Source organism: Micromonospora tarensis, assembly GCF_016803395.1.
Lineage (GTDB): Bacteria > Actinomycetota > Actinomycetes > Mycobacteriales > Micromonosporaceae > Micromonospora > Micromonospora tarensis.
The window spans coordinates 1-48,235 of sequence record NZ_JAEVHL010000023.1 but is presented as its reverse complement, the minus strand read 5'-3'; the positions used below and the strand labels follow the sequence as shown (position 1 = coordinate 48,235).

Annotated in this window: 39 protein-coding genes and 3 pseudogenes; 16 read left to right on the top strand and 26 right to left on the bottom strand. The window is 71.0% G+C overall.

The genetic code is table 11. The annotated features are described in order from the left end of the window. The 4 genes from JM949_RS08225 to JM949_RS08210 form a co-directional block, all read left to right on the top strand. Nucleotides 1–1,321 (top strand): IucA/IucC family siderophore biosynthesis protein (locus JM949_RS08225; RefSeq protein WP_203147838.1); only part of this gene is annotated, 1,321 nt, incomplete at its 5' end. Next, complete coding sequence (locus JM949_RS08220) at nt 1,318–2,910, top strand: IucA/IucC family protein (protein ID WP_203147837.1); 1,593 nt, start codon at nt 1,318–1,320, stop codon at nt 2,908–2,910. The genes JM949_RS08225 and JM949_RS08220, both read left to right, overlap by 4 nt. Further along, the gene (locus tag JM949_RS08215) at nt 2,907–4,052 is read left to right on the top strand and encodes an alanine racemase (RefSeq protein ID WP_203147836.1); all 1,146 of its coding nucleotides are present in this window, start codon (nt 2,907–2,909) and stop codon (nt 4,050–4,052) included. Before JM949_RS08220 ends, JM949_RS08215 begins: the two co-directional genes overlap by 4 nt. A gap of 222 nt (nt 4,053–4,274) precedes the next feature. Further along, on the top strand, nt 4,275–5,507 hold the full coding sequence (locus tag JM949_RS08210) for a cellulose binding domain-containing protein (protein WP_203147835.1): 1,233 nt from the start codon (nt 4,275–4,277) through the stop codon (nt 5,505–5,507). A gap of 153 nt (nt 5,508–5,660) precedes the next feature. On the opposite strand, the gene JM949_RS08205 is transcribed toward JM949_RS08210, so the two are convergent. Then, complete coding sequence (locus JM949_RS08205; protein ID WP_203147834.1) at nt 5,661–6,395, bottom strand: GAF and ANTAR domain-containing protein; 735 nt, start codon at nt 6,393–6,395, stop codon at nt 5,661–5,663. Between the two features lie 315 nt (nt 6,396–6,710). On the opposite strand from JM949_RS08205, the gene JM949_RS08200 reads away from it, so the two are divergent. Beyond that, nucleotides 6,711–7,586 (top strand): endonuclease/exonuclease/phosphatase family protein, encoded by an 876-nt coding sequence (locus tag JM949_RS08200; RefSeq protein WP_203147833.1) that lies wholly within the window; start codon nt 6,711–6,713, stop codon nt 7,584–7,586. Between the two features lie 93 nt (nt 7,587–7,679). On the opposite strand, the gene JM949_RS08195 is transcribed toward JM949_RS08200, so the two are convergent. Further along, nucleotides 7,680–8,972, bottom strand: coding sequence for a PP2C family protein-serine/threonine phosphatase (locus JM949_RS08195; RefSeq protein WP_203147832.1), 1,293 nt, complete (start codon nt 8,970–8,972; stop codon nt 7,680–7,682). A gap of 196 nt (nt 8,973–9,168) precedes the next feature. Between JM949_RS08195 and JM949_RS39615 the strand changes: the two are divergent. The 5 genes and pseudogenes from JM949_RS39615 to JM949_RS08175 all read left to right on the top strand — a co-directional run. Beyond that, nucleotides 9,169–9,456 (top strand): annotated as a pseudogene (locus JM949_RS39615) (ATP-binding protein); the annotation flags it as partial. Between the two features lie 258 nt (nt 9,457–9,714). Further along, on the top strand, nt 9,715–10,248 hold the full coding sequence (locus tag JM949_RS08185) for a SigE family RNA polymerase sigma factor (protein ID WP_203147830.1): 534 nt from the start codon (nt 9,715–9,717) through the stop codon (nt 10,246–10,248). Then, nucleotides 10,235–10,417, top strand: a complete 183-nt coding sequence (locus JM949_RS36665; protein ID WP_238432780.1) for a hypothetical protein — start codon at nt 10,235–10,237, stop codon at nt 10,415–10,417. Before JM949_RS08185 ends, JM949_RS36665 begins: the two co-directional genes overlap by 14 nt. A 129-nt stretch (nt 10,418–10,546) precedes the next feature. Then, the gene (locus JM949_RS08180; RefSeq protein ID WP_238432779.1) at nt 10,547–11,473 is read left to right on the top strand and encodes a hypothetical protein; all 927 of its coding nucleotides are present in this window, start codon (nt 10,547–10,549) and stop codon (nt 11,471–11,473) included. 349 nt (nt 11,474–11,822) lie between these two features. Further along, nucleotides 11,823–13,166, top strand: coding sequence for a glycoside hydrolase family 6 protein (locus JM949_RS08175; RefSeq protein ID WP_203147839.1), 1,344 nt, complete (start codon nt 11,823–11,825; stop codon nt 13,164–13,166). Between the two features lie 188 nt (nt 13,167–13,354). Here the strand turns inward: JM949_RS08175 and JM949_RS08170 are convergent, their stop codons facing one another. From JM949_RS08170 to JM949_RS08155, 4 genes are all read right to left on the bottom strand, one after another. After that, nucleotides 13,355–13,600: a hypothetical protein gene (locus tag JM949_RS08170; RefSeq protein ID WP_203147829.1), complete on the bottom strand. Its 246-nt coding sequence runs from the start codon at nt 13,598–13,600 to the stop codon at nt 13,355–13,357. Between the two features lie 165 nt (nt 13,601–13,765). Further along, nucleotides 13,766–14,251 carry an SRPBCC family protein gene (locus JM949_RS08165; RefSeq protein WP_203147828.1) on the bottom strand — a complete coding sequence of 162 codons (486 nt, stop codon included), beginning with the start codon at nt 14,249–14,251 and terminating at the stop codon, nt 13,766–13,768. A gap of 59 nt (nt 14,252–14,310) precedes the next feature. After that, nucleotides 14,311–17,046: a helix-turn-helix transcriptional regulator gene (locus JM949_RS08160; RefSeq protein WP_203147827.1), complete on the bottom strand. Its 2,736-nt coding sequence runs from the start codon at nt 17,044–17,046 to the stop codon at nt 14,311–14,313. A 162-nt stretch (nt 17,047–17,208) separates the two neighbouring features. Next, entirely contained in the window at nt 17,209–17,442 is a 234-nt protein-coding gene (locus tag JM949_RS08155; RefSeq protein ID WP_407664714.1) for an alpha/beta fold hydrolase, read from the bottom strand. A gap of 553 nt (nt 17,443–17,995) precedes the next feature. Here JM949_RS08155 and JM949_RS08150 point away from each other — a divergent pair. Next, nucleotides 17,996–18,706: an alpha/beta fold hydrolase gene (locus JM949_RS08150; protein WP_203147825.1), complete on the top strand. Its 711-nt coding sequence runs from the start codon at nt 17,996–17,998 to the stop codon at nt 18,704–18,706. Between the two features lie 479 nt (nt 18,707–19,185). On the opposite strand, the gene JM949_RS08145 is transcribed toward JM949_RS08150, so the two are convergent. Both JM949_RS08145 and JM949_RS08140 read right to left on the bottom strand, forming a co-directional pair. After that, on the bottom strand, nt 19,186–19,638 hold the full coding sequence (locus JM949_RS08145; protein WP_203147824.1) for a MerR family transcriptional regulator: 453 nt from the start codon (nt 19,636–19,638) through the stop codon (nt 19,186–19,188). Then, a pseudogene (locus JM949_RS08140) lies at nt 19,638–21,136 on the bottom strand (SulP family inorganic anion transporter). Before JM949_RS08140 ends, JM949_RS08145 begins: the two are co-directional and overlap by 1 nt. A gap of 929 nt (nt 21,137–22,065) precedes the next feature. On the opposite strand from JM949_RS08140, the gene JM949_RS08135 reads away from it, so the two are divergent. Then, nucleotides 22,066–22,383: a helix-turn-helix domain-containing protein gene (locus JM949_RS08135; protein WP_203147823.1), complete on the top strand. Its 318-nt coding sequence runs from the start codon at nt 22,066–22,068 to the stop codon at nt 22,381–22,383. A 147-nt stretch (nt 22,384–22,530) separates the two neighbouring features. Here JM949_RS08135 and JM949_RS08130 read toward each other — a convergent pair whose 3' ends face one another. Beyond that, a complete protein-coding gene (locus tag JM949_RS08130) occupies nt 22,531–22,953 on the bottom strand; it encodes an ATP-binding protein (protein ID WP_203147822.1) in 423 nt (140 codons plus the stop codon). A gap of 202 nt (nt 22,954–23,155) precedes the next feature. Here JM949_RS08130 and JM949_RS08125 point away from each other — a divergent pair, with 202 nt between their 5' ends. Then, nucleotides 23,156–23,521, top strand: a complete 366-nt coding sequence (locus JM949_RS08125; RefSeq protein WP_203147821.1) for an STAS domain-containing protein — start codon at nt 23,156–23,158, stop codon at nt 23,519–23,521. Here JM949_RS08125 and JM949_RS08120 read toward each other — a convergent pair whose 3' ends face one another. Further along, the gene (locus tag JM949_RS08120; RefSeq protein WP_203147820.1) at nt 23,522–24,754 is read right to left on the bottom strand and encodes a PP2C family protein-serine/threonine phosphatase; all 1,233 of its coding nucleotides are present in this window, start codon (nt 24,752–24,754) and stop codon (nt 23,522–23,524) included. Between the two features lie 314 nt (nt 24,755–25,068). Here JM949_RS08120 and JM949_RS08115 point away from each other — a divergent pair, with 314 nt between their 5' ends. The 3 genes from JM949_RS08115 to JM949_RS08105 all read left to right on the top strand — a co-directional run bounded on the left by JM949_RS08115 (nt 25,069) and on the right by JM949_RS08105 (nt 29,436). Further along, nucleotides 25,069–26,268 (top strand): low temperature requirement protein A, encoded by a 1,200-nt coding sequence (locus JM949_RS08115; RefSeq protein ID WP_203147819.1) that lies wholly within the window; start codon nt 25,069–25,071, stop codon nt 26,266–26,268. Between the two features lie 267 nt (nt 26,269–26,535). Then, a complete protein-coding gene (locus JM949_RS08110; RefSeq protein WP_203147818.1) occupies nt 26,536–28,518 on the top strand; it encodes an elongation factor G in 1,983 nt (660 codons plus the stop codon). 90 nt (nt 28,519–28,608) lie between these two features. Beyond that, entirely contained in the window at nt 28,609–29,436 is an 828-nt protein-coding gene (locus tag JM949_RS08105; protein ID WP_203147817.1) for a JmjC domain-containing protein, read from the top strand. Between the two features lie 242 nt (nt 29,437–29,678). Here the strand turns inward: JM949_RS08105 and JM949_RS08100 are convergent, their stop codons facing one another. From JM949_RS08100 to JM949_RS08030, 16 genes and pseudogenes are all read right to left on the bottom strand, one after another. Continuing rightward, a complete protein-coding gene (locus tag JM949_RS08100; protein ID WP_203147816.1) occupies nt 29,679–30,938 on the bottom strand; it encodes an ATP-grasp domain-containing protein in 1,260 nt (419 codons plus the stop codon). A gap of 18 nt (nt 30,939–30,956) precedes the next feature. After that, the gene (locus tag JM949_RS08095) at nt 30,957–32,261 is read right to left on the bottom strand and encodes an MFS transporter (RefSeq protein WP_203147815.1); all 1,305 of its coding nucleotides are present in this window, start codon (nt 32,259–32,261) and stop codon (nt 30,957–30,959) included. An 81-nt stretch (nt 32,262–32,342) separates the two neighbouring features. Continuing rightward, nucleotides 32,343–33,278, bottom strand: coding sequence for an aspartyl/asparaginyl beta-hydroxylase domain-containing protein (locus JM949_RS08090; protein WP_203147814.1), 936 nt, complete (start codon nt 33,276–33,278; stop codon nt 32,343–32,345). 12 nt (nt 33,279–33,290) lie between these two features. Then, a complete protein-coding gene (locus JM949_RS08085; RefSeq protein WP_203147813.1) occupies nt 33,291–34,349 on the bottom strand; it encodes an aldo/keto reductase in 1,059 nt (352 codons plus the stop codon). A gap of 2 nt (nt 34,350–34,351) precedes the next feature. Then, the gene (locus tag JM949_RS08080) at nt 34,352–35,107 is read right to left on the bottom strand and encodes an SDR family NAD(P)-dependent oxidoreductase (RefSeq protein WP_203147812.1); all 756 of its coding nucleotides are present in this window, start codon (nt 35,105–35,107) and stop codon (nt 34,352–34,354) included. After that, nucleotides 35,108–35,755 carry an O-methyltransferase gene (locus JM949_RS08075; protein WP_203147811.1) on the bottom strand — a complete coding sequence of 216 codons (648 nt, stop codon included), beginning with the start codon at nt 35,753–35,755 and terminating at the stop codon, nt 35,108–35,110. It lies immediately after the preceding gene. Continuing rightward, a complete protein-coding gene (locus tag JM949_RS08070) occupies nt 35,752–37,572 on the bottom strand; it encodes a M3 family metallopeptidase (protein ID WP_203147810.1) in 1,821 nt (606 codons plus the stop codon). The genes JM949_RS08075 and JM949_RS08070 overlap by 4 nt, the downstream gene beginning before the upstream one ends. Further along, nucleotides 37,563–38,777 (bottom strand): outer membrane protein assembly factor BamB family protein, encoded by a 1,215-nt coding sequence (locus tag JM949_RS08065; protein WP_203147809.1) that lies wholly within the window; start codon nt 38,775–38,777, stop codon nt 37,563–37,565. Before JM949_RS08065 ends, JM949_RS08070 begins: the two co-directional genes overlap by 10 nt. A 57-nt stretch (nt 38,778–38,834) precedes the next feature. After that, on the bottom strand, nt 38,835–39,587 hold the full coding sequence (locus JM949_RS08060; protein ID WP_203147808.1) for a tetratricopeptide repeat protein: 753 nt from the start codon (nt 39,585–39,587) through the stop codon (nt 38,835–38,837). Beyond that, nucleotides 39,542–40,081: a hypothetical protein gene (locus JM949_RS08055; RefSeq protein WP_203147807.1), complete on the bottom strand. Its 540-nt coding sequence runs from the start codon at nt 40,079–40,081 to the stop codon at nt 39,542–39,544. Before JM949_RS08055 ends, JM949_RS08060 begins: the two co-directional genes overlap by 46 nt. 2 nt (nt 40,082–40,083) lie before the next feature. Further along, nucleotides 40,084–41,115: an arginase family protein gene (locus JM949_RS08050; RefSeq protein ID WP_203147806.1), complete on the bottom strand. Its 1,032-nt coding sequence runs from the start codon at nt 41,113–41,115 to the stop codon at nt 40,084–40,086. An 88-nt stretch (nt 41,116–41,203) separates the two neighbouring features. Then, complete coding sequence (locus JM949_RS36660; RefSeq protein ID WP_309232059.1) at nt 41,204–42,469, bottom strand: condensation domain-containing protein; 1,266 nt, start codon at nt 42,467–42,469, stop codon at nt 41,204–41,206. A gap of 131 nt (nt 42,470–42,600) precedes the next feature. Further along, a pseudogene (locus tag JM949_RS36655) lies at nt 42,601–44,265 on the bottom strand (non-ribosomal peptide synthetase); the annotation flags it as partial. Between the two features lie 100 nt (nt 44,266–44,365). After that, nucleotides 44,366–45,583 carry a cytochrome P450 gene (locus JM949_RS08040; RefSeq protein ID WP_203147804.1) on the bottom strand — a complete coding sequence of 406 codons (1,218 nt, stop codon included), beginning with the start codon at nt 45,581–45,583 and terminating at the stop codon, nt 44,366–44,368. Beyond that, the gene (locus JM949_RS08035) at nt 45,580–47,364 is read right to left on the bottom strand and encodes a non-ribosomal peptide synthetase (protein WP_203147803.1); all 1,785 of its coding nucleotides are present in this window, start codon (nt 47,362–47,364) and stop codon (nt 45,580–45,582) included. The genes JM949_RS08040 and JM949_RS08035 overlap by 4 nt, the downstream gene beginning before the upstream one ends. A gap of 57 nt (nt 47,365–47,421) precedes the next feature. Continuing rightward, a partial coding sequence (locus JM949_RS08030; RefSeq protein ID WP_203147802.1) for a hypothetical protein occupies nt 47,422–48,235 on the bottom strand: 814 nt, incomplete at its 5' end.

Genomic DNA, 48,235 nt, shown 5'->3' with positions numbered 1-48,235 from the left:
CGGCGTCGAGTGCCGCGCCGACCTCCGGGCCCGGCGGCTCGCGGCCCGGCAGCGACCGCTGGCGTTCGCCGAGGTGGCAGCCGGCCGGGCGAGTACGCCGACGGGTCTGCCGGCGGCCGTCCTGGACGACGTGCTCGCCGCCCACCACGGCCACCCGGTCTACCCGACCGACCGGTGCCGGCACGGTCTCAGCGACGACGAACTGCTCCGGTACGCCCCGGAGCACGCGCCCCGCTTCGCGCTGCGGTGGTATGTCACGCCCACCCGGGACGTCCGGCGCGCGGGTGAACTCCCGCCGTGGTGGCCGCCCGCACCCCGCCCCGACCAACTGCTGCTGCCGGCGCATCCGATCACCGCGGCCCGCCACGCGCTGCCGGTCACGGACCTGCCAGCGATCACCGTCCGGCCCACTCTCTCCATGCGGACGGTGGCGCTCGACGACGACCCGTACCTGCATCTGAAGCTGCCACTGCCCACCGCGAGCCTCGGCGCGCGCAACCGGCGCACGCTGCGGCCGGGTTCGATCGCCGACGGCGCGGCCGTCGCCGGGTTGCTCGACCGGATCGCCGACACGGAACCCGCCTTCGCCGGTCGGGTCCGGCACGTCGACGAGAGCACCTGGGCGCACGTCGACGGCGACGAGCGGCGCAGCGTCCTGCTCCGGCGATACCCGGCCGACCTGGCCGGGATCCACGTGGTGCCGGTCGCCGCCCTCGCCGCGGCCGACCCGGCGGCGCGCACGGTTCTCGAACGGGTCAGCCCGCACCGGCCGGTGGCGCTGCTCGGGTCCTATCTGGATCTGCTGCTCGACTGGCACGTCTTCCTCTGGCTGCGCCACGGGATAGCCCTGGAGGCGCACCCACAGAACATCCACCTGCTGGCGCACCCGGACGGCGCGGTCGGCCTGCTCTACAAGGACAACGACGGCGCCCGTCTCGACGCGCGGCACGGTGGCCCGGACGGGCTCGTCCTGGACGACGACCGGATGTGGGCGCGCGATCCGCAGGAGCTGGCCGACGTGTTCGTCACCATCACCCTGCACCTGGCCGCCGCCGCCCCCCTGCTCGCGCTGGCCGCCCGAGGGCTGGACGTGCCGTCCCCGGCCGAGGCGCTCACCCCTCGGCTCGCCGCCGCCCGGGACAGGTGGGGCGACGGACCGGTGGCGCGGCTGTTCACCGAGCGGGTGCTGGCGGCCACCCGGCTGCCCGTCAAGGCGATGGTCACCGCCGGCACCCTGCTGCCCAAACAGCGGCTGGGCTGCACCGACATCAACAAGTACTACCTGCGTACCGGCCCGAACTACCTGCGGGAGACACGATGACGAGCGTGCGGTCGCGTGCCCGGCCGGCCACCGACCAGCTCGCCGACCTGGCCGCCGCGCACGCCGTCTTCGGTTGCCTGCTGCGCGAGCTGGCCGCACCGGAGGAGACCCCGACGGTCGTCGACGGTGCGGTGCGTCTCCTGCTCCGGCACCTCGACACCACAGTGCGCTGCCGCGTCACCCGAGCCTCGCCGCTCGGCGCGCACCGCTACACCGGCCCGGTGCAGCGGCTGACCGGCGGCGGGCGGTGGGCGGACCTGGACGCGGACGCGCTGGCCGGGTTGGTCGCGGCGGAGCTCGCCGCCGGCACCGGGCTGGCGAACGACGAGTTCGTCAATCAGGTCACTGCCAGTCGGGACACCGTGGCCCGGTTGCTGGCCGACCGGCCGGCGGCGGATCCCACCCCCACCGGCGAACCCGCCATCGACGCGTACGTCGACTCCGAGCAGTCACTGGTCCTCGGCCACCCGCACCACCCCACCCCGAAGTGGCGCAGCGGTGACCCGGCCAGCTGGCGGGCGTACGCGCCGGAGCTGCGCACGTCGTTCCGGTTGCGCTGGCTCGCCGTACCGGACGACCTGGTCGCTGACGCCGGGCCGTTCGATCCGCTGGCGGCCGCCCTCGACCCGCCACGCCCGCCGCCCGGGCACCGCGTGCTGCCCGTGCATCCCTGGCAGCTGTCGCTGCTCCCGCCGTCCCACCCCCGGCTGCGCGACCTGGGGGAGGCCGGTGTGCCGGTGCGACCGACGGCGAGCGTCCGCACCCTGTACGCCCCCGCGGCCGACCTGTTCGTCAAGACCAGCCTGCACGTGCGGATCACCAACTGCCTGCGCAAGAACGCCCGCTACGAACTCACCGGCGCGGTGGCCCTGACCGACCTGCTGGCCCGGGTGCCGATGCCGGACGGGGTGGGGCTGCTCGCCGAGCCCGCCTACCGCACCGTGGACGTCCCCGGCCCGGACGAGGCGTACGGGACGATCCTGCGCACCGGCCTGCGCCCACACCTGCGTCCCGGCGACACCCCGCTGCTGGCGGCGGCGCTGGCCGCCGCGCCGCTGGTCACCCCGGACCCGGTGGCCTGGTGGCGGGCGTACGTCGGGCTGCTGGTGCCGGCGGTGCTGCGCTGCTGGCTGAGTCACGGCGTCGTGCACGAGGCGCACCTGCAGAACGTGGTGGTGGTGCTCGACCGCGACCGCCGCCCGGTGCGCATGCTGCTGCGCGACCTGGAGGGGGTGAAGCTGGCCGCCGACCGGTGGGTCAGCTGGCCGGACGGGGTTCCGGTGCAGGTCCGCTACGGTCCCCGGGCCGCCCGCCAGCGGGTCGTCTACTGTCTCTTCGTCAATCACCTGGCCGGCATCAGCGGCGCCCTCGCCGACGCGCGCCCGGGGATCGAACGACGGCTGTGGCGGGAGGTGCGAGCCGTCGTCGAGGGGTTGGCCGCCGACCTCGACGACCCGCCGGAGCTACGCGCGCTGGTGCGCGGAGAGCCGTTCGAGGCCAAGGCGAACCTGCTGGTCCGGTGGCGGCGCGACGCGGACCGGGCGGCACCCTTCGTACCGGTTCCCAACCCGATGGGCGGTCCACGGTGACCCGACCGGTCTACGTCCACGACCTCGACGCGCTGGCCGCGCACACCCGAGCCATCCGGGCGGCGCTGCCCCCGCCGGTCGAGCTGCTGTACGCGGTCAAGGCCAACCCGGATCCCGGCGTGCTGCGGACCCTCGCCCCGATCGTCGACGGGTTCGAGGCCGCGAGCCGGGGCGAGCTGCGCAGGCTGGCCGAGGTACTGCCAGCACGGGAGCCGGCCGCGTACGCCGGGCCGGGCAAGACCGACGCCGATCTCGCCGCCGCCCTCGCCGCCGGGGTGCGCCGCATCCACGTCGAGTCGCCCGCCGAGCTGGCCCGACTCGGCGCGCTGGCGACCGCCGCCGGCCGGTCGGCCCAGGTGTTGCTGCGGGTGAACCTGCCTGTCGACGCGCCGGGCGCGAGCCTGGTCATGGGGGGCGGACCCAGCCCGTTCGGGATGGACGCGGCCGACGCGATCGCCGCCGCCCGCCGTCCGCCGGCCGGCATCGACGTACGCGGAATCCACGCCCACCTGGCCAGCGGGCTGGACGCACCGCTCGCCGCCACGGTCGCCGCCGCCGTGGTCCGCTGGGCGGTGGCCGAGTTCGGTGCCGACGAGGTCGACGTCGGCGGCGGCATGGCCGTCGACTACACCGACCCGGCGGCCCGATTCGACTGGGTGGGCTACGGCCGGGCGCTGGCGGACGTCCTCGACACGTACCCGGGGGTTCGGCTGCGCGTCGAGCCGGGCCGGTCGGTCACCGTCTACTGCGGGGCCTACCTCACCGAGGTCGTGGACGTGAAGCGCTCCTACGGCGAGTGGTTCGCGGTGGTGGCCGGCGGCACCCACCACCTGCGGACCCCGGTGGCGAAGGGGCACCAGCAGCCGTTCACCGTGCACCGGCGGCGCGGCGCCCACGGTCCCCGCACCGACGGCGGGCCGGTCACCGTGGTCGGGCAACTCTGCACCCCGAAGGACGTGCTGTCCCGCTCGGCCACCGCCGGGCCGATCGGCGTGGGTGATGTGCTGGCCTTCGACATGGCCGGCGCGTACGCCTGGAACATCAGCCACCGCGATTTCCTGCTGCACGAACCGCCGATCTTCCGGACCGGTGACCCGCGGCAGGTGGCCGCCGAGTGGGCCGCCAGACCGCTTGGGCGGTGACGTCCAGCGGCCGGAACGACTCGGCTTGTTATCGATAACATGCTATCTTTCGACCGGGAGTGCAGGGCACACTCCCGGTCACCTCAGCAGGTCGGCGAAGACGTGCCGCCGCACGCCCCCTTCCGCCGATCCCCAGGTCGTGACCCGTCCGGGCACCCCGTCGATGCCGGCGACCACAGTCGGTCGCCGGCCGGCACAGCCCTACGGCAAGGAGCCCACCCAATGCTGAAACGCAGCTATCTCCTCCCATCCATCGCGGCCGCGGCGCTCATCCTCGCGGCCACCACCGGCGGCGCGCTGAGCGGCGGCTTCGGCGCCCCGGCGGCGGCCGCGACCAACGGCACCCTCGCGGCGACCGCCGGCTGTGGCAAGGCCCCCACGCTGACCAGCGGGACGCGCACGATCCAGAGCAGCGGGCAGAGCCGTACCTACAACCTCCGGATTCCGGACGGGTACGACCGCAACCGCCCGTACCGACTGATCTTCGGCTTCCACTGGTTGAACGGCTCGGCCAACAACGTCACCTCGGCCGGTTACTACGGGCTGCAACCGCTGTCGAACAACAGCACCATCTTCGTCGCGCCACAGGGCCTCAACGCCGGCTGGGCCAACACCAACGGCCGGGACCTGACCCTCTTCGACGACATCCGCCAGCAGGTCGAGAACGACCTCTGCGTGGACACCACCCAGCGCTTCGCCCTGGGCTGGAGCTACGGCGGCGCGATGAGCTACGCGGTGGCCTGCGCCCGGCCCACCATCATCCGCGCGGTCACCGTGCTCTCCGGCGCCAACCTCAGCGGATGCAACGGCGGCACCCAGCCCGTCGCCTACTTCGGCATTCACGGCATCTACGACAGCGTGCTGAACATCTCCCAGGGTCGGCAACTGCGCGACACGTTCGTCCGGAACAACGGTTGCACCGCGCAGAGCCCGCGCGAACCGAGCCGGGGCAGTCTCACCCACATCACCACCGCCTACTCGGGTTGCCGAGCCGGTTACCCGGTCCAGTGGGCGGCGTTCGACGGTGACCACACCCCCAGCCCGGTCGACGGGTCCGGCAGCCCCAACGACTCCCGGACCTGGACCTCGGGTGAGATCTGGCGGTTCTTCAGCCAGTTCGAGTCGACGACGCCCCCGACCACCGGCGAACCGGGCACCTGCGTCGCCACCTACCGGACGCTCAACACCTGGCCCGGCGGCTACCAGGCCGAGGTGACAGTGGCCAACAACACCACCTCGGCACTCAACGGCTGGACCGTGGGCCTGACCCTGGCCAGTGGTCAGGCCATCAGCAGCCTCTGGAGCGGCACCAACACGGGCACGACCGGCAGCGTCACCGTCCGGAACGCCGCCTACAACGGCGCGATCGGCCCGAACGCGTCGGCCACCTTCGGGTTCACCGCCACCGGCAACGGCGCGACCGCACCCAGCAACGTCACCTGCACCAGTCCTTAGCCGGACGAGACGGGGTCCGGAGCCGGTCGCTCCGGGCCCCAGGTGACGGGTGGGCCGGCCAGCTGACCGCCGACCCGACCCGCCCGGTTCGGGGCGAGCAGCGAGCAGACCACCGTCACCACACCCGCCCGGTGCGGGAGCGATGGTGTCCCGTCAGGCTCTGGGCGTCCTAACGGCCTGGTCGACGAGGGCCTGGGCCACGTCGCGGACCTTGCGGTTGGAGTCCTGGGACACCTTCGCGAGGATGCTGAAGGCTTCGTTGGGGCTGCACCGACGCTGCGCCATGATCATGCCCTTGGCCTGCTCGATGACCGCGCGGGTGGCCATCGCGTCCTGCATCTGCCGGGCGAGGGTGGCGGTGCTGTCGTAAAGGTGGGCGTTGGCCAGGGCCACGGCGGCGTACGCGGCGAAGGTCCGCAGCACGGTGATCGTGCCGTCGTCGAAGGCGTGCGGGCCGCGGGCGTAGACGTTCAGCGCACCGACGACCGCGTCCTGGATCGGCAGGCCGATCGACACCGAGCTGCCCAGCCCGGCCTTCACCCCGCCCTCGGCCCAGTCCGGCCACCGCTCCTCGGCGGCGAGGTCGGGCACGGACATCACGTCGCCGCTGTTCGAGGCGTCCAGGCAGGGCCCGCGCCCCTGGGCGTACTGGCGCTCGTCCATGTCGCGGGCCAGGTCCCCGTCGGTGGACGCAGTGGTGTGCCCGGCGCCGCCGCGCACCAGCGTGACGGACACCTCCACGTCGATGGGCAGCACCCGCTTGGTCAGTTCGGCCACCCGCCGGAGCACGTCGTCGAGATCGGCGTCGCCGAGCTTGATGCGGGCGAGTTCGGCGAGCGCGGCTGTGGCGTCCGTCGGAAGAGCGGGGTTTGTCGACGGCTGGGTCATCGCGCCAGGTCCTCCGTGACCGGCGCACCCGCCGCAGCAGTCGATTCCGAGGGTGGGTGCGCGGATGGCGGCCCGCGCGTCGCGGACCGTTGTACGGACCTGCCGGGACCCACGCCAGTCGCTCGACGCCGGTCCGCCACGCTCGGCAGGACGGGTGGGTTACAGGCCCTCACGCTACTCGGTCGCGTTGACCCACGCCTCGGCTGCTGGTCCGCTTCGTACCTGGTTGTTCCCCGGTCGTTCGGTGTCGCGTCGATTCGGATCGATAGGGTGCGGTGGCCGCCACCGAGGGCGGCTTCGTGCGAAGGGGAGTCGATGCGCAGGACAACGCTCTGGTCGGCCCGGGCTCTGGGCGCTCTCGCGGGTGCCGTCGCGCTGGTGGCGGCCCTGCTGCCGGGCACGCCGGCGGTCGCGGCGACGGTGGCCTTCAAGGCGGCGACCTTGAACATCTACAACGGGCTGAGCCAGGCGGACTTCGTCCACGACCTGGACCTGATCGCTTCCCGGGCGGACCTCGTCGGCCTCAACGAGGTCGGCAACCGCAAGGCTTTCCTGGAGGATTGGGCCGCCGACAACGGCTGGTGGTTGTACGCGCCGGGCGGCACCAACCAGGCCGGCGAGGCGCTGATCGCCAAGAAGAACATGTTCGACGTCCTCGACAGGGGTTCGGTCTTCGTCTGTGACACCAACGGTCCGGGCGAGGTGCCACCCGCGCGCTACAACAACTGGGTCAAGTACCGGCACAAGCCCAGTGGTCGCAACGTGACCCACATCAACGCCCACGCGGTGGCCGGCATCGAATCCGCCGGCCGGCCCGAGGACCTGCCGCGCACCAGGTGCGCCGAGGCGCAGTTCCAGGGCCTCAAGGACCTGGCGGTCGCCAAGCAGAGCGAGGGCCAGGTCATCGTCAGCGGTGACCTGAACGTCGACTTCAGCGCCGACCGCGGCTACGGGTACGCGAATTTCCCGTGGCAGGTCTTCGAGGCCAACGAGCTGCCGAATCTGCGCTCCAACTACAACCTCTACGGCGAGCAGGGCACCGGAACGCACGGCAACCGGCACATCGACTACGTCTACTTCTGGAAGCGACTTCCGGAGTACCAGCTCATCTGGATGACCGGTTACGACATCGTCGGCGGCACCAGGTCCGACCACAACGGTGTCGTCGCCACGTTCTCCATCCAGAGCTGACGACGTCGACACCGGTGACCCTCGGGCGCCGCCCTCCGATCCGGTCTGGCCGTCTCCGGCAGCCGGCCGCCGGGCGGCCAGCTGGTCAGCCAATCAGCCGGTCAGCTTCGCCGGGGGAGCGGCATCCGTGCTTCGCGCGGACGCCGCATCAGCTGCCGGAGTGGCGTCATCGGTTGCTGGTTGGCGGCGGATGACCAGCAGAGCGATGTCGTCGCTGGGGTGCTCCTCCGCGGTGGAGGCCATGATGCGGTCACACAACGCCTCGGCCGGCTCGGACCGCACGGCGTCGGCGAGGCGCTCGATGCCCGTGTCGATCAGTTCGCTGCGGCGTTCGATCAGTCCGTCGGTGTAGAAGACGAGCGCCGCGCCCGGCGGCAGGTCGAGCACGGTGGTGCGGCGGGTGGCCACTGGTCGGCCCACCCCGAGTGGCCGGTCCACCTTCAGGTTGACGAGCCGGGTGGGTTGGCCGGGGACGGCCAGCAGCGGTGGCAGGTGACCCGCGGAGCTGACGTGGACCGTCTTGCGGTCGGGTGCGATGAGGGCGTAGACGGCGGTGGTCAGGGTGCCGGCTTCGAAGTGGTGGATCTTGCGGTCGAGGGAGGCCAGCGCCTCGGCGGGGTCGTCGGCATCGAGCGCGTAGGCGCGTAGCGCGCTGCGGATGCGTCCCATCACGACGGCGGATGGCAGCCCGTGGCCGGAGACGTCGCCGATGACGGCGCCGAGCCACCCCGAGGGCAACACGAACACGTCGTACCAGTCGCCGCCGATGCCCAGGTCGTGGCCGGGCACGTAGCGGGCGGCCAGGTCCAGGCCGGAGATGTCGGGTAGCCGGCCGGGCAGCAGGCTGCGTTGCAGGGCGAGCGCTGCCTGCCGGTCGAGGACCTGCGCTCGGGCCTGACCCGCGGAGCTGGCCCGATCGGCGACGAGTTGCAACAGCTGCACATCATCGGGACCGAACCGCCGCAGGACCAGCGAGCCGACGTGCAGCACACCGACGAGGTTGCCGTTGGAGAGCATCGGCACGCCGAGCAGAGCACGTACGCCGGTGGTGATCAGGACGGGATTGACCACGTCGTTCGCCGTGACGTCATAGATCGTGACCGGCGCACGGGTCGCCGCCACCCGGCCGGCGAAGCCGCGGCCGACCCGGACGCGGAAGCCGCGGCGCACCTCCTCCTCCAGGCCCTTGGCCGCCGTCGCGACCAGCTCGCCGGTGTGGCTGTCCAGCAGCAGGATGGTGGCGGTATCGACCTTGAGCAGGTCCCGGACCCGTTCGAGGAGTTCGTCGAGCAACTCGGCCATGTCCAACGCCGACAGGGCGGCGTCGGTGATCGCCTCGATACGACGCAGCCGCTCCTCATTTGTCACTAGCTCGGCATCGGCCACCTAGGCAGCCTAGACGCCGGGACGCCATCGACGGCATGCGAGGAGCGAGATCGACAGTGTCACGCCTTCGAGGTGGGGTATCTTCCCATGTCACATTGCTGTCTTTATCGTCCGGTGAACCCGTTTCGAAGGTCATCCTCGTCGCACCAGCGGGAGGTCACCGGACTCCACGTCTGACAGGGAGGGGAGGGAAGCAGTGGCGAACCCACCGCGCGACCAGCATGTCCCCACCGCCGGGAAGCCCCTGTTCTCGACGTCGTTCACCCTCGCCGACCTCGCCCGCATTCGTGACGAGGTGGCGGCCGTCAGTCGTCGGTGCGGCCTCGGGCACGACGAGATCGAGGACTGGGTGACGGCGGTCAACGAATTGTTGATCAACGTGATTCGGCACGGGGGTGGCAAGGGCGCGGTACGTCTGCTTCTGAACGGTCAGCTCACCTGTGAGGTGACGACCAGGGGCGGGGCTTCAACACCGCGCACTACGTTCCCCGCGTCGAGCGACCGCCGCTGTCCGACAGCGGAGGGATGGGGCTGTGGGTGGTCGGGCAGATGGCCGACTACCTGCTCGTCGACAGCGGACCCGCGGGTACCACCATCCGCATCGCGGCACGCACCCGCGACGTTGTCGGCTAGCCGCGCCCTGTTGCGTCGCTGAGGGTGATCAGGCAACTACCTGTCCGGGCGGTGCAACTTTTCGGGCCGGCGGCTCCGTTCTACCTCCGTCACAAGGGAGGCAGGCGACTTGAAAGCCGAAGATGAGCAGGCGTTCCGCGAGTTCGTGACGTCGGAGATGGCGTCGCTGCGCAAGTTGGCGTACGTGACCTGCGGCAACTGGCACACGGCGGAGGACGCCGTGGCCAACGCGCTGATCAAGCTCTACCCCCGCTGGCGGAAGGTGGACCGGCCGGATCTCTACGTGAAGACCATGGTCTACCGGGCCGCGATCGACGAGACCCGTCGGCCCTGGCGGCGCGAACGGTCAGCCGGCGACGCCATGCCGGACGTCGTGGTGCGGGACCCGGCCGGGTCGACCGACGAGCGGATGCGCCTGCGAGCCGCGCTCGACGCCGTGCCGGCCCGGCAGCGGGCCGCAGTCGTACTCCGGCACTACCTGGGTCTGAGCCTGGAGGACACCGCCGGCGTCCTCGACTGCACGGTGGGCACGGCCAAGAGTCAGGTTTCCCGTGGCCTGGCGAAGCTGCGGGAGTCGCTCGCTGGCGAACGTATCGACCTCACCGGGAAGCAGATGGAGGAGTGGACCAGTGCAGTTGCATGATCTGGTGGACGCCGTGACGGGCGAAGAGCCGCCGATGGCCCGCACCGCCGACGACATCATCGCGTCGGGGCGGCGGGCCGAGCGGCGTCGCCGGGCCGGGTTCGCGTCGGCCGGTGCGGCCGGCCTCGTCCTGGTCGCGGTCGCCGGTGCGTTCGCGCTGCCGACCTGATCGCCGAGGCCGGACACCGCGGGCACGAGGGCGCCGGTCGGCGCGGCGGCCACGCCCGCCCCGGCCCTGTGGCCCGCCGCCACGCCGTTCACCTTCACCTTCCAGGGGTACGACGCCGGCACGCTGCACGTGCAGGACCCGATCGTCGCGTCCACCGGCTACCAGATCGCCTCCGTCTACTCCGACCGGCACAGCTCGAACGACAGGCCCGTCACCGAGCAGGAGGCCGAGGCGCAGGGTGGCGGCACCGAGTTGGAGAAGAAGAAGGCCGCCGGGGGGAAGCCGAACCTGTGGGCCTATCTGACCGTCTACCGACCGGGTGTCTTCGATCCCGCCGGCATCAAGGACGGCACTGACGTCACAGTGGCCGGGCACCGGGCCGTGCGGGCGACGCTGCCGGTCGGCCTCGACCCGTTGAAGCCGACAGAGGTTGGCAACAAGCTGTTCGCCTGGGAGTACGCCGACAACGCCTGGGCGGCGGTCACCTCGGTCTCCAGTGACGAAGCCACGCCGAGCTTCGAGGACCTGGGCGGTCTGGTCGAGGGCCTGAAGCCCAGCAAGCCGACGCCGGCCCTGGTGCCGTTCACGGTGGGCTACCTGCCCGGCGGCTACCTGCCGCTGCAGATCGGCACGCACGCCCTACCCGGCCTCAGCGGCATCGCCACGGCCCGCGCCGGTGACTTCGGTGGCGCGACGTACACCAGGCCGGCCGCGCCCACCTCGGGCCTGACCGCGCCGTACGACGCGGCCGAGGGTGCCATCAGGGACGGGTTCCACATCTTCGTCACGCCGAGCACCAGCGCGAACCAGGCACCGGAACCCGGCGTCACGAAGTGCTACAGCGGGTCTGACCGGCGCGACCGGAAGGGCCCCGCCGGCGGCGGCTTCTGCAACATCTGGAGCGCCGACGGCACGGTCGTTCTGCAGGTCAGCGCCGTGGGCCTCGGCAACCAACTGCCGCGGGCCGAGCTGGAGAAGATCGCCAAGGGAATCAGGGTCGCCGACGTCAGGGACGAGTCGACCTGGACCCCTGCCGCGGACGCCCTCCAGCCGTAGCTCTCGGCACCGGCAAACACGACGGCGCCGCTCGGCAGGGTCGGTCGGACACGCGACTCCTGCCGCCAGCGCAACCGGCGGTGATCGCACGCGTAGGTGCGATCACCGCGTCGTGCTGCCCGTGGTCGTCGGCGATTGCGGGTCGCCTGGCGCGGGCCCAGGGACCCGCTGCCCCCTGGCATTCCGGGCGCCGTCACTCATCGACAAGTCTTCATGTCTTGGCAGCGACGCGCGCCTCCGCTACCGTCCATGGGAACGCTCCCATGAACTTGGCAACATCTATGTGGTCAGGAGGCAACACGTCGTGGCTACCTTCTCCTCGCTCCGTCGTAGATCGGCGGCCATCAGCATGGCGGCCGTCGCGGGCGCAGCCGCCGTCGGCGTCTGCCTCACCGTCGGCAGCGCCTCCGCCGGTACGGTGTCCGGATCGCTCTACCGCGACCCGAGTTCCGCCGTCGTCCGCTGGGTCGCCGCCAACCCCGGCGACTCGCGTGCCGCTGTCATTCGCGACAAGATCGCGAGTCAGCCGCAGGCCCGTTGGTTCGCCAACTTCAACCCGTCGACAGTGCAGTCCGAGGTGTCCGGGTTCATCGGCGCCGCCAACGCGGCGCAGCAGATCCCGGTGCTGGCGGTGTACGAGATCACCAACCGGGACTGTGGCGGGGCCAGCGCCGGTGGGGCGCCGGACCTCAACCAGTACCAGACCTGGGTGTCCAACTTCGCCAGCGGGCTCGGCAACCAGACCGTCCTGATCATCCTGGAGACCGACTCGCTCGCCCTGCAGACCTGCCTGAGCAGCGGTGAGATCAACGCGCGCAACCAGGCGCTCACCACGGCCACCCGGACCATCAAGTCGGCCAACCCCAACGCCAAGGTGTACCTCGACGCCGGCCACTCCACCTGGAACAGCGCGGGCGAGACGGCCAACCGCCTCCGGGCGGCCGGCGTGCAGTACGCCGACGGCTTCTTCTCCAACGTGTCGAACTACAACTCCACCTCGAACGAGGCGAACTTCGGCCGGGCGGTCATCTCCGCCCTCAACGGCATGGGCATCTCGGGCAAGCGCCAGGTCATCGACACCAGCCGCAACGGCGGTGCCAGCGGGGACTGGTGCGGCGACGACAACACCGACCGGCGGATCGGGATGTACCCGACGACCAACACCGGCGACGCCAACATCGACGCGTACCTCTGGGTGAAGCCGCCGGGGGAGGCGGACGGCTGCCGCTACACCGCCGGTTCGTTCCAGCCCGACCTGGCCTACAGCCTGGCCAACGGCGCGCCGAACCCGCCGACCACCGCGCCTCCGACCACGACCCCGCCGACCACCACGCCCCCGACCACGACCCCGCCGACGACCACCCCGCCGGTCACCCCGCCGAACACCTCGCCACCGGCCGGTGACGGCTGCTACGCGGAGGTGGCGGTCAACCGGTGGGCCGAGGGCTTCACCGCGAACGTGACGGTCACCGCCGGAAAGTCCGATATCAACGGCTGGACCGTGACCATCGCGCTGCCCAACGGCACCGCGATCACCGGCACCTGGAACGCCCAGGCCAGCGGCAACAGCGGGACCGTCCAGTTCACCAACGTGGGCTACAACGGGCGAATCCTCGGCCGGCAGTCGACCACCTTCGGCTTCCAGGGCACCGGCACCGGCCCGGGCGTGACGGCCACCTGCGTGACCGGCTGACCGGTTCGCCGCCGCAGGCCCGGTGCCAGCCGGCGAGCTTTTCGCCGCGGCGCCGACCAGCGGCTGCGGTACGGCTCGACGTCCCGATCCGGATGACCGGATCGGGACGTCGACACCGGGTGCGACCCAGTGACCTGGCAGGCCTGCCGCCGTGCCGTCAGATCACCGGGCTTCCGCGGCACGAACGATCAGGTCCGCCACCGGGCCCGGGTTGGACACACCGACGGCGGGTGCGGCCGTGCGGATCTCCACGTCTCCCGGGCGCCGGCCCGGTCGGCCATCCAGCGCTGAGCCTCGACCGGAATGTTGCGGTCGGCACCGGCGAGAACGAACCAGGACGGGATCTCGGCCCACGCCGGCTCTCCGGAGCCTGCACTGAGCGCCGCGTCGCGGATGGGGCGCCAGCGGAACACGAATTCGTATGGGTCTTCCATTCGACTCGATGGACTGAAGTAGTTGCGGGAGCGGCGGCCGGGCTACCGGTCGGCGGGTCGAATCGTTTTCGTCCGGCCGTACCGCCGGTTCCTATTCCACCGGGAGCAGGAGGTGCGGACCACGCGAAACCACACGCAGAAGCAGTACTGCGCACGGGTACGCGCTCAGCGCCACGTTCGAGGATCTGCTCCGTTCGTGACCTGCGACAGCAGGGCCTCCAGCCAGCCGCGGGTCAACGCCGCCCGGCCCTGCGCCCGCAGCAACGCGGCCGGGCCCCGGGCTGCCTCCTGAAAGATCGTCCGGGTGCCGCCGTCGGCCTCGTTGAGCAGCAGCCACGTCTGGTAGAAGCTGATGTCGTCACCGACGGCCACCCACCCGAATCTGCTCGGCGGATCGAGTTCACCAACAATGCCGTCCAGAACGTGCGGCCTGGTCACCACCAGAAAGGTGCTGCCCACCGCGATGTCACCCGCCGACTCGGCGCGATCCACCGAGTGCTGCCACGTCGGCCACTCCGCTATCGCGATCAGACGCCCGAAGATCACGGCAGCCGGGGCGGGAATTCGGCGCTCGTGAGCCACGAAGCTGTCGGATTGGTCCGGCCCCCAGCCGGGCGGCCAGTGCACCAGTGGGTACGGCTCTGCGGTCATACCTCAAGACTGGTCGGCACGGAACCGCAGAGCACCCGTCAGATGACTGCCGTCCACGGTCAAGCGCGTTCGTCGTACGCGCCGAGCGCGTCCCGCAACGCCGCCCGCGAGGTGATGCCGAGCTTCGGAAAGATCTTGTACAGGTGGTCACCGACCGTCCGATGCGAGATGAACAGCTTCTGCCCGATCTGCTTGTTGGTCAGCCCGGTGCCGGCGAGTTCGGCGATCTCCCGCTCCTGGGGCGTCAGTGGTGACCCGGCGTCCGGAGCCGACTGCCGGGTCATCCCAGTCGCCCGCAACTCACTCGCCGCCCGGTTCCGCCACGGCACCGCACCGATGGCCGCGAAGGTGTCGTGGGCCATGGTGAGCTGCTCGCGGGCCGCCCTGGTGTCACGGTGCCGGCGCAGCCGTTCGCCGTACGCCAGCCGGACACGAGCGAAGTCGAACGGCCACTGATCAGCACCGGGCACCGACAGGGCCGCCTCGAACATCTCGGGCTCAGCGGCGGTCAGGGCGAGGGCTGCCGAGGTCAACATGGTGAGCCGGGGCGAGATGTCGGCCAGCCCGGCCGCGCGCATGGCGAGCGCGTGCGCCACGCCCTCCTCGTGCCGCCCGGTGTGTACGCACGCCTCGACGAGGTCGAGAGCCGACCAGAGGACGTTCGGCCGGTACGGCAGCAGCTGCCCGGGCGGGCTCACCCGCGAGGCGAACTGGTAGGCCGCCTGGTAATCCCCGGCCCCGATCTCCGCGAGCGCTCTGGCCTGGAACGCGAAGAGGGTGACGCCGCCGGCCTGGTTGACGGCGGCCCAACTGGCCATGCTGTCGGTCAGCTGTCGGGCACCCTTCACCTCGCCCCGGCCGGCCGCCAACAGAGCGTGGATGAACTGGAAGTACCAGTGGAAGAAGCGCAGCCCGTGGCGGGTGCAGACAGTCAGCCCCTCGTCCGCTGTCTCACCGGCCTCACGCCAACGACCACCCTGGAAACCGTCGATGCCCAGGTGCATCAGCGCGCCGAGATGGCGGCGGGCCGGGCCCCTGCCGTCGCGACCCTGGCGCACCAGCCGCCGTTCCAGGCCCCGCAGCCGGGCCAGGCGATCGGGGAAGACGGCGGCGGTGCCGATGCGGATGAGACGCGTCGGATCCTCATCGTTCGGGTCGATCGTGTCGATCAGCGCGTCCAGTTCGGCGACGTCTCTGCTGGTGGCGCGCGCCGGATCAGCGAACACCGCCGCCGTCACCCGCAGCACCGGCGGCGGCTGCGGGGTGAGCCGCCCGAGCAGCCCGAGGAAGGTCTGCCAGGCCTGCTCCGTCCCCACCCACCAGCTGATCAACATCAGGTTGTGCAGCGCCTCGACGAGCACCGGCTGGTCGGCGTCGAACCCGTGATCGCCGGCCTCGATCGCGCCGGCCAGCAGCCGATGTGCCGTCACCACGTCACCGTCGGCGTTGACCAGAAGGTGGGCGGCCGCGGCGGCGGCCGGCAGCGAGTGGGTGTCCAACGACCCGGTACGACGGGCGTTGTCCAGCAGCCGGCTGGCCGCGGCCAGCTCACCACCCGCATCCGCGCCGATGTAGGCGGCCTCCGCGAGCCGCCGGCCGCGGTCGACCGCAGCGGGACTCAGCTCGGCAGAGCGGGTGAGCGCGGCAACCGCCCCGATCGCATCGCCGTGTCGCAGCAACGCACGAGCGCTCAGCTCGAGCTTCGCGGCGATGTCGGCGTCCGGTCCCACGGCGGACGCGGCGAGGTGCCGCACCTGGAGTTCGGGCGATTCCACCGCCTCGACGAGAACACCGTGCGCCCACCGTCGCTGCCGATCGGTGGACGCCGCGACCACGGCGGCGCCGATGAGTGGGTGCCGAAAGGTCAGCCAGCCGCCGGACACCAGGACAAGCCGTTCCTCCTGGGCTGGCGCGAGGTCGTCGAGGTCACAGACGGCACCGGCGGCGCGCTGGAGACGGGTGGTGGCGGTGGTCCCACCGAGCGCGATGAGCAGCATCATCAGCCGGCAACGTTCCGGCAGGCCGCGCACCCGGTCGGCGAAGATCTCCTGCAACCGTTCCGGCAGCGGCAGGACTGCGGGAAGACTGGTGAAGTCCGCCCGCTGGTCGTCGTGCAACGCCGACGGCAGTTCCAGCAGGGCCAGCGGATTGCCGGCGGCCTCGGTGAGCAGCCGCTGCCGTACGGCTGGTGCGAGATCGGGGAAGCGCTGCTCGACCAGCGTCCGAGCCGCATCGGCGGGTAGCGGCGCCAGGTTCAGCTCCGTGAGCCCGCCGTTCTGGAAGAAACCGCGTTCGGTGGGTCGGCCGGCGGCGATGAACCGGATCGGGCTTCCGACCAGGCGGCGGGCGATGAAGCCGAGCGCTTCCGCACTTGCCCGATCGACCCAGTGGACGTCGTCGATCACGAGCAGAAGCGGCGTCTCGGCCGCCACCGCGCGCAGCCAGAACAACGCCGCGTTCGATATCACCAGCCGTTCCGGGACCGGACCGACGTCGAAGCCCAGGGCACAGCTCAGGGCGTCGCGGTGCGCCGTGCTCAGCTCGGCCATCTCGCTGCCGAGCGGAAACAGCAACTGGTTCAGGGCGGAATATCCGACTTCCGCCTCGAACTGCACACCGGCGGCCCGCAGTACCGTGGCACCGCGTTCCGCTTCACCGGCGGCGAACTCATCGAGCACCGCGGTCTTACCCACACCGGCCTCGCCGACCAGCAGGACCGCACCGCCGCCGACGCCAGCCTTGTCGAAGTACGCCCGCAACGAGGCGATGTCGTCAGCACGGCCCACCAGCGTCACCGCTCGATCCTCCAGAAGTACCGCCACCAGGGCAAGAGCCCTCGTCTCCGACCGCCAGTCGTCGGCACCGCTCTTCGTCGGCACCGCCCGTCGGAAGCACCGCCCGTCGGAAGCACCGCCGAAACGTCGTTCACTGCCGTGCTGACTCCTGTCCGCCCGTACTCACCGGAGGCTGGCGATCAGTTCGGCCACCCGGCCCGGAACCGACAGGAACGCCGAATGCGACGTGGCGAGTTCGGCCACGGTGGTGGGGTTGTCCGGAAACGCGGCGTCGGCCTGGTCGATGAACAGCCGCTGCAACGGGGCCGGGATGGTGCGGTCGTGACCGCACACCACATAGGTACGCGGCACGGATCCCCACCCGGTTGCGGTGAGAGTCGTCCTCTCCGTCGCCATCGCCAAGGGCGCGTCGCAGCTGAGCGGGGCTCACCGCATGCAAGCCGTGCGCGGCCAGGTCGACGGCGACACCCGTTCGTCCCCGCGCGGCTAGCTCCGTGACCACCTCGGCCCACGCCCACGAACCGTGATAAAAGCCGGGTACGAGAACGATCGGCGTGTCCGCCATCGTCGATACCTCCGAGACCTGTGAACAGGGGGGAACGTTACCGCCGGCCGGCACGGCGCTGTCAGGCACGCTCCCCCGCAGGTGCGGCGCTGCCAGCTCAGCGGGTGCGGCAACACGACACCCCCGGCGAACCGTTGGGCGGGAGCACCGGACCCGTCCGGCCGGCCCGGCCGCCAGGAGGGTCCGCCGCGACTCTCGCCTGGTAGCGGCGCGATCCCCGGACCAGGTCCCCGGGACCGGAGTCGTCAACCGACGGGTACGGCATCGCCAGGTCCGCTCACCGGCAGTCATCGCGCCCGTCATCTGACGGGCGCTGGAGGCGGGGACAGCGCCAAGTATTGGTCGGGTCAGCACGACGAGCAAGACGAACATTCGGAGGTTGTCATGGTGGAGAACGCGAAGACCACTGTCGTCCTGGTGCACGGTGCGTTCGCGGAGTCGGGCGGCTGGGGCCCGGTGATCGAGCTGGTGCGGGCACAGGGCCACCAGGTGATCTCGGCGGCCAACCCGCTGCGGTCGGTGGCGTTCGACGCGGGGCAGGTGCGAGCCCTGGTGGACAGCATCGACGGGCCGGTGGTCCTGGTGGGTCACTCGTACGGCGGCATGGTCATCAGTAAGGCGGCGGCCGGCGCCGACAACGTGAAGTCGCTGGTGTTCGTGGCCGCTTTCGCGCCGGAGTCGGGGGACAGCGCGGTGACGCTGTCCGGCAAGTTCCCGGGCAGCACCCTGGCGCAGACGCTTCGCCCGGTCCCGCTGCCGGACGGCAACCAGGACATGTACGTCGCCCAGGAGCTCTACCGCAATCAGTTCGCGGCCGATGTGCCCGCCGAGGTGACGCGGGTGATGGCGGCGACGCAGCGGCCGATCACCCTGGCCGCTCTCGAGGAGCCGGCCGACGGAGCGCAGGCGTGGGCGACGACCCCGAGCTTCTTCCTGATCAGCGAGGCGGACAAGAACATCCCGGCAGCCGCGCAACATTTCATGGCCGAGCGGGCCACTGGCGAGGCGGTCAGCATCGACGGGGCCTCGCACGCGGTGTTCGCCTCGCACCCGGCGGAGGTCGCGGACCTCATCCTCCGCGCCGCCCAGGTCTGACCGATCCTGCGCGTGGCGCCGCTGATCCGCGACCTCGTCGACCGGCGGTGCCCGAGCGTCTGATCCGTCTGGCCTCGGCTCATGGGCCGTCGTCCTCGCGTGAGCCTGGGCGGCGGCCCGAGTCGCCACGCGCCCGGTCCCAGGGTTCCCGCTCACTGCTCGGACTGGTGCCCTATCCGCTCCCCGCGCTGCATCTGGAAGGTCGTGCACCATGCAGGCGAATTGTTCGACGGCCCGACGACTCGGCTGTCCGGTGATCTGAGCACCTTCGGCTAACGGCTGCGCGAGCACCTACCTGATCAACCATCTACGCATTCCCGGTGACGTCCCGAACGAGCAGGGACTGTCCTACCTCGAGCAGGTCGAGGCCACCGCGAGGCCGTACGGCGCGACGTGGCTGGCCCAGGGGGAAGGGACCGTGATTGGCTGACCACCACCTTGGCACGCACTGTCTCGGTTGATCGGCAATCGGCGGTGCCTCAGCCGGTTGGGCCGCGGTGGTGGTCGAGTTTGTCGCGGAGCGTGTCGGCGAAGCCTTCGGCCATGTCGAGCTGGTCGCGTAGCGCCGTGACGCGGGTGGTGGCGGCGGCGTGGAACATGCCGAGCCGGTCGAGCAGCGCGGCCCGCTCGGCTCCGGTTGCGGTGTCGAGTGCGTCGAGGACGGCGAGCAGGCCGCGCATCTCGTCGAGGGCGAAGCCGAGGGGCTTCATCCGTTTGACCACGGCGAGGCGGTCGAGGTCAGGCTCGGTGTAGAGACGGAAGCCGCCCTCGCTGCGGGCCGACGGGACGATCAGGCCGGCTTCCTCGTAGTGCCGAATGGTGCGGATGCTCAGCCCGACCCGCTCGGCTGCTTCGCCGATCTGCATCAGGCGGCCCGTGGTCGGACCGGAGGCGTGCTGCTCGGGTCTGCTGTCCCGGCTGGTGGCGGCCATCAGTGACCGACGCCGAGCTGCCCGGCGAGCGTGTCGTGGATACGGACGCTGGGCTGGTTCAACTCGACGATCTCCACCGACTTGCCCCGCGCGGCGTACTTCGTGGTGATGGCGTACAGTGCCGCGACCGAGGAGGCGTCCCACACGTGGGCGTGGGTCATCTCGATGACCACGGTGTCGGGGTCACCCGCGTAGTCGAACTGGCCGACCAGGTCGTTGCTGGAGGCGAAGAACAACTCACCGTGCACGGAGTAGATCCGGGTGCCGCCGTCGGGGTCGAGCACGCTGGTCACCCTGACCAGGTGCGCGACCGCCGAGCGAAGATCACCATGGCGGTGAGCACACCGACGACAACGCCGATGGCCAGGTTGTGGGTGGCCAGGGTGGTGGCGACGGTGGCGAGCATGACGATCGTCTCGCCGTACGGCATCCGCTTGAGCGTCTTCGGCGCGACGGAGTGCCAGTCGAACGTCGACACCGCCACGATGATCATCACCGCGACCAGGGCGGCCATCGGGATCACCGCGACCACGTCGCCGAGGGCGACCACCAGGATCAGCAGGAACGCCCCGGCGAGGAAGGTGGACAGCCGGGTGCGGGCGCCGGACGCCTTCACGTTGATCATTGTCTGGCCGATCATGGCGCAGCCGCCCATGCCGCCGAAGAACCCGGTGACGATGTTGGCGACACCCTGGCCCCAGGACTCACGGGTCTTGCTGGAGGGGGTGTCGGTGATGTCGTCGACCAACTTCGCGGTCATCAACGACTCCATCAGCCCGACCAGCGCGATCCCCAGGGCGTAGGGGGCGATCAGGGTGAGGGTGCCCATGGTCCAGGGGATCTGCGGCAGCCCGAGGGTGGGCAGGCTGTCCGGCAGCGCGCCTTCGTCACCGACTGTCGGCACCGCCAGGTGCGCGCCCACCGTGACCACGGTCAACACCACGATCGCGACCAGCGGCGCCGGTACGGCGCGGGTGAGTCGGGGCAGCCCGACCATGATCGCCAGGGCGGCGGCGACGAGCGGGTAGACCAGCCACGGCACACCGAGCAGATGCGGGACCTGGGCTGCGAAGATCAGGATCGCGAGGGCGTTGACGAAGCCGACCATGACGCGGCGCGGGATGAACCGCATCAGCTTCGCCACCCCGAGCACCGCCAGCAGGACCTGGATCGCCCCGCCGAGGATCACCGCCGCGATCAGGTAATCCAATCCGTGTTCCTTGGCGAGTGGCGCGACGACGAGGGCGATGGCGCCGGTCGCGGCGGAGATCATCGCCGGTCGGCCACCGCAGATCGCGATGGTGACGGCCATGGTGAACGAGGCGAACAGGCCGACCCGCGGATCGACCCCCGCCAGGATCGAGAAGGAGATCGCCTCCGGAATCAACGCCAGCGCGACGACCAGGCCGGCGAGGACCTCGGTGCGGAACACCTGCGGCGACAGCCAGGACGGACGGGACAGACGCGGCCGGTTGACCGCGGACAGCACAGAAGACATACAGCCATTTCCACTCAGGCGCCCTCGGACGCGCACGGTTCCCGCCCCGGACCGGGACGGCGCGGCTATTCGGAGATCGGCGGCAGCCGGTTGGTCGACAGCCAGGCGTCATCGCCTCGGACCCGATTCGTCCGCCCCTGCCGGCTGTCCGGCATCGCCTCGATGATCGACACCGAACCTACCCTTCCGTCAGGAGAGGGTTCGGCGAAAGTGGTGATCGCCACCCTGCCGCTCGGGCTGGGCATTCCGGCGGTCGAGAGAGCCGTCACGACCGCGCCGAGCGTCGGTCGGGCGAGCGGTTGCGTCAACTCGCGCGTAGGGGCTTCGGCAGGTCAGCCGTTTTGAGCTGCGGCGGTCAGAAAATCTGGGCTGGGAACACTAGACATCCTCTGCGGTGTGGCATACTCTTCTTCGAGTCGAGAGCGAAGAGAAGATCCGTCAAGACGTAGACGAGCTGTCCGGCCGTGAGAGCACGACGGGCAGCGAGGAGCGGAACACGAACCATCGTTCCCGCTACGGAAGGCAGTGGAAGCAGAGCCCGGCGTGATGCGAGCCGGGGCGCAGGTGGGGCCAAGGCTCTTTCGGGGCTCCAGCTGTTGTTCGCCGTACGTGCAGGGGCTAGGAAGTCGCGTGGGGCTCCAGCACCGGCGGACCGTACGTCAGTAAGGGAAAGAAGTAGCAGAGGAAAGGGAGGGCCGTACACCGTTGGATCGCCCGCCGTCGGCCGTCATCTCAGGCCGGGCGGACACCGCAGTTTCCATCGAACGAGAGGTGGTCTCCGGTCACGCATACGCGATCCTCGCACCCGAAGCCGTTCTTTGCGGCTGGTGCGGACATGACAAGCCGACGTTCCGGTCGGCAAATGGTGTTCTGACCCGTAACCCTGGGCCCCGGCGCTGACGCGCCGGGGCCCTCGACATGGAGGTGGTATGGGGCAGAACCCCGATGACATGTTCGGCGACGAGGACTTCCCGGCCTACACCATCGGTCAGGCCGCAGAGATGCTCGGCACCACGCAGGACTTCCTGCGCCGCCTGGACGAGGCGAAACTGATCAACCCGCACCGCTCCGGTGGTGGGCACCGTCGCTACTCCCGCTACCAGCTTCGCCTGGCCGCCCGGGCCCGGGAGATGGTCGACCAGGGCACCGCCCTGGAGGCCGCCTGCCGGATCATCATCCTCGAAGACCAACTCGAGGAAGCCCTCCGGCAGAACCAGCAGCAGGGGACGCGGCACGCTGACGGGTGAGGCCAGCGCCAACCACCTCGGCCCTGCCGGCCGTGCTCCTGCTCGCCGCACCGCTTCCCATGTCGGCCGCCACCCGCGGGGTGCCCCATCGAAGGCCGGCTACCTGGCTTGACTCGGCGGCTGGCGAGCGCGTGGCGCGGCAGCCGGTCATCCGATCGGTGCTGCTCGTGCGTTGGCAAGGTGTTTGGTGATGCGGAGCAGCACATGGTCCGGTGGCCCGGCGACGAAGACGGCCGTGTCGGCGAGCGCGGCGATCAGGGGCAGCCCACGACCGCCGACGGTGAGCGGGGCGGGGAGTTCTGCGTCGAGGCCACCGCCGTTGGGGATGCTGCCACGGTTGCCGACCTCGAGGAGGCAGACGGCATCGTCGATGACGATGGTGATGTCAACGGTGCTGTCGGGATCTCCGTGCAGCACCGCGTTGGCGCACGCCTCGCTGATCAGCACAGCGAGGTGACCACGGGAGTCCTCGGCCACATCGGTGAGGCTCAGCAGGGTGGTGAGGACGTGGCGGGCGCGGGTCACCGACGACGGTTCCCGCGGGAGTGACAGCGTCATGCTCACCCGCACCGCACAGCTCCTTCCCCGCCCGTACCCGACCGTCGGACTACCTCGTCACCCGAGGCGCGATGCTCCGGTGGTGATCAGCCCTACCCCGGTTCTACGGAGGCGAAACGGTCAGGGCGCCGGCGCGAACTACGCCGGCCGACAGCGGTTCACCCGTCGGCAGAATATGGTAGGCGGGGATCATCGGGGCGTGGGGGAGGTTGCTGTGGATCTGCTGCTGTCGGTCCGGCCGGGCCGGGGCTGCACCGTGCTCGAGGCGCGCGGCGAGCTGGACATGGCGACATCTCCCCAGCTGCGCGAGAGCCTGCAACGATTGGCCGACGCCGGTGACCAGCACGTGGTGCTGGACCTGGCCGGGGTGGGATTCATGGACTCCAGCGGACTGGGCGCGCTGGTCGTGATGTTCAAGGCGATGCGCGACGTCGGCGGTCGGCTGAGCCTCGCGGCGGTGCGGCCTGCTGTGCACAGCGTCCTGACGGTCACGTCGGTGGATCGAGTGATCCCGGTTTATGACAGTGTGCAGGCGGCTGAAGCCGATGTTCCGTCCACCGACCGCGCGCCTGGCCAGTAGTCAGTCGGGCAGCGCGGCGCTGGCCCGTTCCTGGTCGGCGCCGGCTCTGGTCCGCCGATCCTCGCTGTGCCCGCCGTGCCAGTCGATGATGAACAGGGTGGCGTCGTCGGCCAACGTTGGTCCGCTGACCTCGAGGACGGCGTCGGCCAACGCGCGGGCAGCCTCTCGTGGATGCAGATCGGTGATCAACCGCAACATGGTCGGCAGATCGAGGTTGGCGGCGTTGCGCTCCCGCATGCCATCGGTCACCACCACCAGGCGGTCGCCGGGTCGCAGCGCGATCTCGCCAGCACGGTGCCCGGTGTCGGCGAACATACCCAGCGGAAAGTTGGGCGGTAGTGGCAGCGTCCGGGGTTCGCCGTCGCGTACCAGCATCGGCGGAACGTGCCCGGCGTTGAGCAGCGCGCACACGCCGGTACGCAGGTCGAGACGGCCGAGGACGGCGGTGATGTAGCTGCCGGACGAGGTTGCGTGGTCAGCCACGTCGGCATTCGCCGCTTCGGCCTGCTCCGCCAGACCGGCCCCGCGGCGGCGGCTGTTGCGCAGGCTGCCCACGCCCAGGGTCGCCGTGAGCGCGCTGGCCACCCCGTGGCCCATCGCGTCGGTGACGCTGAAGTGCAGCACGTCGCGGGCGAGGCTGTAGTCGAAGGTGTCCCCGCCGATGCTGGCGGCGGGCTCCAGCCAGCCGGACAGGGTGAAAGCGCTGGCTTCACACGTGAACGAGGCGGGCAGCAGACGGCGCTGGATCTCCCCGGACAGGGTGAACGGGGTCGTCCGTTGCCCCCACTCGAACAGATCGGTGTGCCGCCGGTTGGCGATCACCACGAACGCCAACACGTGCGCCGTACGGGCGATCTCCTCCAGCACCCGCGGGTCCGGCTCATCCGGCAGGACCATCTGGAGCAGGCCGATGGCCTCACCGCGGTCGGTCACCGGCGCCAACACCGTCCAGCTGTCGCGCTGCGGGACGACCTGCACCATCTGGGTGCGTAGCGCCTGCTCGGCGGGGCCACCGGCGAACGGCATCATCGTGGCGACCTCGTCAACGCCCTGGCGTCCCGCACCGGTCCCGGCGAGCGGCACGTGGGTCAACCGGACCAACGCCCGGCCGCTGAGGTCCGCGATCAGGAACGTGACGCTACGCGCCCCCAGCGCCGCACCGAGTTCCCGGGTGACCGCCTCGACCGCGTCGACGGGAGAGGCGTTCTCCGCCGCGTCCAACATCTGCGCCATGATCCGTCCTTGACTGCTTTCCACTGTCCGAGCCTACGAGACCCGGCTGGTCATCGCCCGGCACGAGGATCGTCACCACAACGTCGACAGCCCAAACCAGGTAGGTCCGGCACGCCGGCGTCGACCGGATCACCGCCCTGCTCCGGCGCGGCCTGGTAAGAACGCTGCCGCCGGACCGCTCGTCGGCGCAGCGCCCAACGCGCTGCCCCCTTTGGTCATTCGGGTTCGTCTTTTCCCGTGGGCGGCGCGGCAACGTGGTACGACTGCTTCAGCGACAAGCCGACGAAGCAGGCGGGCGGGTGACGACGAATAGAGTGGCCAATCTGCTGCGCAGGCGTGAGAGTCCGCAGCGGCCGACCTTTCTGGAACTGTTCTTCGACCTCGTGTTCGTCTTCGCGCTCACCCGGATCGTGCACGAGTTGGTGTTGGATTACACCAGAGGTCACGTCGCGGAGAGGCTGACCACTTCCCTTGCGGAGAATGGCGAGACTCTGCTGCTGTTCTTGGCGGTTTGGTGGATCTGGACCCAGACGGCATGGGTGACGAGCAGATTCGATCCGTTTCAGCCGACAATCCAGTTCGTGGTCATCACGACGATGTATGGGAGCCTGTTCCTGGCGGTCGCGATCTCGGGGGCTCTCGCCGAGACTGGCCTGCTCTTCGCGAGCACCTACGTCGCGATCCAGGTGGGCCGTACTCTCTTCTTCGGGCTCATTCTGCGGGGCCACAACCTTCGCCGCGTCAACATGCTGGCGCTCGTCTGGTTCGGCGCGTCTGCCGTACCGTGGCTCACCGGAGCCTTCGCACCCGAGGTGACGCGCAATTCACTGTGGACGCTGGCCCTCGCGATCGACTACCTGGGGGCCAGGTTCGGGTGGCCGGTCCCGGGGCTGGGTCGCGCACAGGTGTCCCCGTGGGCCGGCGCGGGTGAGCACCTGGCCGAACGCTACTGGCAGCTCGTCATCGTCGCGCTCGGCGAGACGATCCTGACCTCGGGGTCGAGCCTGCTACGCGGTCCGATCGTGGCTGACCGAACATTGGCCCTTACCGTGTCGTTCCTCGCCACGGTGTTGCTGTGGCGGATCTACTTCTACCGAGCCGGCCAGATCCTGGGCGAAGCCATCGCGGCATCCACCGACCCCGGACGGGTCGGTCGGTTGGCCGAGTTCTCACACCTGCTCATGGTCTCCGGCATCCTTGCCACCTCGGCCGGTTCCGAACTCACCCTCGTAGATCCCACCGGAGACGCCAAACCCGCCTGGGTCGGGGCCATCCTCGGCGGGCCTGCGCTCTTCCTCGCCGGGCGCTCGGTATTCGAGTACGTGGCCTTCGCCCGGGTGTCCAGGCCACGGCCGATCGGGATCCTCGTCCTCGCGGCCATGGCGCCGGTGATGGTCGGCCTGCCGCCACTCGAGGTCGCCGCAGCGGCTGTCGCCGTCCTGCTCGGCGTCGCTGCCTCGGACACGATCCGCGCTCACGGACGCCCTCTGGAGCAGGCTTCGCCGCCACGCTGACGTCCACCCGTTGCCGCTGGGATTCGGCCCATCCCACCTCTATTGATCTTGGTGAAGTGGTCGCTGTGTGGTCTTCAGGAGAAGCCCCCGCCTGCGCCATGGTGGTCCATCAGGGATGCCCTTCTGACGGCGCACGCGGTAGGGTTTCCGGTGCTGGAGTCGGGCAGATCACTGGCTGATGCGCGAAGGGAGTCGGCATGCGCGGGCAAATCGACAATCTCCAGGAAACCGTCGTCTTGTCCGAGGTGGTAGGGGTCTTCGCGCCAGATGAACTTTGTGAACGTAGGAATTGTCGCTCACGTTGATGCCGGAAAGACGAGCCTGACCGAGCGTCTGCTCTTCAACGCCGGCCTTATTCCCCACATCGGCAGTGTCGACCGAGGTGACACCCAGACCGACTCTCACGAGCTGGAACGCCGACGGGGGATCACCATCAAATCCGCTGTCGTGTCGTTCCGGGTCAATGACGTCCACGTCAACCTCGTCGACACGCCTGGCCACTCCGATTTCGTGGCCGAGGTCGAGCGCGCGCTACGCATGCTGGACGCCGCCGTACTGGTGATCTCCGCCGTGGAGGGGGTGCAGGCGCGTACCCGAGTCCTCATGCGCCGGCTGGTGCGAATGCGGATCCCGACGCTCATCTTCGTCAACAAGATCGACCGGATGGGTGCCCGGGACGCGGACCTGGTGGACTCGATCCGGGAGCACCTGACCCCGGACTGCGTCGTGGTCTCGGCGGTGGAGGCGATCGGCACCCGGGCCGCGCGCAGCCGTCCCCGCGACCCGGCGGATCCGGCCTTCACCGAGGAGTTGGCCGAGGTGCTCGGGGCCCATGATGAGTCGTTCCTGGACGCCTACCTGGACGACGGCGTCCAATTGTCCGCCCGGGACTGCCTGCGGCAGTTGAGCCGGCAGGTGCGGGCCGCCCTGGTGTATCCGGTGCACTTCGGCTCCGCCGTCACGGGCGAGGGCGTCGACCAGCTCACCGACGCCCTCAGCACGATGACCGCGCCGTCGCCGGCCGGGGCGGACGCCCCGCTGAAGGCCACGGTGTTCAAGTTGGAGCGGGGTCGGGCGGGGGAGAAGATCGCGTACGTCCGTACCTTCGCCGGCAGCCTTCGTGCCCGGGACCGGGTGCGGATCTACCGCGGCGAACGGGGCGGGGGCATCCGCGAGTTCGGCGGGCGGTTGTCCGCCGTCCGGGTCTTCGACCGGGGTGCGGACGCGCACGAGGGGGTCGCGTTGCCCGGCGCGATGGCGAAGGTCTCCGGGCTGCCCGAGGCGCGGATCGGTGACCAACTGGGCAGCGCCGAGGGGCTTCTGACGGATCCCCTCTTCGCGCCACCCGGCATGGAAGCCATCGTCTCGGCGCGGCACCCCGGGCAGCGCGCCGTGCTGTTCGCCGCCCTCCAGCAGCTCTCCGAGCAGGATCCGGTGATCAACGTACGGCGCGACGAGTTGGACGGGACCGTCTCGGTGGATCTCTACGGAGAGGTGCAGAAGGAGGTGCTCGCCGCCACCCTGGCCGAGGAGTTCGGCATCGAGGTGGAGTTCGCCCCGTCCCGACCGCTGTACGTGGAACGGCTGGTGGGCAGCGGCGAGGCGCTGGAGGAGATCGGCCTCGACGGGCCGAACTTCTTCTGGGCCACCGTGGGCCTGCGGCTGGAGCCGGCCGCACCCGGCACTGGCACCACGTTCCAGTTGGCCGTGGAGCTGGGCAGCCTGCCTCTCGCGTTCCACAAGGCGATCGAGGAGACGGTGCACCAGACCCTGCGCTACGGACTGTACGGCTGGTCGGTGATCGACTGCGCGGTCACCCTGACCCGTACGGGCTACGCCAGCCCGATCAGCGCGGCGGGTGACTTCCGCAGCGCCACCCCACTGGTGGTGGGCGACGCACTGAAGCGGGCCGGCACCCGGGTGTACGAACCGGTGCACCGTTTCAGCCTGGAGGCGCCGGCGGACGCGGTCGGCGCGCTGCTCGCGACATTGAACGCCGTGCAGGCGATTCCCGACGAGCACCGGGTCCGGGGCGCGCGGACGGTGGTGCTGGGCGGTGTCGTTCCGGCCGACCAGGTCGACGCGCTGGCGCAACGCCTCCCGGAGGTGACCAGCGGTGAGGGGGTGCTGCTGACCGAGTTCGACGGTTACCGCCCGTTCGCCGGCCCTGCACCGGTACGACGGCATCCGGGCGCCAGCCCGTACGACCGCGAGAAGTACATGCTGCACGCGCTGGGTCGAGTGTCCTGACCGACAGATTCCGTAGCCCTCGACATATTCGGATACGACGATTCGAGCTATGCTCTGAAAGCACCGTGACAGCTAGACGGGGGAGGTCGAGTGAACTCCGTATCGGAATTCGAGGAAAGCACCTACGAGCCGGAGATGTTCTTCGCCGAGTACTGGCGCAGGAAGCCGCTCTTCGTGCGTGGGGGTGCCGAAGGCTTTCTCGGTCGCCGGTGGACGGACGAAGATTTTGACAATGCCTATCGGGTGGCCGAGGCCAAGGGCGCGTCAATCAAGGAGCGGGCGGGCGAGGTGACGTTCATCGAGAACGTGTCCGCCTGCGACCCGGACCTGACCCGGCGGGCGGTCGAGTTCAGCAGGCGGTTCGCGTCGCCGCGGGCCTGGTTCGACAGCGTGCGGACGTACTCGTCGAGCGGGATCGGCGCGCACTTCGACCACAGCGACAATTTCGTGCTGCAACAGGGTGGCGTGAAGGAGTGGACGCTGGCCTCGCCCACCAACATCGAGCAGCAGGTCATCGCCCGACGGATGTTGAACCTGCCCGACGTGGGCGGCCACGAGCTTCCCGACGGGGAGGGCGTCCGGTTCGTCGTCGAACCCGGAGACCTGCTGTACATTCCGCTGTTCTGGCTGCACCACGGCATCTCGGAGGCGGCCTCGCTCAGCCTCTCGCTGGTCTGCCCGGCCGTCTCGCTCTACTCGGCGGTGGTTCCGTTCCTGAGTCACGCGATCAAGGAACGGGAGATCGGGCACGAGCCGATCACCGCGCTGCACGAGTACCTGTCTCCGGAGGAGCGGAGCGCCGCGGTGGCGCAGATTCGGCAGGCGACCGCGGATCTGCTCAACCGGATCTCCGACGACGATGTGGTCGGGCTGGTGCAGTCGCTCCAGTTGAAGCGGCTGCCCGGGGTGCGTGTCTGAGCGGCGACGGCAGCTGGATGCCCACCCCCGTCCTTGCTGCGGGGGTGGGCATCCGACGTCGGCCGTCCGGCCCGTGCCGGGCGCCGGAATCTGTCCGTCCGTCCGTCCGTCCGTCCGGTGTCCCAATGGCCGCCGATAATTGATTTTCCGCTCGGGGCGTAGCTCCGAGAACCATTGTTCGAAGCCGCGGTGCGCCGCCGGCCACGCACCGGACATGCATTAGGGAAACACGCCGGGAATGCTCAGGTGATTGGCTCGATCGTCAGTGCGCCACGAATCGCCTTGTTCACCCGCTCGATCGATTCGAACAGCGCCGCCGAATCCGGTGCCGTCGTCACGTACCGGGCCAGGTTGCTGATCGAACCGTCATCGGAGTCGAGTTCGCTGCCGACCGGCTTGTCGAGCATGCCCCAGTCGGCCAGCTTCAGCGCCTCGTCGAGCGCGTCCTGGTCGACCGCGGCGACCCGGTGCCGGCCGGTCGGCGGCTGCGGCCGGACGAAGGCGGCGAACCGCAGGGGTGCGCCTGGCAGGTCCGGCGCCTGCCCGCAGGCGACCTGCGCGATAGCCCGCGCGATGTCGTACTCCCGCGAGAACTGCATCAGCCCGTACATGCAGCCGGCCAGGCGGCCGTTGACCTCCAGGACCACCGGCCCGTCGGCGGTGAGCATCAGTTCGGTGTGCACCGCGCCGGTGGTCAACCCGAGAGCCCGGATGGCCTGCTCCGCCACCGTGGTGACCCGGGTGAGATCACTCGGGTCGAGGGCGCTCGGCGTGAGGTGCCCCTCCTCGCGGAACGGGGGGACGACCGGGGTCTTGTCGGTGACCCCGAGGTGGTGCACCGTCCCCTCGTGCAGGATCGACTCGACGCTGACCTGGTGCCCGAAGCGCGCGTCGGCATGCCAACGGGAGCCCACGATCTCCTCCTCCACCAGGAAGAGGCGGTCGGCGCCGTTCGACCAGGGGTTGGCCTGGTAGCGGCGTCCGGCGTCGGCGTACGCCCCGGCCAGCCCCGCCGGCTCGGTGACCCGCGCCACGCAGAAGCTGCTCACCCCGACCGCGGGCTTGAGGACGACCGGGAAACGGAGGTCCGCGCAGGCGCCCAGGTCCTGCTCTCCGCCGATCAGCCGCCAACCCGGCGTCGGCATACCGGCCGCGGCCAACCGGGCACGTTGGATGTCCTTGCGGCGGGCGGCGGTCAGCGCGGCCGGCGGGTTCGCCGGCAGGCCCAGCAGGTTCGCCAGGAGTCCCGCGTGGAAGGCCATCGTCTCGCTGAAGGCCACCACGCCCCGGATCGGCACCCGGCTGGCGAGTGCGAGCCCCGCCTCGACGGCCTGGTCCGGTCGGGCGAAGGTCTCCACCGGGCCGAGCGCGCCGAGCTTGTCGCGGCGGGCCGCACCACCGCTGCGCAGCATGAGCACCCGTGCCGGCCCGGCGGGGCCCAGCGCCCGCACGATCTCGTCGGGTTGCGGCCCGCCGGGCGAGTCCACGAGAAGCAGGGTCATGACAGCGATACCTCCTGGTCAGTCCGCGGCCATGGTGGCCGGTTCCGGGGCTTTGGCAGGGACGGTCGCCTCCGACTCCCGCCGGCCGGTGCGTACGGCGATCAGTCCCACCACGCTGGCGACGAGGCCGGTCAGGCCGAGGAAGACCCACATCGTGTCCTCCCCTTGCCGTTCGAGCAGGGCGAGCGAGGTCATCGGGCCGACCGCCCAGGCGACGGTCATGGTTGCGCCGTACGCGCCGAGGTAGGCGCCCCGCGCATGCTCCGGCGCGCGGTCGGAAGCCGCGGCCTGCGAGGCCGGCGCCCAGAGCATCTCGCCGACCACGAAGATCACGATCACGACGACGATCATGACGAGGCCGTGGTCGAGGAGGAGCAGCAGCCACGGTACGCCCATCAGCAGCACGCCCACCGCGATCCGCCAACTGTCGTGCACGTGCGCGGTGCGCTTGGTGAGCAGGCCCTGGAAGAGCACCACCAGCACCGGGTTGATGGCGGACAGGAAGCCCCAGGTGGACTGGCCGAGGTCGTACGTGGACACCACCACGATGGGCAGCACGTTGGTGTAGGCCACATAGACCATGAACGACAGCAGCGTCGAGAAGAGCAGTGCCGTGAACGGCACGTCCCGCAGCATGCCGAAGCGTCGTCGATCCCGGGCCTCCCTGGCCTTCGGCGTCCCGAGGCTCCCGGGCAGGACCGCCTGGGCGAACACCGCGGCACCCAGCCCCATCGCACCGAGAAGCAGGAACGCCACCGACCAGTTCGCCACCAACAGGACCAGACCCACCAGCGCCGGGCCGATGACCACGGCCAGGTTGTTGGCGACCCGCAGCGACGAGAACGCCTGGGCTCGGCGCTCCGGGCCCACCACGTCGGCGACCACCGCGTTGCGGGCCGTCCAGGCCGGCGTGGACACCGTGTTCGCCGCCGCGACCAGCGCGAAGCCCAGGAGCTTCTGGTCGCCCACGGCGGCGCAGGCCATCATCAGCAGGGCCAGCGTGCCGAGGCAGCCAACCAGGACGGGACGACGGCCGATCCGGTCGGAGATCCGGCCACCGACGTTGCCGGAGACGACCGACAGTAGGGCGTTGAGCATGAGCAACCAACCCACCTCGCCCGGGGTGGCCCGTAGCTCGACCACCGCCCACACGCCGGCGTAGCCGTAGAAGGCGGACGTGGCGATGGTGGCGAACATGGTGATGCCGAGCAGCGGCCACAGTCCCTCGGTGGCCTCCCGTCCGCCGAGCGCCGCCACCAACGGGCGGAGCCACCAGGCCGGCTTCGGCCCGCTCGCCGGCGCCTCCCGATCGGCATCGGTCATCGCGTGCCTCACTTCGCTGTCGCAGGAACCACTTGTCGGCCAGCCGGTTCGCCGCACCGGGTGGTGCGGCCAACGGCACTGTCAGGAACAGGGATGGACGGTGGAATAGTTGCCGACCCGGCGGACGATGTCGACCTGGCCCGCGCGCACCCGGACCGTCGTCTCCTCCGGCATCCGCCCGACCCGGTAGCAGCCGTCGCCCACCGCGTGCAGGCGGGCGAGTACGCCACTGGGCATCCGCAGCGCCATGCCCTCGGGCTCGACGAGCAGCGTGACGGCCACCGGTCGGTCCAGCTCGGGCGCGTCCGACCGGGTCCAGTCCAGCGCCCGCCGGGCCACGGTCAGCGGGTACTCACCCGGCGGGAGGGGCGGCTCCGGCTGCGGAGTGAGTCTGCTTCGGTTGATCATGATGGGCCCGGTGCGCTGCGCGGGCGGGAACAGCGCCAGCAACTCGGGGCTCAACAGGCAGTCCAGCACGAGGTGCACCCGGTCGTCGGGACCCCCGTTGCGGACGGTGTGGGTGCGGCTGAAGTCGCCGTACCAGAGGCGGTCCGGCGTCCAGTGCACCTCGTGCTCCCCGAAGACCATCAGCGCGGTGCGCGACGTGATCAGCGGGACGTGCAACCGGACCTTGCCGTACTGCAGGCCGAAGAAGCTGTCCACATGCGGCTTCACCTGGGCGTTCGGGATGAGGCGCATGAGCCGGACGGCCGCCGTCTCGCAGGGCATCGAGGCGAGCAGCCGGGACAGCCCGGGCAGTCGACCCAGCAGCGGTGTCGGCCCGTACTCCTCTCCCGGCAGACCCGGGTCGGTGCGGTCCGGGTCACCGTTGGGCGCCCGCAGCGGTACGACGGCCCAGTCCAGGGTGGCTCTCGGCCGGATGCGCTGGTCCACGCTCGCCGTCGACTGCGCCTGCCAGATCAGGGACTGGATCGTCGCGAAGTCGTCCAGCAGCGCCGACCGGTCCACCGGGAAATCCAGCGCGCACCACGCGTCGACGGTGTTCAACACGACCATGGTCCACTCCAATCACGTCTCGTCTGGGGTCGATGTGGATCCGTGCACCAGCGTCTGCAACTCGTCGGTGTAGAAGGTCCAGGGGTGTTCGATCGGCACCTCGCTGGCCGCGTCGAGCGCGGCGAGCACCTCCGGGGCGAGCGTCAGCTCCACCGCCCGGAGGTTCTCCGCGAGCTGACCGGCGGAGGAGACACCCAGCAGCACGGTGCTGACCTCCGACCGCGCCAGCACCCAGGCCAGGGCAAGTTGCGCCGGTGAGTGCCCGGTCTCGGCGGACAGGTCGGCGAGCCGGTCGAGGACGCGGGTGGCGACCGGGGTGAACGGATCGACGTCACCGGTGGTGAAGCTGACCGTCACCCGGCCCGCGCCGGTGACCTGTCGGCGCTCCGGGTCGATCCGATACCGGCCGGAGAGCAGTCCGTTCGCCAGCGGGCCCCAGCTGACCAGCGCGGTGCCGGTGTGGCGCACGAAGGGCAGGAACTCGCCCTCCAACGCCCGTACCAGCAGGTTGTAGTTGAGTTGGAGCGCGGCCGGACGGGGCCAGCCGTGCCACTGGGCGAGCACGTCCGCCCGTCCCGCGTACCAGCCGGGGACGTTGCTCAGACCCAGGTAACGCACCTTGCCGGCGGTGACCAGGTCGGCCGCCGCCGCCAACGTCTCCTCGGCCGGCGTGACCCGGTCCCACAGGTGTACGTAGAGCAGGTCGATGTGGTCGAGGCCGAGCCGCCCCAGGGACCGTTCGACAGAGGTGGTCATGGTCCCGCGGCTGCACCCGCCGCTGTTGGGGTCCCGCGGGTCGGTGCGGTACCCGAACTTGGTGGACACCAGAACCCGGTCCCGGGCCGACAGTCGGGCCAGGGCCGCGCCCAGCCAGGACTCGCTCTCGCCCTGGTTGTAGACATTGGCGGTGTCGAAGTAGTTGATCCCCCGGTCCAGGGCCGTGCCGATCAGGTGGTCGGCGTCCGGTCGGGACATGGTCCAGCGGTCACCCCACCGGGAGCCGAGGGTCGCCACCCCGAGGGAGAGGCTGGAGACCTTGAGCCCGGTCCGGCCCAGTTGGCGGTACCTCATCGTCAGATCAGCGACCCAGCGGAACCGCCGTCGAGACGGCAGAGCATGCCGTTCGCGACGGGTCCGAGGCCGGCCAGGTAGGCGACGCTGCGGTGACACGAGTCGAAATCGATCAGCTGGTCGATCACCAGGTCGGGGTTGGACCGCCGCAGGAACAGGGCGGTGACCTGCTGCTCGCTCAGCCCTTTCTGTTCCGCGATCCGGCGTAGCTGGGCGACCTTCTTCGCATCCGCCAGCGGCCCCAGCAGCAGCGTGGCGACACTCGCGTTGCGAGATCGGTAGCGGGTGGCCAGTGCGGTGCTCAACACCCGCAGGGCTGCCTTGCTGGCCGCGTAGAGGCCGGACCCGTCGTCGGCGTGGTAGATCGACTCCGAGTTGATCACAATGCAGGAGACGAACTGCTCCGGCGGCTTCCGGTCGAGCAGTCCGAGGGCGAGCCGGTACGGGGTCAGGGCGTTGACCCGGAAGACGTCCTCCATCTCGGTCAGCGACGGCGCGCCATCACCCGGTGCGGGGTAGCTGACCGCATTCTGCACCACCAGGTCCGGCGTCTCGCCGAGCCGGTCCAACAACTGTTCCACCGCGTCCGGTCGGGCCAGGTCGAGTCGCACGTAGTCGATTCCCGCCGGTACGGACGACTCGGTGTGCGGCCGTCGGCCCACCCCGGTGACCCGCCAACCCTCCTCGGCCAGCCGCGTCGCGAGATGGGCGCCGAGCCCGTCGCTCGCCCCCGTGATCACTGCCGTCTTCGCTGACATTCAGGCCCTCTTCCAGCTGACGAGAAGTCCGTGGCGGGTGCCCACGAAACAGGAGAAGAGCCGCGGGCTGCGCCCGACCGCCGCCGCGTAGGTCCGGATGCTCTCGGCCTCGCGGCCGTCCTCCTCCGTGCCCGGGCGGTCGGGGCTGAAGTCGCCGCCGGCGAAGGCGTCGTCGGCGATGAGCAGCCCTTCTGGCTCCAGCAGGGGGAAACAGAGCTTCAGGTAGCGCACGTAGGAGACCTTGTCCGCGTCGATGAAGATCATCCCGACGCTCTCCGGCTCGATGGTGCTCAAGTGGTCGGCGGCGTCACCGACCACCACCTCCACGCGGTCGGCGAGGCCGGCCCGAGCCAGGTTGGTCCGGGCTAGTTCGGCCGCCTTCGGGTCGATCTCGATGGTGGTCATCCGGGCACCCTCGGGCAGGCCACGGGCGATGAAGATGGTCGAGTAACCGAACAGCGTGCCGACCTCGACCACCCGCTGTGGACGGCGCAGCATGGTGAGCAGTTGGAGCACCCGGCCGGCGTTGTCGTCCACCTGGATCGTCGGCATCCGATGGTCGAGCAGCGATGATCGGAGGATGTCCTCCAGCACCGGTTCCCGGGAGCCGAGCGCGGCACGAATGTAGGCGTGCGGAATCTCGGTCACCGCGGCAGGGCTCCTTCTCCGGTGGCCACCGGCTCGGCAGAGATCCCGTCAGCGGCCAGCCGGTCGTAGAAGGCGAAGACCGCGTCGCTGTCCGGCGTGGCGGTGGGCAGGGAGAAGTCCAGGCTGGAGGCGAACATCTCGCGCAGTTCCGGCCGGCCGGCGACCTCGACCAGGGTCAGCGGCTCGAAGACGAGGAACTTCTCCACGCTGTCTGAGGCGCCGTACAGGTAGGCGAAGTTCGCGCCCGGGTTGGCCTGGAACATCGGCCAGGTGAAGTACATCGGGAAATCACCGAGCGTGCAGTGCCGCGAGATGCCGAACCGCTCCTCCAACGCGGCGTACGCCTCGGCGAGGCCACCGTCGTCGCGGCGGTGCACCTCGAAGTCGAGGGCGGCGGTGACCGCCCGCTCGACGTAGGTCCGCTGGTACTCGAGGGCCTTGATCCGCTGGCACACCCGCACCATCGCCCGGTCCTGGGCGTCGAGGGAGAGTGAGCGCGCGAAGGCCGGGTGGTACACCCACTTCTCGAAGAACATGCTCAGGTGCTCCAGTCGCTCCAGCGGCAGGTACTCCAGGCCGGAGCGGTTGGAGATCCGCTTGCGGATCAACAGGTGGTTGAGCGCGTGGCCGAACTCGTGGAACAGGCTGTGCACGTTCTGGAAGGTGATCCGGTTGGTCCGGTCCTCGTCCTGTTGGAACCGACACGACACGTACGCGACGGGATGCTGGACCAGGTTGCTCCAGTCGGTCCGGTTGCGCAGCCCCTTGGTGTGGTTGGCGCCCACGGTCTTGCCAGCGGTGTTCCACAGATCGAAGTTGATCTGACCGACCGGGCGGTCGTCCGCCGTCACCTCCACCGTGATGACGTGGCTGTTGCCCGAGGGCAGCGTCCGCAGGTCCAGCCCGAAGACGCTGCGCGCCACGTCGAAGATGAAGGCCAGACACTCGTCCAGGAGGAACAGCGGAGCCCGGGCCCCGCTGGTGACCTGCCGCATGTAGAAACCGAAGTGCTCCAGCGGATCGCCCTCGGTCTCGATCGCCTCGCGTACCCGTTCCACCAGCCGGTCCTGGCTGACCAGCGCCTGCCGCAGGTAGCGCGCGATGAACGCCTCGGCCTCGTCGGCAGGTACGCCGCACTTGGTCAACGCCTGGTCGATCACGCTCGGATGGCCGGCCGCGTGGCTCTGCTCGCGCCGGACGCGCACCATCTCGTCGACGATCGCGACGAGTTCGTCGCGGCGACTGTCCCGGGTCGCCGTCCAGACGCGGGTGAGCTTGTGCCGGGTCGACGCGCCGGGAGTGCCGCTCACCAGCCGGTAGAAGACCGCCGAGGGGTTGTTGGTGTCGGTGGGCGCGCCGACGCGACGGAGGAACCGCAACTGCGCCTGCTGCACCTCGGCCAGCACCGCCTTGGCCCGCTCCTGGAGCTCAACCGCCCGCCGGTCGTCGACCGGGCCGGCAGCCTCCGCCTTGTCCCGCAGCTGTGCCACGTACGCCAGCCGGGACTCCTCCGCCTCCGGGTCCTCGCAGCGCAGCTCGACCAGTTGGCGCAGCACCTTCTCGTCGAGTCCCGGGTTGTCGTGGAAGGCGTCCCGCCAGGGCAGCAGCCCGTCATAGCGGACGTGCTCCTCGTTCGCCTCCAGGTAGAGGAAGATGTAGGCGACGTTGTTGTAGATGGCCGTGATCTCCACCAGGCCCTCTTCGGTCAACGCGCCCTTCGACAGGATCGTCTCCAGCCGGCACATCATGCCCGCCAGGGTCTGCTCGAGTGCTTCCAGGCTCTCCCGGTCCGGCGCGGTGATCGGATCTATGGACACCGTTTCCCCCTGTCGCTGCTTCGGAATCTGAACCGGTAGAGATCGCCCGCGTACGAGGCGCAGTAGGCGTTGCCGTCAGGCGCGGCGACGGGGGTGATGTCCATCGCTGGCTCGTGGTCGGGCAGGCCGAGCACCTGGCTGCTTTCCCAACGGAAGGCGCCGTCGCGACGGCCCAGGCAGAGCATGTTCCCCCGGCCCGTGGTGGCCACGAAGTCGCCGCTGGGCAGCACCGTGACGGAGGTGTACGAGCGCGGCCCGCCCTGGTCGCTGCGCCAGACCTCGCGCAGCGACCGGACGTCCAGACCCACCGTGACGTCGTGCTGGAGGCCGACCGCGGCGACCCCGCCGGAGACCGCCGGGCTGGCGGTGATCTTCGAGCCGAGTGCCGCCTGGCGGCGGATCTCCCCGGTCTCGGCGTCCAGCAGCAGGCACCGGCCGTCGACCGTGCAGACCAGCACCTCGCCTGTCTCGTGCAGGGCCACCGGGGACGCCTTGACCGGATGCCCCAGCTCCGTGCGCCACCGCTCGGTGCCGTCCGAGCCGAGGCACAGCACGTGTTCGGCGCAGCAGACGATGGCCGTGCCCGCCGCCGTGGCTGCCGGGCTGGCATAGGCGTCGCGGTAGGAGGCGACCCCGTCGTGCTCCGCGTGCCAGGGGCGGGGCAGCGCGTGCTCGAAGACCACCCGACCGGTGCCCAGGTCGACGGCGAGGCAGCGACTGTGGAAGGCCGCCACGACCAGCAGGTCGGCGGCGGGCAGCACGGTCGGGGTGGCGCAGACCGGTGCGCCGGCCGTCGCCGACCAGACCAGCCGACCGCGCAGGTCGACACAGGCCAGCTCGCCGTTGGTGGCGGCCACGACGACGTGCCGGCGCCGCCGGTCGACCACCAGCGAGGCGTAGACGGAACTGGTCAGGCGGATTCGCCAGTACTCCTTGCGCAGCGTCGGGTCGAGCAGGCGTACGAAGCCGTCGTCGCTGGCCGCCACGACGCCCACGCCGGCCACCACGGCCGGGGTGGCGCTGACCGGAACGGCGATGCTGCGGCCGAGGGTCCGGTTGTCGTACCTCATCCGCCGGTGCCCGCACACCGCCGGTTCGGCCGTCCAGTCGACGGGCTCGCCGGCCCGTCCCGGGAGCACCGACTTGACCGGATCGTGGCGGAACGCGGGCGTCGGTGGCGCGTCGCGGACGCCGCCCGACGCCACCGTGGGCTCCGGCTGCACGCCGGAGCGTCGGGGGTGACCAACCGCGGCACGGGTCGCCTACCCTTCCCGCCCGGCCGCCGGACCGGTGGTCGCGTCCCCGTCGAGCGCGGCCGCCAGCCGGGTCTGCGCCGGGTGGGAGAGCCGCCGCGCCAGCGCCAGCGCGGCGGTGACGACCTCAGGGCTGGGTTCGGCGGTGTCCACCAGGGACAGGTAGTGGGCCAGGGCCAGCTCGTGGTCGCCGGCGCGCTCGCGGCACCGGGCCGCCTGGAGCAGGTGGTGACCGACGTACGGCGGGCCGATCCGCACCGCGGTCTCGAACAGCTCGGCGGCCGGGCCGGGCCGGCCGAACCGTACGTACGCCTCGGCCAGCTCGCCGTAGCTGGGGGACCAGGCCGGGTCGATCGCGATCAGCGCGCGTCCCGACTCCTCCGCGCGGTCCTCGTCCCGGGTGAGGTACATGTGTTCCTTCAGCGAGGACTCGTGGTAGGTCTTCATCAGGTGCATCTCGTAGGCCCGGGGTCGCTTGGTGATCGTTTCCCGAGCGGCGGCCCGGGCGTGCTCCATGTAGCGCCGGGTGGCGGCCACCTCGCCCTTCGCCGCCGGAATCATGGCGACGCCGCGGTACCAGGAGGAGAGGGCGGCCGGCTCGACCAGCCCGGGCTGTTCGGCCAGGGCGGTCCCCGTCGCCACGAACCAGTCGAAGTCCGCCTCGGAGAGCTCGCGTCGTTTGAGGAACCAGACCACGCCCTGCGCGCAGGCGTCCATCACCCGGTCCGGGGGAAGGGCGCGCGACTCGATGGCCGCGCGCATCCGGCCGAAGGCCGCTGGGAGGCCGCCCCGTCGTCGCGCCGGTTGGACACGACGAACTCCAACATGGCGGTCTCGAAGGTCTCCAGCGGGGTACGCGCGGCGGTGGCGGCCGACGCGAGCAGGCGCTCGGCCATCCCGAAACGGGAGATGCTGATCAGCGCGGCGGCGAGATTGACGTGCTCCACCACGTCGAGGTCGGCGCTGTTCTCGACCAGCTCCGCGAGGTTCTTGATGGTGGCGGTGGGCTGGTACCGGAGGGTGTCCAACTCCTCGAAGGGCACCCCTTCGAGGAGGGCGACCTCCCGCAGCACCTCGGACTCGAAGACCTGGGCGAACAGGTAGCCGAACTGGTGCGGGTCGAAATCGAGGTACTGCTCGACGCAGGCCCGGGAGAACAGGTCCGCCGGCTGGTCGTCGGTCGTCTCGTACTCGAGGCCGACGAAGGTCTGCTGGAAGGTGTTCCGGGTGGCACGGGAAATGCTGAGATCCGTCATCGTCAGGCCTCCGGGAAAGGGGTGATGAGGTGCTCGCCCGGGTTGGGGGCAGGGGCCTGCCGGGACTGCCGCGTCAGCCAGCCCAGCAGATGCAGCATGATCGTGACCGCCCGTCCACCGTCGGCGAGCGTCTTCGGATCGCGGGCGGTACGAGGCGCGGCGAACTCCACCAGATCGAAGCCGATCAAACGGTTCCCGGCCAGCACCGCGTCGATCGACCGTAGGAGTTCCCGCACGGTCAGGCCGGCGTCGGCGGGATATCCGGTCGCGGACATCGCGCTGCGGTCGAGGACGTCGACGTCGACCGTCAGGTAGACGTCGACGCCCCGGCCGACCGCGTCGCGGATAGCCTCCGGGTCGTCCAGCTCCGGCGAGGTGAGGCAGATCTGGCGTCCCACAGTGGCCAGGTAGTCGAGGACGGCCGGCGCGGCCACCGCCTCGACGGTCGCGTACGGGTCGATCCCGATCTGCACCAGGCCGCCGGGGCCGATCTCGTCGGCGACGTGTGACATCACGTTGGTGTTGAAGATCGGCTCCCGGGCGGCGGCGGACCGGTCCGTGCCCTTGTCCCAGATCTGCAGGTCGAGGTGGTGGTCGAACTGCACCACCCGGAACGGCCGGTCCCGGCGGGCGCACAACGCGCGGACCACCGGCAGGGTGACCGAGTGGTCACCCCCGATCAGGCAGGGCGCGACGTGCGGCGGCAACGCCCTGACGACGGCCTCGATGGCGGCCAGCGCCTCGGTCAGCGACATCCCGTCGAAGGTGATGTCGCCGAGATCGACCACGCCGTCGAGGAGCGACGCGCCGGCCCGCAGGTCGAGCACGCTGGGTGTCTCGGCCGACCAGGTGTACGCCCGGGAGAGGGTGCGGAGGAAGAACGGACCGTTCTCGGTGCCCTCGTGCGGGGTGCCCAGGCTGTGCCCTCCGCCGATCACGGCAGCCACCGCCTCCGGCGCGATGGCGTCAGCCGGCGTGCTGGGAAGCCCGCAGAACGGGAGGGTGTTCGAAGTGCTCGGTGTGGTCGCTGTCATCACTCGCCTCCCGTCTGCGGAAGAGGAACTGGGTCTGAGTGCCGATTTGTGGCGGTAAATATGATTTTGTCTCACATGTTGATCGCTGTCAACATTCTCGATCTTGATTGGCGCGGGCCTCCGCCGCCAGCTCCCCGGCCAGTTCCGCCATGGCAATCCGCACGGCGCCGAACAGCCCACCGGCGGTCTCGTCGTCGATCCCGTCCGACCGGCGGAGCATGACCAGCTCCCAGCCGCCGTCGGGTTGCGGGAACGCCTCGAACATCAGCTCCAGGGCCGTCGTCGGCGCTGGCACCCGCACCGCCCGCAGGGCGATCCCCCCAGCGAACGCGCCCGAGGGCGGCGCGTGCTGCACCACCACCCACACCTGGAACCAGGGGTGCCGGTCGCGCGGCGGCGCCAGCACCCGCACCAACTCGTCGAAGGGCAACCGGCCGTGTCGCATCGCCGCCGCCGTCTGCTCGACGACCCGGTCCAACAGGGCGCCGGCCGGCTCGTCCCGCACGCCCGCCACCGGAACCACCAACGGGTTGACGAAGTAGCCCACCACGTCGTCGAGGTCCGGGTGCGGCCGGCCGGCGGTCACCGTGCCCAGGCAGACGTCCGCAACGTCGAAGGTCCGTCCCAATCCGCGGCCCACGGCGGCCAGCAGGGCGGTCACCGCCGGACCACCGTGCCGCCGAGCCACCCCGGCCAGCGCTGCCACCTCGGCCGCGGGCACCCGGGCCACCAGGTCCCGGCGGGCCGTCTCGCCGGTGGACCCCGGTGCCGGCAGCACCGGGGCCGTCGGTCGGCGCAACGTCTGCCGCCAGAACGGGAGCTCCTCCTCCGCCCACTGCTTCAGCCCACGCCGCTCCCAGCGGCTGTAGTCGGCGTACGACGGACCGCTCGGCCAGGCGAGGACACGCCCCGCCGCCCGCTCCCGGTACGCCGCGCCGAGGGTTTCGACCAGCCGCTGCTCCGACCAGCCGTCGAAGGCGACGTGGTGGATGTTCAGGCAGAGCAGGTGCCGGTCCTCGGCCAGCCGGCAGAGCCGGGCCCGCAGCGACACCTCGCGCTCCAGGTCGAACGGACGCCGCCACCAGTCGGCGGTCACCAGTCGGGCCAGTTCGACCGGGTCGGAGCAGTCTTCCGGGACCGTGCGGCGTTCCAGCCTCACCCGGGCGGTGGCCGGGTCGAGGGCGAACTGCTCCGGCAGCCGCCCCGTCCACCGATAGACCGTGCGCAGCGCCGGGTGGCCGCGCACCACGTCCTGGAGCGCGGCGTCCAGCAGCGTGGCGTCCAGCGGCCCGTCGAGCAGGTACGCCAGCACCACGACGTTGTCGGCCGCCCCGGGCATGGTCTGCTCGGCCACCCAGAACCGGGTCTGGGCGTGGGAGAGCGGCGCGCCGGCGCCCTCGGGTTCGTCGGCCACCGGGACGGCTGCCCCGATCGGCGGCCCGCCCCGCAGCAGCTCGCGTAGCCCGTCGACGTGCGCGCCCGGTGGACGTCGGCCACCGTGACCCGCCGCCCGAGCCGGCGCATCGCCCGCAGGGCGAGCCGGACCGCGTCCAGCGACGTCGCGCCGGCCGCGAAGACGTCGTCCGAGGCGGCGAGGTGGGGGGCGTCGAGCACCCGCCGTACGTCGGCGAGGAACGGATCGGCGGCGCTGGCCGGAACCGCCGCCTCCGGGCCCCGGCGCGCGAGGACGGCCTGCTCGGCGAGCGCCCGCAGGGCGATTCCGTCCACCTTGCCGGTCGGGCCGAGCGGGAGCCGGTCGACGTGCCGCCACACCGTCGGAGTCATCGCCGGCAGCAGTCGTGGCGCGGCGAACGCGCGCAGCTCCGCGTCGGTCAGCGGGAGGCCGTCGTGGCTGCGGTAGACCATCGCGAGTTCCGGCCGGCCCGGGGTGAGTTCCAGACGCAGCACCGCGCCGGTCGCGATCCGGGGGTGGGCCACGAGCACCGACTCGACCTCGCCTGGTTCGATCCGTACCCCGTTGACCTTGAACTGCCGGTCGGCGCGGCCGCGGTAGTGCAGCACCCCCTCCTCGTCCAGACAGCCCAGGTCGCCGGTGCGGTAGTGGCGTACCCCGGCCAGCTCCACGAAGGCGCGTGCCGTCTCGTCCGGGTCGCCCAGATAACCGATCGCCAGGCCGTCACCGGAGACGAGGATCTCCCCGACCGACCCGGCGGGCACCGGGTGGTCCTCGTTGTCGACCAGCCTGATCCCGGTACGCGGCACCGGCCGGCCGATCGGCACGTCGGCGTCCGGGTCGCGGACATCGTCCGGGCGGATCACGTGGGTGGTGGTGAAGATCGTGCTCTCGGCGGGACCGTACCCGTTGACCACCCGCAGGCCGGGAAACCGGTCCAGGACCCGGCGTACGTGTGGCGCGGACACCCGCTCCCCACCCACCAGCAGCAGCTGGATCCGGTCGAACAGCTCCGGCGCCTCGTCGGCGAGCACGTTGAACAGCGAGCTGGTCAGCCAGAGGCTGTTCACACCCCGCTCGACCATCGTGGCCAGCCCTGCCACGTCGAGTGCCGGCAGGTGCGCGTCCAGGAGCTGGCAGCGACCGCCGTTGAGCAGCGGCGCCCAGAGTTCCAGCGATAGGCCGTCCCACGGCAGCGGCGCGGCCTGGAGGAAGACGGTCGTCGGGTCCAGCGGGATGTCCGGGTGGTCGACCAGGGTGCGGATGGTGCCGCGGTGCGGGGAGACGGCTCCCTTGGGGCGGCCGGTGGAGCCCGAGGTGTAGAAGACACAGGCCGGCGCGCCGCCGTCGAGCCCGGTACGCGGGGCGGGTCGGTCCCAGCCCGCAGCCAGGTCCGGGTAGCTGGCGACGGCTAGACCGGGCCGGCCCGGCACCGGGTCGTCGGCCACCAGCAGGCGGCAGCGGGTGCCGTCGAAGACCGTGGCCTTCCGGTCAGCCGGCCAGCCGGGATCCATCGCGACATAGGCCGCGCCGGTGGCCAGCACCCCCAGCAACACCGCGACCAGCTCGACGGAGCGGGGCAGGCAGACCGGCACGACGTCACCCGGTCCGACCCCCCGCGCCGCCAGTGCTGCGGCGATCCGATCGGCCCGCGACACCAGCTCCGCGTAGCTGAGCCGGCGTTCGCCCTGCTGCACGGCCACCGCCGCCGGCGTCATCCGGGCATGTCGGGCCACCACCCGCTCGATCCGGTCGCCGTGGCGGTACGGGTCACCCGCCACGTCGGCCCGGCCGGTCGCGCGCCGCCGGCCTGCGCCGTGCCCGGTCCGGCCGCCATCAGCCGACCGCCAGCGGGAGTGTGGTGGTTCCGAGGATGAAGTTCGAGCGGAGCCGCCGGGGCGTGCCAGCGAGGCGGAACCGGCCCGGGGCGGCCAGCAGCGCGCCGAAGAGCAACGACAGCTCCCGCTGCGCCGTCGGCGCGCCGATGCAGCGGTGGATGCCCGCGCCGTAGGACAGGTGCCGATTCGGGCTGCGGGTCACGTCGAAGCGGTCGGCGTCGGGGAACTGGGCCGGGTCGCGGTTGGCCGAGACGTTCCACAGGGTCACCGAGTCACCCCTGCGGATGAGGTGCCCGTCGCGTTCCACGTCCCGCATCGCGACCCGCTGGACGTACGCGTTGACCGAACTCCAGCGCAGCATCTCCTCGATGGCGCCGGTCAGCGCCTCCGGCCGCCGGCGCAGCAGGTCGTACTGGTCGGGGGCGGCGACCAGCGCCTCGATCCCGTGGCAGGCGGTGTACGACGACGTCTCGTTGCCACCCACCGCGACGTTCATGCAGTTGTAGAAGATGTCCTCCTCGGACATTCGTCGGCCGTTCACCCGCGCGTTGAGCAGCAGGGTGACCAGGTCGTCGGCCGGATTGCGGCGCCGCTGCGCGAGCAGGTCGGCGAAGAATTCGAAGATCTCCGCCTGCGTCCAGGCCAGCCGCAGCTTCTGATCCCCCCCGGTGTCCACGAACGCCTCGTCGCGGAAGCCCACCATCCGCCGGGTCAGTCCGATGAGGTGGTGCGCCTCGTCGTGGCCGATGCCGAAGACCACCATGAGCGCACCGGCCGGCAGTTCGGTGGCGATCTCGGTGGCGAAGTCGCAGCCGCCGGCCGCCACCGCCTGCCCGACGGCCTTGTCGATGAGGATCCGCACCTGGTCGCCGACGCGGTCCACGACGGCCGCCGACAACGCCGGGGCGATCTGCTGCTTGAGCAGCCGGTGCCGGGGCAGGTCGCTGGCGACCAGCATCCGGCCCGCGGCGGTGTCGTCGTCGCTGCGGAAGGACCCGCCGAGGATCGCTCCCCGCGCCGACCCGAACGAGGCGTGCTCCCGGTACGCCCAGTGCACGTCCTCGTACCGGGTCAGCGCCCAGAAGTGGCTGCCGTCGGCGCCCTCGTTCCAGTGCAGCGGGCGGTGCTCGCGGAGCCAGGCGAACGCGTCCAGGTGCCGACCGCTGACGAACAGGTCGACGTCGGTCAGGTCCACCGGGACGGACGGGCCGGTCACGCGCCGGGTCCGCCCGCCCGGGCCCGCTCCACGAGCGCCGCCACGTCGGACAGCAGCGGGTCGCGCAGCACCGCGGCCAGCTCCACCGACACCCCGTACCTGCGTTTGACCTGGCTGTGCATCCGGAAGGCGAGCAGTGAGTGCCCGCCGAGGGTGAAGAAGTCCTCATTCACGCCGACGTTCTCGACGCCGAGCAGCTCCTCCCACAGCTCCGCGAGATACCGCTCAACCTCGGTACGCGGCGCCACGTGACGCGCCCGGCGTTCCCGGACCCGGTCGGCGATGCCGTGCAGGGCCGCCATGTCCCGCTTACCGTGCTCGTTTGACGGAATCTCCTCCACCAGCGCGAACTGGCTGGGCACCAGGTAGTCCGGCAGTTCGGCGCGGGCGAACTCCTGGATCTCCCGAAGGGTGGTGTCCTCGGCGGGCACGACCACGGCGAGCAGGTGCCGGTCCTCGCCCTCGCCGCTGGGCACCACGACCGCCTCGCGTACCCCGTGGCTGCGGCACAGGCTCCGTTCGACCTCGCCCGGCTCCACCCGGTAACCGCGGATCTTCACCTGCCCGTCCGTCCGCCCGACGAACTCCAGCACCCCGTCCGGGCGGCGGCGCGCCAGGTCGCCGGTGCGGTAGAGCCGGTCCGGGCCGTCGGGTCGCGGACCGGCCACGAACTGTTGTCGGGTCAGCTCCGGCGCGTCCAGGTAGCCCCGGGCGACCCCCGGACCGCCGATGTGGATCTCGCCAATCTCGCCGTCCGGCACCGCCCGCGTGCCGTCGCCGAGCAGCAGGACGGTGACCCCGGCCAGGGGCCGCCCGATCGGGATGGTGTCCCGCTCCGCGTCCTCGACGGTGACCCGGTGCGCGGTGCACGCGGTGGTCGCCTCCGCCGGGCCGTAGAGGTTGTACAGCTCGCCCTGGAAGTCGCCGTGCAACAGGTCCCGGCAGGCCGAGGGCAGGAGGACGTCACCACCGGCCTGGAGGATCCGCAGCGGGGCGAAGGCGTCCCGGTCCTCCCGGATCACCTGGTTGATGACCATGGTGGGGACGAGCATCGCGGTGATCCGTCGCCGCCGCATCTCCCGCCGGAAGTCGGCGGCCAGCAGCTCGGGCACGGCCGGCAGGACGGCGAGCTCCGCACCCCGGTACAGCGTCGTCCACAGCTCGAAGTGGAAGGCGTCGAAGGAGACACTGGAGATCTGACCGACCCGGTCGTCCGGCACCAGTTCCGGCAGGCTCGGGTTGGCGGCGAACGAGACGATGTTCCGGTGCTCCAGCACGATCGCCTTGGGCTTGCCGGCCGAACCGGAGGTGAAGAGCACGCTGGCCGCCCCGGCCGACTCGGCGTGATCCACGGCCGGCGCCGCCGGGGTGGCAGTGCTGCGGAAGGGCAGCTCATCGAGACCCAGGTGCGCGATGCGCTGCTGCCAGTCCGCGCGGGTCACCACCAGCTTGCAGCCGCCAGCGACCAGCATGTGGTCGCGGCGGCCGTCCGGGTACCGCGCGTCCACGGCGACGTAGCCGGCGCCGGCCCGCAGGATGCCGAGGACGGCCACCACCAGGTCCACCGAACGGTCCAGGTAGAGGCCCACCCGGTCCTCGGCGCCGATCCCCCGGGCCCGCAGGTCGACCGCCAGGGCCGCGGAGCGCCGGTCGAGTTCGGCGTACGAGAGGGTGGTGTCGTCGTCGCTGACGGCGGGACGGTCCGGCCAGGTCCGCACGCTCGTGGCGAACATGCCGGTCAACGTCTGCGCGGCGGGCGATCCGGTGTCTCGGGTGGTCATTGCGGGGCCTCCAACAACGGACTGAGCAGCGGGTCGGGCGAGGTGTGGCGGCGGTCGTCAGCAGCGTCGGGCCCGCAGCCAGACGGCACGGCTGAGGCAGCGGAGCGCGCCGTCGACGGCGACGAGGACGACGATGGTGTGCAGGTCCGGGATGGTCCGGTCCCGGTCGCTGTTCCCGGTCAGTTCGAGGGTGTGTCGCGCGCCAGCGGGCAGCTCGACCGAGGTGATCCCGTCGAGCCGGCAGCGCAGCAGGTCCTGCCGGCGGAAGGCGGCGCCGACCGTCACGGCGACGGCCCGGTCCGCCGGGGCGGTGACCTCGACGACGAGGCGGAACGGCTCGCCGCAGGCCACCTCGGCCGGTGTCGTGACCCGGACCGTCGCGGGGAACTCCGCGGCGCCGGAGAGGACCTCCCCGCAGCGGGAGCAGACCAGATAGCACAGTCGGGGCCCGGTGCCGGCCGCCGGCGTGACGTCGTGGCCGACGGCGGTGAGGTCACCGCACTGTGGGCACTCCCGGACACCGTCGGCCGTGCGGACCTGCCAGGGCTCCGGCCAGCCCCCGATGAAGTGGTAGAAGGAGCGGGCGACGACGGCCAGCTCCTGCTCGACCGCGCCGTGCTGCACGGCGGCGAGTCCGGCGTGGGCCGATGCGTACGCCTCCGCCGCCTCCCGGGCCGTGGTCAGGTGGTCGGCCTCGGCGCGCTGCCGCACCGCCGCGACCGCCCGGCGGTCCAGCGCGTCCAGCCGGTCCCCGTCGACCCGCAGGCCGATCTCGGTGAGCTCGCGCAGCCGATGCGACCAGGGCCGGAAGTGGTCCCGCCAGGGCCGCATCGGAGCGGCGCCGGCGCGGGGGCGACCGGACCGGCGGATC

What these genes read in the sequence shown, in the direction of transcription:
- JM949_RS08220 (WP_203147837.1), top strand. Translation starts at nt 1,318, where the DNA reads ATGACGAGCGTGCGGTCGCGTGCCCGGCCGGCCACCGACCAGCTCGCC.
- JM949_RS08210 (WP_203147835.1), top strand. Translation starts at nt 4,275, where the DNA reads ATGCTGAAACGCAGCTATCTCCTCCCATCCATCGCGGCCGCGGCGCTC.
- JM949_RS08205 (WP_203147834.1), bottom strand. Translation starts at nt 6,395, where the DNA reads ATGACCCAGCCGTCGACAAACCCCGCTCTTCCGACGGACGCCACAGCC.
- JM949_RS08200 (WP_203147833.1), top strand. Translation starts at nt 6,711, where the DNA reads ATGCGCAGGACAACGCTCTGGTCGGCCCGGGCTCTGGGCGCTCTCGCG.
- JM949_RS08175 (WP_203147839.1), top strand. Translation starts at nt 11,823, where the DNA reads ATGGCGGCCGTCGCGGGCGCAGCCGCCGTCGGCGTCTGCCTCACCGTC.
- JM949_RS08170 (WP_203147829.1), bottom strand. Translation starts at nt 13,600, where the DNA reads ATGGAAGACCCATACGAATTCGTGTTCCGCTGGCGCCCCATCCGCGAC.
- JM949_RS08165 (WP_203147828.1), bottom strand. Translation starts at nt 14,251, where the DNA reads ATGACCGCAGAGCCGTACCCACTGGTGCACTGGCCGCCCGGCTGGGGG.
- JM949_RS08155 (WP_407664714.1), bottom strand. Translation starts at nt 17,442, where the DNA reads ATGGCGACGGAGAGGACGACTCTCACCGCAACCGGGTGGGGATCCGTG.
- JM949_RS08150 (WP_203147825.1), top strand. Translation starts at nt 17,996, where the DNA reads ATGGTGGAGAACGCGAAGACCACTGTCGTCCTGGTGCACGGTGCGTTC.
- JM949_RS08145 (WP_203147824.1), bottom strand. Translation starts at nt 19,638, where the DNA reads ATGGCCGCCACCAGCCGGGACAGCAGACCCGAGCAGCACGCCTCCGGT.
- JM949_RS08135 (WP_203147823.1), top strand. Translation starts at nt 22,066, where the DNA reads ATGGGGCAGAACCCCGATGACATGTTCGGCGACGAGGACTTCCCGGCC.
- JM949_RS08120 (WP_203147820.1), bottom strand. Translation starts at nt 24,754, where the DNA reads ATGGCGCAGATGTTGGACGCGGCGGAGAACGCCTCTCCCGTCGACGCG.
- JM949_RS08110 (WP_203147818.1), top strand. Translation starts at nt 26,536, where the DNA reads ATGAACTTTGTGAACGTAGGAATTGTCGCTCACGTTGATGCCGGAAAG.
- JM949_RS08100 (WP_203147816.1), bottom strand. Translation starts at nt 30,938, where the DNA reads ATGACCCTGCTTCTCGTGGACTCGCCCGGCGGGCCGCAACCCGACGAG.
- JM949_RS08095 (WP_203147815.1), bottom strand. Translation starts at nt 32,261, where the DNA reads ATGACCGATGCCGATCGGGAGGCGCCGGCGAGCGGGCCGAAGCCGGCC.
- JM949_RS08090 (WP_203147814.1), bottom strand. Translation starts at nt 33,278, where the DNA reads ATGGTCGTGTTGAACACCGTCGACGCGTGGTGCGCGCTGGATTTCCCG.
- JM949_RS08085 (WP_203147813.1), bottom strand. Translation starts at nt 34,349, where the DNA reads ATGAGGTACCGCCAACTGGGCCGGACCGGGCTCAAGGTCTCCAGCCTC.
- JM949_RS08080 (WP_203147812.1), bottom strand. Translation starts at nt 35,107, where the DNA reads ATGTCAGCGAAGACGGCAGTGATCACGGGGGCGAGCGACGGGCTCGGC.
- JM949_RS08060 (WP_203147808.1), bottom strand. Translation starts at nt 39,587, where the DNA reads ATGCGCGCGGCCATCGAGTCGCGCGCCCTTCCCCCGGACCGGGTGATG.
- JM949_RS08055 (WP_203147807.1), bottom strand. Translation starts at nt 40,081, where the DNA reads ATGACGGATCTCAGCATTTCCCGTGCCACCCGGAACACCTTCCAGCAG.
- JM949_RS08050 (WP_203147806.1), bottom strand. Translation starts at nt 41,115, where the DNA reads ATGACAGCGACCACACCGAGCACTTCGAACACCCTCCCGTTCTGCGGG.
- JM949_RS08035 (WP_203147803.1), bottom strand. Translation starts at nt 47,364, where the DNA reads ATGACCACCCGAGACACCGGATCGCCCGCCGCGCAGACGTTGACCGGC.